The 44,435-nt window shown below is 48.3% G+C and carries 32 protein-coding genes, 2 tRNA genes and 1 pseudogene (1 of these 35 only partly in view); 21 read left to right on the top strand and 14 right to left on the bottom strand.

The annotated features are described in order from the left end of the window. The 3 genes and pseudogenes from A3GG_RS13680 to mnmA all read left to right on the top strand — a co-directional run. Positions 1-234: pseudogene (locus A3GG_RS13680) on the top strand (ISAs1 family transposase); the annotation flags it as partial. A gap of 313 nt (positions 235-547) precedes the next feature. Next, positions 548-2,602: a methionine--tRNA ligase gene (gene metG / locus A3GG_RS0100415; protein ID WP_018357370.1), complete on the top strand. Its 2,055-nt coding sequence runs from the start codon at positions 548-550 to the stop codon at positions 2,600-2,602. A gap of 5 nt (positions 2,603-2,607) precedes the next feature. Continuing rightward, on the top strand, positions 2,608-3,684 hold the full coding sequence (gene mnmA, locus A3GG_RS0100410; RefSeq protein ID WP_018357369.1) for a tRNA 2-thiouridine(34) synthase MnmA: 1,077 nt from the start codon (positions 2,608-2,610) through the stop codon (positions 3,682-3,684). Between the two features lie 48 nt (positions 3,685-3,732). On the opposite strand, the gene sov is transcribed toward mnmA, so the two are convergent. The 7 genes from sov to pyrH all read right to left on the bottom strand — a co-directional run bounded on the left by sov (position 3,733) and on the right by pyrH (position 13,918). After that, positions 3,733-9,687, bottom strand: coding sequence for a T9SS outer membrane translocon Sov/SprA (sov, locus tag A3GG_RS0100405; protein WP_018357368.1), 5,955 nt, complete (start codon positions 9,685-9,687; stop codon positions 3,733-3,735). Positions 9,688-9,698: 11 nt separating this feature from the next. Then, complete coding sequence (ruvA, locus tag A3GG_RS0100400; protein ID WP_018357367.1) at positions 9,699-10,304, bottom strand: Holliday junction branch migration protein RuvA; 606 nt, start codon at positions 10,302-10,304, stop codon at positions 9,699-9,701. A gap of 107 nt (positions 10,305-10,411) precedes the next feature. Next, a tRNA-Cys gene (locus A3GG_RS0100395) sits at positions 10,412-10,482 on the bottom strand. A 247-nt stretch (positions 10,483-10,729) separates the two neighbouring features. Beyond that, complete coding sequence (locus A3GG_RS0100390; RefSeq protein WP_018357366.1) at positions 10,730-11,839, bottom strand: hypothetical protein; 1,110 nt, start codon at positions 11,837-11,839, stop codon at positions 10,730-10,732. Then, complete coding sequence (locus A3GG_RS0100385; RefSeq protein ID WP_018357365.1) at positions 11,840-12,643, bottom strand: metal ABC transporter permease; 804 nt, start codon at positions 12,641-12,643, stop codon at positions 11,840-11,842. It abuts the gene before it with no gap. Positions 12,644-12,661: 18 nt separating this feature from the next. Further along, positions 12,662-13,069, bottom strand: coding sequence for a hypothetical protein (locus tag A3GG_RS0100380; protein ID WP_018357364.1), 408 nt, complete (start codon positions 13,067-13,069; stop codon positions 12,662-12,664). A 132-nt stretch (positions 13,070-13,201) separates the two neighbouring features. Further along, positions 13,202-13,918, bottom strand: coding sequence for a UMP kinase (gene pyrH, locus A3GG_RS0100375; RefSeq protein ID WP_018357363.1), 717 nt, complete (start codon positions 13,916-13,918; stop codon positions 13,202-13,204). A gap of 424 nt (positions 13,919-14,342) precedes the next feature. Between pyrH and A3GG_RS0100370 the strand changes: the two genes are divergently transcribed. From A3GG_RS0100370 to A3GG_RS0100325, 10 genes are read left to right on the top strand one after another with little or no spacing between them, the layout of a single operon-like run. After that, positions 14,343-16,199: an AMP-dependent synthetase/ligase gene (locus tag A3GG_RS0100370; RefSeq protein WP_018357362.1), complete on the top strand. Its 1,857-nt coding sequence runs from the start codon at positions 14,343-14,345 to the stop codon at positions 16,197-16,199. 5 nt (positions 16,200-16,204) lie between these two features. Continuing rightward, positions 16,205-16,747, top strand: a complete 543-nt coding sequence (locus A3GG_RS0100365) for an RNA methyltransferase (RefSeq protein ID WP_018357361.1) — start codon at positions 16,205-16,207, stop codon at positions 16,745-16,747. A gap of 9 nt (positions 16,748-16,756) precedes the next feature. Continuing rightward, positions 16,757-17,461 (top strand): 2-C-methyl-D-erythritol 4-phosphate cytidylyltransferase, encoded by a 705-nt coding sequence (gene ispD / locus A3GG_RS0100360; protein WP_018357360.1) that lies wholly within the window; start codon positions 16,757-16,759, stop codon positions 17,459-17,461. Then, a complete protein-coding gene (gene recG / locus A3GG_RS13560) occupies positions 17,454-19,559 on the top strand; it encodes an ATP-dependent DNA helicase RecG (RefSeq protein WP_018357359.1) in 2,106 nt (701 codons plus the stop codon). Before ispD ends, recG begins: the two co-directional genes overlap by 8 nt. Next, positions 19,560-21,443, top strand: a complete 1,884-nt coding sequence (gene mnmG, locus A3GG_RS13555; protein WP_018357358.1) for a tRNA uridine-5-carboxymethylaminomethyl(34) synthesis enzyme MnmG — start codon at positions 19,560-19,562, stop codon at positions 21,441-21,443. 24 nt (positions 21,444-21,467) lie between these two features. Beyond that, entirely contained in the window at positions 21,468-23,294 is a 1,827-nt protein-coding gene (gene uvrC, locus A3GG_RS0100345) for an excinuclease ABC subunit UvrC (protein ID WP_018357357.1), read from the top strand. After that, positions 23,291-23,740 carry a D-aminoacyl-tRNA deacylase gene (gene dtd, locus A3GG_RS0100340; protein WP_018357356.1) on the top strand — a complete coding sequence of 150 codons (450 nt, stop codon included), beginning with the start codon at positions 23,291-23,293 and terminating at the stop codon, positions 23,738-23,740. The genes uvrC and dtd overlap by 4 nt, the downstream gene beginning before the upstream one ends. Next, positions 23,737-24,081, top strand: a complete 345-nt coding sequence (locus A3GG_RS0100335) for a nucleotide pyrophosphohydrolase (protein WP_018357355.1) — start codon at positions 23,737-23,739, stop codon at positions 24,079-24,081. Before dtd ends, A3GG_RS0100335 begins: the two co-directional genes overlap by 4 nt. A gap of 9 nt (positions 24,082-24,090) precedes the next feature. After that, a complete protein-coding gene (deoC, locus tag A3GG_RS0100330; RefSeq protein ID WP_018357354.1) occupies positions 24,091-25,020 on the top strand; it encodes a deoxyribose-phosphate aldolase in 930 nt (309 codons plus the stop codon). 30 nt (positions 25,021-25,050) lie between these two features. After that, positions 25,051-26,238, top strand: coding sequence for a hypothetical protein (locus tag A3GG_RS0100325; RefSeq protein ID WP_018357353.1), 1,188 nt, complete (start codon positions 25,051-25,053; stop codon positions 26,236-26,238). Positions 26,239-26,244: 6 nt separating this feature from the next. Here A3GG_RS0100325 and A3GG_RS0100320 read toward each other — a convergent pair whose 3' ends face one another. After that, positions 26,245-26,934 carry a DUF134 domain-containing protein gene (locus A3GG_RS0100320; protein ID WP_018357352.1) on the bottom strand — a complete coding sequence of 230 codons (690 nt, stop codon included), beginning with the start codon at positions 26,932-26,934 and terminating at the stop codon, positions 26,245-26,247. A 185-nt stretch (positions 26,935-27,119) separates the two neighbouring features. Here A3GG_RS0100320 and A3GG_RS0100315 point away from each other — a divergent pair. From A3GG_RS0100315 to A3GG_RS0100305, 3 genes are all read left to right on the top strand, one after another. After that, positions 27,120-27,192 (top strand) — tRNA-His (locus A3GG_RS0100315). Between the two features lie 147 nt (positions 27,193-27,339). Beyond that, positions 27,340-29,442 (top strand): S46 family peptidase, encoded by a 2,103-nt coding sequence (locus tag A3GG_RS0100310; protein WP_018357351.1) that lies wholly within the window; start codon positions 27,340-27,342, stop codon positions 29,440-29,442. A gap of 71 nt (positions 29,443-29,513) precedes the next feature. Continuing rightward, entirely contained in the window at positions 29,514-30,035 is a 522-nt protein-coding gene (locus A3GG_RS0100305) for a shikimate kinase (RefSeq protein ID WP_018357350.1), read from the top strand. Between the two features lie 45 nt (positions 30,036-30,080). Here the strand turns inward: A3GG_RS0100305 and A3GG_RS12570 are convergent, their stop codons facing one another. The 6 genes from A3GG_RS12570 to A3GG_RS0100280 form a co-directional block, all read right to left on the bottom strand. Next, positions 30,081-30,578 (bottom strand): porin family protein, encoded by a 498-nt coding sequence (locus A3GG_RS12570; RefSeq protein ID WP_248637631.1) that lies wholly within the window; start codon positions 30,576-30,578, stop codon positions 30,081-30,083. Then, positions 30,560-30,796: a hypothetical protein gene (locus A3GG_RS13810; protein ID WP_248637628.1), complete on the bottom strand. Its 237-nt coding sequence runs from the start codon at positions 30,794-30,796 to the stop codon at positions 30,560-30,562. The genes A3GG_RS12570 and A3GG_RS13810 overlap by 19 nt, the downstream gene beginning before the upstream one ends. Beyond that, positions 30,777-31,022 (bottom strand): hypothetical protein, encoded by a 246-nt coding sequence (locus A3GG_RS0100295; protein ID WP_026215498.1) that lies wholly within the window; start codon positions 31,020-31,022, stop codon positions 30,777-30,779. Before A3GG_RS0100295 ends, A3GG_RS13810 begins: the two co-directional genes overlap by 20 nt. 556 nt (positions 31,023-31,578) lie before the next feature. Further along, positions 31,579-34,008 carry an aspartate kinase gene (locus A3GG_RS0100290; protein ID WP_018357348.1) on the bottom strand — a complete coding sequence of 810 codons (2,430 nt, stop codon included), beginning with the start codon at positions 34,006-34,008 and terminating at the stop codon, positions 31,579-31,581. Continuing rightward, on the bottom strand, positions 34,005-34,931 hold the full coding sequence (locus A3GG_RS0100285; RefSeq protein ID WP_018357347.1) for an alpha/beta fold hydrolase: 927 nt from the start codon (positions 34,929-34,931) through the stop codon (positions 34,005-34,007). The genes A3GG_RS0100290 and A3GG_RS0100285 overlap by 4 nt, the downstream gene beginning before the upstream one ends. Beyond that, positions 34,928-36,217 carry an O-acetylhomoserine aminocarboxypropyltransferase/cysteine synthase family protein gene (locus tag A3GG_RS0100280; protein ID WP_018357346.1) on the bottom strand — a complete coding sequence of 430 codons (1,290 nt, stop codon included), beginning with the start codon at positions 36,215-36,217 and terminating at the stop codon, positions 34,928-34,930. Before A3GG_RS0100280 ends, A3GG_RS0100285 begins: the two co-directional genes overlap by 4 nt. 511 nt (positions 36,218-36,728) lie before the next feature. Between A3GG_RS0100280 and frr the strand changes: the two genes are divergently transcribed. The 5 genes from frr to A3GG_RS0100250 all read left to right on the top strand — a co-directional run. Then, entirely contained in the window at positions 36,729-37,247 is a 519-nt protein-coding gene (frr, locus tag A3GG_RS0100270) for a ribosome recycling factor (RefSeq protein ID WP_394365976.1), read from the top strand. A gap of 5 nt (positions 37,248-37,252) precedes the next feature. Further along, positions 37,253-38,203, top strand: coding sequence for a ribosome small subunit-dependent GTPase A (gene rsgA, locus A3GG_RS0100265; RefSeq protein ID WP_018357343.1), 951 nt, complete (start codon positions 37,253-37,255; stop codon positions 38,201-38,203). A 21-nt stretch (positions 38,204-38,224) separates the two neighbouring features. Continuing rightward, positions 38,225-39,073 carry a tetratricopeptide repeat protein gene (locus tag A3GG_RS0100260; RefSeq protein ID WP_156808619.1) on the top strand — a complete coding sequence of 283 codons (849 nt, stop codon included), beginning with the start codon at positions 38,225-38,227 and terminating at the stop codon, positions 39,071-39,073. Continuing rightward, entirely contained in the window at positions 39,054-43,907 is a 4,854-nt protein-coding gene (locus tag A3GG_RS0100255) for an alpha-2-macroglobulin family protein (protein WP_026215496.1), read from the top strand. The genes A3GG_RS0100260 and A3GG_RS0100255 overlap by 20 nt, the downstream gene beginning before the upstream one ends. Positions 43,908-44,432: 525 nt before the next feature. Then, positions 44,433-44,435, top strand: the start of a protein-coding gene (locus A3GG_RS0100250; protein WP_018357340.1) for a UpxY family transcription antiterminator. Its footprint extends 525 nt past the window's final position; only the first 3 of its 528 coding nucleotides appear in the window; it begins with the start codon at positions 44,433-44,435; the stop codon falls past the right edge of the window.

Genomic DNA, 44,435 nt, shown 5'->3' with positions numbered 1-44,435 from the left:
AGAGATCATTGGGCGGTAGAGAATAACTTACACTATTGTCTTGATGTTATTCTCGGTGAAGACCAATCGTTAAAGAGAAAGGACAACGAAGCGAAGAACTGGAATATAATCAACAAGATAGCTCTCTTCTTCCTCGAAAAGCAAAAAGAGAAAACAAAAATTCCAATGAAAAACCTAAGAAAGAGGAACGCAACTATGAAACCTTCTCAGATACTCGAATACAACTATCTATGATAATTCAAATGCGATTGCCCTGAGTGCTCCCCTGAGCGGATTTTGGTGGTTGCTCTATCTCGTGTTGTGCAGTAAGGTTTCCTGCATGCCTATGAACCGCTTAGGATGTGGTTACGTGCTATTTGTGTTGCGAGTATGCTTGAAGGGAGAGCGTTCAGAATAGGCTCAGTTTTATGGTTTTTACCTAGTTCCCTTTCCTCCCCTATCCCTTTGCGGGATCCCACAACTGCCATGGTGGCATTGGCGTGTATAGCTGTACAATGTTTTTAGTAAATTTGCAGCTAGGAAATAATTTCAAGATGATATACTTATTATGAGTAAGGAAGGATTTAAGCGGACTTTGGTGACTACGGCATTGCCTTACGCCAATGGCCCTGTGCATATCGGTCACTTAGCGGGTGTATATGTACCTGCCGATATATACGTGCGCTACCTTAGGCAAAGGGGCGAGGAGGTATTTTTTGTGGGTGGCTCGGATGAGCATGGGGTGCCTATTACTATCAAGGCAATGAAAGAAGGGGTGACCCCTCAGGATATTGTGGATAGGTATCACACGCTAATCAAGGAGTCGTTCGAAGAGTTCGGTATTGCCTTTGATGTCTACTCTCGTACCTCTAGCAAGATGCACAGGGAGACTGCGAGCGACTTCTTCCGTAAGCTCAATGAGGAGGGTAAGTTTATAGAGCAAGAGACGGAGCAGTATTATGATGAAGAGGCAGGGCAATTCCTCGCTGACCGTTATATTACTGGTACTTGTCCTATCTGTGGTAATGAAAATGCCTACGGTGATCAGTGCGAGAAGTGTGGTTCGTCACTCAATGCTACCGATCTTATCAATCCTAAGTCTGCGATTAGTGGTTCCCCCCTTGTTATGAGGAAAACTAAGCACTGGTATCTCCCTCTTGGGACGTACGAAAGCTGGTTGAGGGAGTGGATCCTAGAGGGGCACAAGGAATGGCGCCCCAATGTATATGGTCAGTGCAAGAGCTGGCTCGATCTAGGCTTGCAACCTAGAGCAGTTACTCGTGACCTAGACTGGGGTATTCCTGTACCTGCTGAGGGTGCAGAGGGTAAGGTACTTTATGTATGGTTTGATGCGCCTATTGGCTATATCTCCAATACTCGTGAGGCTTTACCAGAGACATGGGAGGCTTGGTGGAAAGATAAGGAGACCCGCCTTATCCACTTTATCGGTAAGGATAATATTGTATTCCACTGCATCGTCTTCCCATCTATGCTACATGCTGAGGGTAGCTATATCCTTCCTGATAATGTGCCAAGTAATGAGTTCCTCAACCTCGAGGGCGATAAGATTTCTACCAGTCGCAACTGGGCGGTTTGGCTACATGAGTACCTCAAGGATTTCCCCGGGAAGCAGGATGTACTACGCTATGTGCTCACCGCAAATGCGCCAGAGACCAAGGATAATGACTTTACTTGGGGCGATTTCCAAGCCCGTAATAATAACGAGTTAGTAGCAGTACTGGGCAACTTTATCAATCGAGCTCTTGTACTCACTCATAAGTACTTCGAGGGCAAGGTGCCAGCGATAGCAGGGCTTGTGGGGGACGATCAGGCGACGCTCGATGAGATAGCTGTGATTCGTAACGATGTGCAGCGCCTTCTAGAGGAGTTCCATATCCGTGATGCTCAGCGTAGGGCAATGGACTTGGCTCGCTTGGGTAATAAGTATCTTGCCGATACTGAGCCTTGGAAGCTCGCCAAGACTGATCTAGAGCGTGTGGGTACTATCCTCAATATCGCACTACAGATAAGTGCCAATCTATCTCTCTTGATGGAGCCATTCTTGCCATTCTCTATGAGCAAGCTCCGTACTATGCTTCAGCTGGAGGGCGAGGTTACTTGGGAGCGTATTGGTAGAGCAGACCTCTTGGCTACAGGGCAACAACTAGAGCAGCCTGTATTGCTATTTGAGAAGATAGAGGATGAGGTCATCCAAGCTCAGCTGGATAGACTAGAAGCCATTAAGAAGTCCAATGCGGAGGCAGCACTCAAGGCAGCCAAGCCTATGCCTATTGCTCAGGAGATTCCTTTTGAGGACTTCGAGAAGATAGACCTCAGGGTGGCTACAGTTAAGGCGTGTACTAAGGTACCTAAGACAGATAAGCTACTCCAATTTACGCTGGATGATGGCTTTGGAGAGCGTACGATTATTTCAGGACTTGCCAAGCACTATGAGCCAGAAGCGCTTGTGGAGCGTCAGGTGATATTTGTGGCAAACCTCGCGCCTCGTAAGATGCGTGGTATCGTGAGCCAAGGGATGATTCTCTCTGTGATGGAGGGCGATGGTTCGCTCTCTGTGCTCACTACGAGCAAGGAGGTGAAGCCAGGCAGCAAGGTTTCGTAAGCGAGATGAAAAGAGCACTACTCCTCTCTGGCGGTGTCGATAGCTCCGTTGCGCTCCATCTGATGATGGAGCGGGGCGAGGAGCCCGACCTCTTCTACATTTACATAGGAGCGGACGAAGAGGGGTTTGAAGACTGTCCGAGCGAAGAGGATATGGAGATGGTGCGCTGGTTGGCTCGCCATTATGGACGTCCTCTGGAGGTAATCAACCTACACCGTGAGTACTGGGACTATGTGGTACAGTATATCATAGATACGGTAAGGGCAGGGTGTACGCCCCATCCCGATATGCTATGTAACCGCATCATCAAGTTTGGGTATTTCAATGAGTATGCTGGGCGTGACTACGACCAGATAGCCACTGGGCACTATGCCAGCAAGCGCATCGTAGGGGATAAGCACTACTTAGCTACCGCTGTAGATGCGCTGAAAGACCAGACCGACTTCCTTGCACAGATTACCTATCCTCAGCTGGTCAAGGCGCATTTTCCTCTTGGGGAACTCCCTAAGAGCGAGGTTCGGCGTATCGCCTCTATGGAGCATCTTGTGACCGCTAAGCGCAAGGATAGTCAAGGGATTTGTTTCCTAGGGAAGGTAGACTACAACCAGTTTATAGAAAAGTATCTTGGCACTCAGCCTGGCGCTATTGTAGAGCTAGAGACGGGTAGGGTAGTGGGTGAGCATAGGGGCTATTGGTTCCACACGATAGGTCAGCGCAAGGGACTGGGGCTATCGGGTGGCCCTTGGTTCGTGATTCGGAAGGATATAGAGAGCAATACCTTATTTGTGAGCCGCGGCTACGATGTGGAGACTCAGTATGGTAATGTGGTGGAGATGCCCGAGATGCACTTCATTACTGAGAACCCAATGGAGGGGAATGAGCAGGAGGTGACTTTTAAGGTGCGCCATACGCCCGATTTTACCCGTGGTGTACTGCGCCATGAAGGGGGTATATACACGCTCTTCTCAGAGGAACTCATACAGGGCATCGCTCCTGGTCAGTTCTGCACAATCTACGATGTGGAGCATAAGATATGCCACGGTTCGGGTGTGATTGCCCGAGGAATGAGATTGGCTAAGTAAAAAGGGTAATGCCCCTACTAAATGGGGCAATAACCATACAGCGTACTCCTAGGGCTGCAATTGTAGCCTTAGGAGTACGCCGTATGTGGTTCGGCGGTAAGGGAAGGTGTAATTGGAGACAAGGGGGGTGCGCTGTTGCCTTTCGAAAAAGGCTCTTACGCTGATAGCACTTGATAGCCCGTATTCGGCAGAGAACTGTAGGGTGTGCCCCTTGAGCCCCTGTAGGGCAGTATTGTTTTGGTGGAGTAGGGTGTGGGTATAGGTGTGGTGCAGCTGGAGCTGAAGGCTTTGCTCACTAGAGCGCAGGAGTGCTATCTTGCTTTGGAAGATAGGAGCGAAGGTAAGACGGTAGCTTAGCCGAGTAAAGAGTTCTTGATCGGTTTGGTAGAGCATCCTTTGCGCTGTTGTGAGGAGGGTAAGCATGCGACGGCGGTTGTACCGCTCCTCGAGCGTAATACCCTGTTTGGTGCGTAGCTCTAGCCCTATGAGCGGACTTAGATCTTCGTTGATCACGATGCTTTGTAGGTCTACATGGCTGGGTTCTATGTAGTAGGTGGGGACTTCTAGAGTAGAGCGATAGGCATGGCTCAGCCTTAGACTGGAGAGGTGTCTCTGGAGCCAGTCGCTGAGGTGCCCTAATTCATAGGTGATTTGCCAGTTGGGGAGTGTATTGAGGAGGTTAGGAACCTTCCCTTTGTCGATAGATGCTAGGGGGTCTTTCCTAAGGAAGGCTATAGTGCTGTAGCGAATAGAGCCCCGGAGTATGGGTGGAAGCTCTGGCTGGTAGGGGGTGAGGAAAGTATGGCGCTGGTGTTTGTTTTGGTAGGATAGGAGTAGCTCCATGCCCTTGACTGGGTGGAGGGTGAGGACAATATCTAGCTCGTTGCGCCAGAAGGTCGTGAGGGGTTGAGTACTGCCTGCCTCTTGGGTGAGCCAACCTCGCTCTTGCGCTTTTTGAAAGGTGCGGTTGGGGCTATCTATCGCCAGCATGAAGGGCAAGCCAGGCACTAAACGCTTCTCGAATAGAGCGAGACCGAAGGCTTTGCCAGCACCTGAGAGGAGCCCTGGTATACTGCTGCCAGCTGTACGCCGGAAGTGGATCGCTACGGGCTGATAGCGGAGGAGAAGGTCGAGATAGCTACTATTCTCTGCCCTATTACCGAGTTTTCGATCGGAGTAGGTGGCTCCAAGCTGCCACTGATAGTTACTGCGCCAAGTGGCAGTACCCTGTAGGGGCTTGAGCCACTCTCGCTCAAAGGCTGGCAGGCGGTAGCTGAGCTCTAACTGCCCGCGGTAGCTTTGGGTCTCGCCGAGGGCAAAGATGTCGCGAAGTATCTCGTGAGTCAGCCACTGGAATTGGGAGGCTTTGGTCTGGCGATGTTGCTCCTCGAAAGGCTCCCTTATGAGCGCTTGTGTAGTGCTTTGGAGGGAGAGGGTAAGCCCTTGGTAGCTTTGTCGTATCTGCAGTCCACGTACCCAGTCCCAACGGCTCTGCAATGTGCTGAGAGGTGTATCGTGTGATAGGTACTTTTGGTAGTGATAGATGCGGTGCCAAAGACTATTCAGACGGATGTAACTCTGAGGGGATGACTCATAGCTGTAGCTCAGTTCGCTCTCCGCTTCTCGCTTAACCAAGCTTTGGATATCTGGAGCATACCCTGTGTGGTGCTCCACTCTGTAGCGCAGTAGTAGATTGTCTAAGCTCCAAGCATTGTGCTTAGACTGAGTAGGCAGTACCCGAAGCTCCGACAGTTCTAATAACTGTCGTTGCTGGTAGGAGCCCCCTTGGCCGTTATTGAGGAGGTCATTTTGGAATGGGTCGTAGTATGGTGTGGTTCGGAGCGTATTATAGCTGTAAAGAAGGGGTGCCCGAAGGTGCCACTCCTTGGGGAAGAGTAGCCCTAACTGTAGTTGGGTCTGAAGAGCTAGGGAGCGGTGGTCTTCCAACTGCCCATGGCGGGCATCGCTGGTGATACTCCCGAAGCCAGCACTTCGGTATTGCCCATCTAGATAGAGGTTCGCTAGCTCTCCCACAGAGGCTCGTAGGCTCCCCTGAGCCGCTTTCCCACCCATGGCTCTGGCTCCACTTACAGAGAGTTCGTTGACCCATACCGTAGCCTCTACGGTGCGCTGACCTTTATTCCGAATACCTATGAGTACTGAGGAGATCTCTCCGAGGGTAGGGAACCCTTGGATAGCTAGTGTCGCATCGGGGCGTGCACTGTAGGGTAGGGTGAATGGTTGATTAGTATCGGCACCTGTTCTATCCCTTTCTTGCTTGAGTTGTGGCAATAGTTCGAGCTGTAGGTCTACCCTATTGGCATTGCGCCAGAGCTCTCCCCGCACCTGCTCTTCGTCCATACTGCCATAGTCGATAAGCGGAGAGGGCTCAAGTGGTAGCCGATATTCATAGAAGTTGTGTGTGAAGTCTTGCCCAAGCCTAACGAATAGTTCTAGTTCTCCTGGAGCGACCCCTTGCAAGGACTCTAGGTGGCTCCATAGCTCTAGCTGTCGGTAGTGGCGGAGGTCGAGCGCGAGCTCTTTGTAGAGCGCTATGGGTTGCCCCGGTTCTAGGTGGGTAACCTCCATGGAAAGCGCTTGCTCATCCTCCGCCTGCATAGCCCATTTCATGTCGAAGCGTTCGCGGATTACCTGCGGAGGAGAGAGGTAGGGCATGGGTTGTCGGTCTCCATCTTCCTCTAGTGATAGTTGCCCTACTGAAACAGTTGCAGTGCGATGATCACTGGGCTCGATGCTACTTTGGTACTCCGCCCAAGCGGTAGAGACAAGTCTGAACTGAGCGAGTCGGATCTGGGTTTCACGGCTGAAGCCTGTTAGCGATAGCCTCAGTGCCCTTATGTCTTGTAGCGATACCCCACTGCCGAATACCTCTGTAGGCTCGGCGAGAGGGATTCTCAGTTTTATCCACCTTTCCCTTTCGCTAAGTCGTTTCTCGCCTATAATCATTTTGGACTCTAGCCCAGAGCGGGTTAGAGGTAGTAGATAGCGGAGGTAGCCTTGCTCTTCTTCCTCTATTAGATCTCTATTCAGATCCTCTGTATCAGGGAGAAAGGTGCGTGCGCTTTGGGCACCTTGTACAACCCGGGGGAGCGAGTTGCCCTCTAGCCCATTGATGTACTTGTAGCGTCCGAGTATAGGTTCCTGCTGGATATCCCAATCCTCTCCGAGATAGAAATGGTAATCGTCGCGAGCTGGGTCAGGCTGATTGGCGAAAGCGGAGTAACGAGGGTGCTGTCGCTCCTCCACAGAGGAAAGACCATCTAGCCCTATATCTTGTCTTTCTATAGGTAATTTGCCAGTGCTATCGAAGCCGTACATCTGTGGCAGCGTAGCGGCTCGCCTTCCCCATTGGGTGTCTATCTTATCCTCTGCGCCCTCATAGTAAATCCCTTTATCAGGCAGAATGCGATCGGCAAATCTACCGAGGTCGAGGTACAGCATGCCTTCTGGGGCGTCAGGATCAAGGGTAAACGGATCTAGTAGCCATACTTCTATGTAGCTATACCTCTGGCTCTGCAGGTCGGTAGTAGGTAGAGGGAAGCTCATGCTGCCCCACATCTGCGACGGTAACTGTACGGCCTCAGGATTGTATGGTCCTCGCTCCTGAGGATAGAAAGAGAGGTTCAGCATCGGCACGCTTTGCATGATCATTGGCGATGCATCCCTTTTTGGGAAGAACTCCTCTTGCTTCACCTCTCTCACGAGAGGGTGTTTTCTCTGCGCTTCATCCTGTCTTAGGTGCTGAGGCTGGCGCTCAGCTCCGTCACGCACAAGGGTTGGCTCCACAGCGAACCACGCCATCTGTGCTCTCATCTCTGGCTTAGGAAGGTTGCCCAATTGCCAAGCTAGAGGGTAGGTAAGGTCTATAAACCTATTACCTTGCTCGAAATCCTCGACAACGATTTTATCACTCCCGCCTTTCGGGGTATTGTAATTGCTACTTAGCTCGGCATAAGATGCCTGAGCCGATAGCCGCATGGGTTCACGCAGCTCTAGCCCACTCCATTGATTGAGCCAAGCTGTTGCCCTTTTGCTCTCCCCTATGTAGCTTGCATGAATACCCCACATACGATTGCGTAGAGCCTCTTCCCCCCATCGGATTCTTTGCCTGCGGCTATCCTCCCTGTAGCTGAGGAGCGTGCCGCCTACGTTGAGTCCATTTATTGGCGACCAGTTGATCTCCGCCCCCACAAGCGACTTTTCCTTACTCCTAACCCGTTCGCGCTCTTGGATAGTAATCTCTATGCGTTCCGTGCTATTGGTGGTAAGGGAGAGTGTGCCGCCAGTATAATCTATTCGATAGTCTACGCCTTCAGTGAGCTGTCTCGTGCCAGCCTGCACCCGCACACTACCTGGTTCCACTCCATTATGCCCTAGTTGGATAATCTGAGTAGCGATACCACTGACCTCCGCTCTTATCCTGAAAAGGTCTTTGTCCCTCTCCTCTGCTGCTTCCCTCCGACTCTTGCGGTAAAGACTCTCGAAGATAGGATAGTCCCCCTTGGGGACCTCTACCATTGGCTCACGAAAGGGGAGAAATAGCGTACCGGTACTCCTTTGGTAGGTGACCCCATCTACCAAGTCAAAAAGTCCATCAGGGCTACCACTCCTCCCTGATGTATCGGTTTTATCCCAGCCAAATAGCTCTAACCAACTGCGCCCAGCATCGCTCCCTCTGTCTATGATTGGTCGTTCTATACCACTTCGTGGGTCTTTGTAGACTAGCTCTATCCTTAAATCCTCGGGCCTAACGTCTTGCCTTACACCCGATAGAGAGTAACCGTTCTTCATCATCAGGGGCCAAAGCTTAGACTGAGGAGAGCGGTCTTGTTCGGAGAGGAGCGCGACCTTTCTGTCTCCTTCAGCTGCCGTGATATCCCCCACCTGATACCTTGCACCCCTGTAGCGATAACTATAGGCTACTGCCAATACCTGCCCTTCTCCTAGAGGCGCATGGAGCGATATGAAACCTAGGGTTGGATGCAATGTATAGGCCGAAGCGGGCAATCTCTGTGCTGCAGATAGTGTTATCCCTTCCCCTACGAGCATATCGCTCTTTGGCGGATCGGTAGTCAATGATGCGCCCATAAAGGCCTTTACGGGCTCTACATTGGGCATTGCCTGAACTTGTCGGGGTGTTGTTATCCATACCTCTACGCGCTCTACAAATACGTCGCTAGAGACGAGGGGGATATCCTTTAGTGCCTCGCTATATCTATTGGCAAAAAACTCAGAAAGGAAGAAGTGCTGAGCTACATCGTATTCGCTTCCTCTTAGCTCTGTCTGTCGCAGCTGTCGCCCTCCTTGGACAACTATCTTTCGCTCTTCGGAGTGCTGACGACTAGCGACCACTTGCAGCGATACCGCTCCTAATAAGAAATCTCCCCTTAGTCCAAATAGCTCCTGCCCTGTATCAATCAAAGGATTACGGCTATCCATTCGGATATTTCCCGCTTCTAGCTTTTGGATAAAGTCGAACTGCTCGCCCTCATACCTTAGCCGCACCCTACTTCGTCTATTGGTTAGTGCTGTAGAGGTGTCGTAGCTCATATCGAGCTTCAGGCGATCTCCATAGCTGCCTTGGAGATGTATATTCATCTCCGGGCGTATTTCAATATGGCTCCTCCGCCGTAGCCCAAGGGACAGTAAGGGATTATCCTCTTCTATGGTTGTGTTATTGACGTTGAGGGTGAGGTAGCCGTTGGCTTTGAGTCCGAGTTGAGGTCTCGGCTTGAGGGGTACCACCTTAGTTGGCTTTCCTAGTTGGTAGAAGCGGTTGGCGGTCAGTTGCTCCGCTCGGAGTTGGTAGTATTCCGAAGGGCGCAGTAATTGTCTCAATTGCCAAGCCCCAACACTGTCCCTGCCATAGAGTAGGTAGTACCCTCCTTGCGCATTGTAGGCGACCGAATCGGGTTGCCATACTGCAGCGCTCCCCGATAGCGAGGAGAGCAAGAGCAATAGTACTACGTATCTCCAGCGCATCACATATCACGCTACAGTAGTTGGAGCCCCTTTCTAATCATATCATTGATACTCATGTCTGGGTCAGCCTTAGCTAGCTTTGCCACTACCTTCTTAGCTGCTGTGGCGGGATAACCTAGAGCAACAAAGGCTTTCTCCGCCTCTTCATAAGTAGACTTATGCTCAGGCGAAGTACTAGCTTCTACAGAAGAGCCACCTACGGCATATTCCCCCATTGCCTCTTCTATCTTATCCCTTAGCTCCACAATGATTCTCTGAGCCGTACGCGCACCTACGCCCTTGATACCTTTCAGTCCAGCTTCATTGCCTTCCCTTATCAGTCGGGTGAGCTCCGAGGGTGTAAAACTAGAGAGCGCTAGTCTCCCCATTGCGGGACCGATACCATTTACCGTGATGAGCAGTCGGAATAGTCGGCGCTCGGGCTCCTCAGCGAAGCCGAATAGATCGTGTGTATCCTCTCGAAGCACTTCGTGTACAAGTAGTTTCACTTCCTCATCCACCTTTATTTGGTTGTAGGTGTTAAGAGAGATAGCCAGTAGATAGCCAATGCCCCCCACCTCTAGTACTGCCGAAGTAGGAGTGCGCTCTACTACACGTCCACGGATATATTCTATCATAATATACTCTATCTAAGTCGTTACAATACCCAAAGGTACAAAAAATTACCCCAAGTCTCACGACTCGGGGTAACGACAATAAACCTTAAAATATTATGAAAAACTAGAGGTTCGTGGCGGAATCGAACCGCCGTACACGGTTTTGCAGACCGTTGCCTAACCACTCGGCCAACGAACCATGGCTATTGCTTACGTGTGCAAAGATACATATTTTTTATACTTCCTCCAAATATAGTTGTCAGAAATGCGCAGTATTCGCATTATCCCTATTGTATACAACAAGATAACCGCGTGCGAAGTCTGAAGTTTTGCGAGTAGTACATAGTAGGTAGGATTAAGATTTTGGGTAGTAAGGGAAGAAATAGTAATATATTCGTGAATATAATAGAATGTATGTAACCCCTTATTTGGGATTAGTGTGGGTGTTAGGGGGAAGGGGGGAAGGATTGGAGGGTACGGGAGATGAGTTGGTAGATGTGCCGATATTGCTCTGCTGTAGGACGTACTGTGAGGGTAGGGGTAGAGAGACGGTCGGAGCGCTCCATCACCCAATTGTCTACATTGGTGACATTGCCCCATACCGCACGGAAGCTCCCTTCTCTCGGTGCTATAGGCATTGTGTTTTGGGTTGGTGTCTCGGGTGCTTCGTAGCGCGCTAAGAGCTCAACCTCCTTTTCAAACTCTAAGACTTGGTAGTAGATAGGGTAGCTTTTCGCCATTTCCGGTAGCTCTTTTGCTACCCTATAGAGTTCTACCCACAGCTTCTCCGCTATAATATGAGGGATAAGCTGTAGTAGTGCATACTGTCGCCATGGGGCTGTGGGTTGAGCAAGGAGCAGCTGTGTAGCCTTTTTCGTTCGCAGACTATCTGGTTGCTCCATCGCTGAAACGTAGCTTACATAGGTGACTTCCCTAGGGGTACTAGCCGTGCGGTTGCCCAAACGTGTTGCTGCCATAAATCGTTCCCATTCCGAAGAGCTTTGCCTCATTAAGTAATCCCAGCCACCCTTGCCCAGTAAGCTCATGAGTCTTGCTGCTCGGAGCTGCACATCTGCATTGGCACTCTGCCTTATCAATTGCTCCAATAGAGCGATGCCCTCATCCATCCTTTCTTGTCGTATATGGATGATCGCCTCGGTGGCTAGATCTCTAGTCGCAGATAACCCCATAAGCCGATCCGCCTCCACTATATTTCCCATCAATAGATGAGCATTAGCAAGGAGTATGGTGTCAGATGTTCTATGCAATAATGCCTCCCCATCGCCCATAAGTAGCGCTATCTTGGCCCCCATTGGTTGCGAGGTAGTGGTGATGTTGAGTAGCTTCTCTAGCTCCTCAGTGTACTTGCCATAATCATCTGTAAGGTATAAAGTAGAGGGGACTTCGAAGCTCGGTTCCTGTGCCTGTAATTCTTGAGTGATTCGCTGCAGTTCCCCAGCGGCATAGTGTCGCTGATTAATGCCCTTAGCTTGTTGTAACAACTGACAACCTGGGAGCAGCAGGATAATAGCCAGGAACGGGAGCAGGCGGTACATTTATTTGCTTTTCAAAGCGATACCCCCTTTTGTCACGAGAAATACTACCGAGAGGAGCAGTACTGAGAGCACGCCAGTGGGGAGGTTGAAGTAATAGCTCCCGAAGAGGGCGGTTAGCACTGTGAATATACTGAGGAGCGAGCTCCCAATAATCAGATGCTTGAGACTGGAGGTAAATTGGCTCATCGTCATCTGCGGGAGCGTGAGCATACTCATGAGCATCATTACCCCCATTACTCTAATACTAAGCACAATACCGATACTTATCCAGATAATCATAGCATACTGGTATAGGCTTCGCCTGAGCCCTCTTACTTGCATAAACTCTGGGTCGAACGAGATATAGAGTAGGGGACGGTAGTACCGTGCTACTAGTAGGATCGTCAGCAATGAGTAACCGACAAGCCCCCAAAGCTCCATAGGCGTTACCAAAAGGATATTGCCAAAGAGGAATCCTGTAAGACTAGGGGTATAACCTGGGGTAAGGAATACGAAAAGAATGCCAAGCGCCATGCCTAGTGACCAAATGGCTGCGATAGCGGAGTCCTCTCGTACCTTCCCTTTTTGGCTTAACCACTCTACTCCTAATGCACTAAGGACAGCGGCACCAATGGCATAGAAAAGGGGATTGTGCCCCATAAAGAAGCCTAACCCTAGCCCTGCAAAGGAGCTGTGGGTAATGCCTCCTGATACAAATACCATTCGGCGAACTACAATGAAGCTACCTATAATCCCTGTGATGAGCCCTGTGAGTAGCACAGCTATTGCCGACTGGGTAAAGAAGTCGTAGCTAAAGAGTGACATATCCTATTGGGCTTATGCTTATGCTTGTGCAGCAAGCTGCTGCTCTAGTTCGTCTCTGATCTCCTTGGGCATTGGCAGTCGTCTTAGGGTGATGCTCTGCTTCCAAGGTGCTAGCTCATTGGGACTCAACGTATGCAGTACCTCGCTCCACTCTGCTAGTTCCGTCTCGGTATAGTCCTCTCCGCTTCTTCTGCGAAAACGGTCCAATTCCTGATCCTCAAAGTAGACCAATAGGGGGCGCTCCTTGTCCTTAGCATTGAAGCAACTGGTGCCACCACAACATCCGCTACAGCTGTGCCCTGGGGCGCACTCCTTTATCTCTGGTACCTCTCCGCCATTGTCTTCCCTTATCTTGCGCAGGCGTTTCGCCCCGTAGATCACTACCACAGCGAGCACTGCTATCACTAGAATACTTATCCAATCCATGTTATAAACTATCTATAGTCCAATTACAAAGATACAAATTTGAGGGCGTTGCACAAAGAGAGGAGCTGAAATGAATATAGGCTACTTAGGTTGCGCCCCCAAGTAGCCTATGCTTTATTATTGATGTATTGCTTATTCTAGCACTACTCTAGTTCCGATCTCTTTGCCTTCAATAAGGAGCTTGGTCAGATTGCCTGGGGTATCCATGTCGAAGACCACTATAGGCTGGTTATTTTCCATGCACATGGCGGTAGCCGTGATATCCATCACCTTGAGGTTGCGGCGGAGAATCTCCTGATAGGTGATTTCGTCGAACTTCGTGGCGGTTGGGTCTTTCTCTGGGTCGGCAGTGTAGATACCATCTACACGAGTCCCCTTGAGCATGGCATCGCACTCCAATTCTATCGCTCTGAGCGAAGACCCTGTATCAGTGGTGAAGTATGGATTGCCTGTACCTCCTGCGCAGATAGCCACTTTGCCCTCTTGGAGCGCCTCAAGTGCGTCCCACTTATTGTAGTGCTTACCAATCGGCATCATTGGCGTAGCGGTAAATACTTGGCTCTTCTGCCCCTTTGCTTCGAGTGCAGAACTGAGCGCTAGGCTATTGATGACTGTAGCCAGCATCCCCATTTGGTCGCCCTTGACCCTATCGAACCCCTTGGCAGCGCCGCTCAATCCGCGGAAGATATTGCCCCCACCGATTACGATAGCCACCTGCACGCCACTCTTCACAACCTCCATTATCTCTGTAGCGTAGTCATCTAGGCGTTTGGGATCTATGCCGTAGCCCTGACCACCTTGGAGCGATTCGCCACTCAGCTTGAGTAGCACACGATTATACTTCTTCATTTTTATGCTCGTTATCTGAAGTTATTACATCCAAATTCTATTCTACAAAGGTAACGAATAAATCCTTTGATACAGAGGAAGTAAAACGTCTCCCCTAGAGTGGTCAAATTTATTTCTAGGAATAAATTTATTTTTCTCTAGGAATAAAAATATTTATCTGTACAAATAAATTTATTTATTCCTAGGAATAAATTTCCTTACTTCCGCGAGCCGTAACAGACGCTCGCCTGAGAGTGTTTGGGGTATATAGAGTAAAAGAAGATTTAGTGCACTTTAGTCCTTTCCGTCACCATTCGTATACATTGCGAATATCTTCGGGGGAGAGTTGGGTGAGTCTGCATTGTATTTTTGAACTAGCACTGGCTATTTTTGTGTATCTTTGTTTGTGTTAGAATGATTTACTAAGCATAGAAAGGAGAGCGTTATGAGTAGACAAAGGGTGGTGATTCCAATCATTGATGTACCTCAGCGATATGCTGAGAATTACCCCAAAGAGTGTTGCCTGATGGTGCGCAATCAATTGTCGGGGGTATGGGATGAGATTAACTGGAGCACCTTCGGTGCTATGGCGCACGATCTAGCTAAAGCTTTGGTTGAGGCTGAAGTGCAGGAGGGAGATAGGATCGGAGTATTCTCTGAGAATAGCGATAAGTTCCTCGCTGCTGACCTAGGTATCTTTAGAGCGGGCGCTATTGCTATTCCTTTCTATGCGTCTAGTTCGCCATCCCAGGTGCAATACATGGTAGAGCACAGTGGTATGAAGCTTCTCTTTGTAGGGGAGCAAGCTCAGTATGTCGTTGCTCGTGCCGCTATGAAAGAGATGGTAAGACCGCTTAAGTTGGTGCTATTTGACCGTACGATTGACCGTGATGGTGAAGATATTGATTCTATCTATCTGGAGGACTTTTTGAGACTCGGTAGCGAGGGCGAACATGATGTGGAGCTTTCTCTGAGGAGGAGTAGGTGGAGCTTAGACAAAACAGCACTCATTCTCTACACGAGTGGGACGAGTGGGACACCAAAGGGAGTGGAATTGACCTTTAGGAGCGTGCAGGCGGCTATTGAGCGACATGCAGAGGAGCTTCGACTACTGAAGCCTGGCAAGGTGAGTATGAACTTCCTGCCGCTGACGCATATCTTTGAGAAGATGTGGTGCTATGTTTGTCTCACCATGGGCGTGCGTATTGCGGTAAACCGTAACCCTAAGGAAATCCTCAAGGCACTTACGGAGGTACACCCGCACTATATGTGTAATGTCCCTCGTTTTTGGGAGAAGGTGTACGTGGGTGTGTATGAAAAGATACAGAGTTTTCCCCTTGTGCTGAGAAAGATGACCGATGAGTGTATCAGAGTGAGTAGGAAATACCACTTTGAGTATAGAGCAAAGGGGAAGAAGCCGCCAACGGCACTCAAGATGCAATATAACTTCTACTCGCGAACGTTCCTTAACCTCCTAAGGAAGAAGGTAGGTATAGAGAGAGGTCTGATTTATCCTGTGGCCGGAGCAGCGCTAGCGGATAAGGTGCAAGCCTTCTTGCTCAGTATTGGAGTGCCGATTGTTTATGGGTATGGTCTTACAGAGACTACGGCTACGGTTTGCTACTGTCGTCAGGATGGATTTGAGTTCGGGTCTATTGGTCGCGCTCTTGGAGGGGTCTCCATACGTATAGATGAAGCTGCAGGAGGAGAGATCCTTGTGAAGGGGGATACGGTGATGAAGGGGTACTACCTCAATCCGGAGGCGAATGCTGCTGCCTTTACTGAGGACGGTTGGTTCCGCACAGGAGACCTTGGCTCTATGGATGCTGAGGGGAATGTGTTCTTTAAGGAGCGTGCCAAGGATCTCTTTAAGACTGCCAACGGCAAGTATATTGTGCCTAATCAGATTGAAAATATGCTCACTTCCGATGGTATGATTGAGCAGGCTGTGGTGATTGCCGATGGGCGTAGCTTTGTGAGTGCTCTGATATTGCCTAATTGGGAGAAGCTGATTAGTAGGCTTACTGAGTTGGGCATAGCTAATCTGCCAGAAGATAAGTCAGCTTTAGCAAAACACCCTGAGGTCAATAAAGTACTACAGCAAAGGATTGATGAACAATTGGAGTCGTTGGCTTCGTATGAGAAGGTGAAGAAGTTCTATGTCCTTACAGAGCCACTCTCTATCGATAACGGCATGCTTACCAATAGTTTGAAGACCAAGCGGCTAGTGGTAGAGAAGTACTACGAGGATGCCATCCGTGACCTCTACTCTTACCATAAACTCCCTGACCTCACAGAGTAAGCTTGATGGCAAGAAAGCTTAGGATAGAGGAGATGGGGCGTATGAGTCCCAAAGAGTATGCCCTCGCACGAAAGAGAAGGATTGTGGTGGTGCTGGATAATATCCGTAGCATGCACAATGTGGGTTCGGTCTTCAGAACAGCAGATGCCCTACGATTAGAGAGACTTTATCTCTGCGGTATTTCTGGGGTGCCTCCGCATGCGGAGATACACAAGAGTGCGCTTGGTGCTGAGGAGGTAGTGGAGTGGCACTATTTCAAGGAGACCAAGGATGCGGTTCTCCAGCTCAAGGAAGAGGGCTATATGGTATGGTCTTTAGAGCAAGCAGAGCACTCGGTGCTTCTACCCAATGTGCAGGAGCATATTGGCGACAGCCAGCCCATAGCGATTGTATTAGGGAATGAAGTGGAGGGTGTACAACAGGAGGTAATAGACCTCTCGGATGGGGTGATTGAGATAGAACAATACGGGACTAAGCACTCGATGAATGTAAGTGTGGCTGCTGGTATTGTGATGTGGTATCTGAGTCAATACAGAGAGATACAATAGGTGTATAGTATGAAGGAACTTTCTATAATCATTGTAGCAGGAGGTAAGGGACTGAGGATGGAGAGTAATCTACCCAAGCAATACCTAATGCTCCACGTGAAACCTATTTTGGTTTGGACAATTGAGCATCTATTTGAGGCCGTAGATAAGTCTATTGATACAGAGTTTATATTAGTTCGTCCGAAGTCTGATGATGATTATGTCCAAGATATGATGTCTCGTTTCCTGAAGAAAGGGATAGAGCTGAAGTATGCAGACGGAGGGCGTGAGCGTGCAGAGAGTGTACGAAATGGTCTTGATGTGGCTTCGGGGTCTTTTGTGATGGTGCATGATGGTGTGCGACCATTTGTAACGAATGCTTTGCTCAATCGTATTTGGGATGCTAAGATGAGTGGGGCAGTGGTGCCGGCATTGCCTCCTACTGACTCCACAAGGATTCTTACTGAAGAGGGGTTGTATAGGAGCATTCCAAGGAATAGTGTTCGTTTGATACAGACACCGCAGCTTTTCGAACGAGAGTTATTGAGAGATAGTTATAAGGCGTATTTCTCAAAGCCTGATAGTTCTTGTACTGATGATGCGAGTATAGTAGAACTTTATGGGGGATTGGCACCTTCTATCGTAGAAGGAGAGGAGCAAAATTTCAAGATTACGACACCTAAAGATTTGGCTTTGGCTACTTGGTGCTTGTCTAAAAGGGAGCTAAATGAATGATATCCTAAAGCGTGATATTACTTTCCTAAAAGGAGTAGGGGAGCGTAAGGCTGCCGTGCTTGCCAAAGAGCTGGAGGTAAAAACATGGGGCGATCTACTCTATAGGTTCCCCTATCGTCACGTGGATCGTACTCGTATATATACGATTAGTGAACTGCTAGAGGATATGCCTTATGTGCAGTTGCAGGGGGAAATAGTTGGTTTTGTAGAGGAGGGAAGTGGTTCGAAGAAGCGACTAAAGGCGTACTTCAAGGATGCAACAGGAGTGATGGAGTTAGTTTGGTTTAATAGTACCACCTATATGCTCCGTACTCTAAAGCTGCACACACCGTATGTGGTCTTTGGAAAGCCTACACGCTATGGTAGTACGTTTTCTATTGCTCATCCTGAGGTGGAGCTAGCGGGTAGCCCTATGAGTTCAGTAGGGCGTCTATATCCTATGTACTTTACTTCTGATCGAATGAAGAAAGCGGGGCTTTCGTCCAAGGCAATCAGTGAACTTATGAAAGTTATTCTGGCGGAAGTGAGGGGAAAGATAGAGGATACACTCCCTGAGTATATAGTCTATAACTATCAGATGCTGCCACTTGGGGAAGCCTTAGAGATGATTCACTTCCCAATGGATGCTAGGATGCTACAAAGGGCTCAAGCGAGGCTTAAGATGGAGGAGTTGTTTTTCCTTTCTTTACGCCAGCATTATATCCATAAGTCTAGGAAGGAGGAGAGCACTGGCTTTGTCTTCAAACCAACTGGAGCGCAATTTGAAGCGTTTAGAACCGAAGGGTTGAAGTTTCAGCTTACTGGTGCGCAAGAGCGCGTAGTAAACGAGATACGCGCAGATATGGGGAGCGGGCACCAGATGAACCGCCTTGTGCAGGGGGATGTAGGTAGCGGCAAGACGGTAGTGGCTCTTTTGGCTATGCTGGTGGCTATTGATAATGGCTTTCAGGTAACGATGATGGCACCGACTGAGATATTAGCTGCCCAGCACTACCAATCGTTATCTAAGATGCTTGCTGGACAGAAGGGGATAAGGGTAGTGCTACTTACGGGTTCGATGAAAGCGAAGGAGCGCAAGCCGGTACTTGATGCCCTAAAGAAGGGTGAGATAGATATCCTTGTGGGGACACATATCTTGATTCAAGACTATGTGAAATTCCATAACCTAGGACTTGCTGTAATAGATGAGCAACATAGATTCGGGGTATATCAGAGGAGTGTGCTTTGGGAAAAGAGTAGGGGGCAGATTAACCCCCATGTGCTTATCATGAGTGCAACACCTATTCCTCGTACGCTGGCCATGACTTTATACGGCGACTTGGATATCTCGATCATCGACGAATTGCCGCCTGGACGTTCGCCTATTGTTACAAGCCACGCCTATGACTCGCAGCTTACAGATGTACTTCAGTTTATCCATAGTCAACTTTTGGAGGGTCGTCAGTGTTATGTCGTTTATCCTTTGATTGAGGAGAGTGAGAAGAGCGATATGGTGAGTTTGGAGCAAGGGTTTGAGGAGTTTCGTCTCGCCTTTCCTGTGCATAATGTGGGTATGGTTCACGGGAAACTTAAGCCCGATGTAAAAGAGGCAGAGATGCAGAAGTTTGCTGCTGGAGAGACTCATATTCTAGTCGCGACAACGGTGATAGAAGTGGGTGTTGATGTCCCTAATGCAACGGTTATGGTGATTACTAGTGCCGATAGGTTCGGTTTGTCGCAGCTCCACCAATTACGGGGTAGGGTAGGGCGAGGAGCCCATCAGAGCTATTGTGTGCTGATGAGTGACCACTCAATTAGCGAGACTTCCTTGAGACGTATCAATATTATGTGCCAAAGCACTGATGGCTTCTATCTTGCAGAAGAAGACCTCAAGATGAGAGGTGCTGGTGATTTGGAGGGGACACAACAGAGCGGGGAGGGTATTTCTCTCAAGATTGCGAACCTCTCCGAGGATGGTAGGTATGTGCAGTTTTGTAGTAATCTTGTGGAGTTTATACTGGGCGAGGACCCAGTACTTAAGGATCCTAAGAATAGGTTGCTTAATGAGCGCTTACAGAGGATGTTGGTTAATGATAAAGATTGGGGCTTGATAAGCTAGATGAAGAAAGAATACGATATAATAGTTGTAGGCGCAGGACATGCGGGCTGTGAAGCTGCGCGTGCTGCGGCGTTGCTGGGTTCGCAAGTGTTGCTGATCACAATGGATATGGAGCGTATAGCTCAGATGAGTTGTAATCCAGCTATAGGCGGTATTGCGAAGGGGCAAATTGTGCGCGAAATAGACGCTCTAGGAGGTTTTATGGGTATTGCTACGGATGAGAGTACAATACAGTTTAGAATGCTCAATATGAGCAAGGGAGCGGCTATGTGGAGCCCGAGAGCTCAGACGGATCGTAAACTCTTTTCCCGCCTTTGGCGTAATGAACTAGAGCAGACGCCCAATCTATTGATCTGGCAAGACAGCGTTGTGCAGCTTATTCTTGATGAGGATGGAAAGTCGGTGAGAGGTGTATATACTCACTTAGGTGTGGAGTTTATCGCTCCTAAGGTGGTTCTCGCTAATGGGACTTTTCTGAATGGCTTGATGCACTTTGGAAAGGTGCAAATAGAAGGCGGTAGAATAGCCGAACCAGCGGCACATGGGCTTACTGAACAATTGCGTGAGCTGGGCTTTCATACTGACCGTATGAAGACGGGTACGCCCATGCGTCTGGATGCGTCTACTATCGACTATTCTCTTTGTCAGGAGCAAGCGGGAGACGATACATGGTATCACTTCAGTTATCTTCCACGTGTAACGAATAAAGCGCTACCGCAACGATCTTGCTACATAACGTATACTAATGCGGAGGTGCATAAGGTGCTTAATGATCATCTAGACGAAGCACCACTCTATAATGGTCAGATTGTCTCTATTGGTCCTAGGTATTGCCCGAGTATTGAGACGAAGATAAAGACTTTTGCTGAGCGTAATCAACATCAGTTGTTTATTGAACCCGAAGGTGTAGAGACAACTGAGGTGTACCTTAATGGCTTTAGTAGCTCTATGCCCTATGAGGTTCAGCTTGAAGCTATAAAACACGTCCCTGCGCTCGCCAATGCTCATGTACTGCGTCCCGGTTATGCTATAGAGTATGATTTCTTTGATCCTACTCAGCTTTACCATACTATGGAGACGAAACTAATATCCGGCCTATACTTCGCTGGTCAGATTAATGGGACTACTGGGTATGAAGAGGCAGGGGGACAAGGATTAGTCGCTGGTATTAATGCTCACCTGTCGCTCCACGTGAAACAGCCTTTCGTGCTTAGTAGAGACGAGGCTTACATTGGAGTGATGATTGATGATCTTGTGACGAAGGGTGTAGACGAGCCTTATCGAATGTTTACCTCACGAGCTGAGTATCGCATCCTCTTGAGACAGGATAATGCGGACGAGCGTCTCACGGAAAGGGGATATGATTTGGGTTTAGTCGATCAGGGGCGAATGGAAGTTTTACGAAACAAACTTGTACTTAAGAAAGAGTTGTTGGAACTGACCGCAACAACCTCTATCGCTCCTAGTGAAGAGCTCAATGCCTTTTTGGTGGCATGTAATAGTAATCCACTCTCTGGCTCTGTAAAATTGCGTGATCTTATCCTTCGTCCAGGGGTCTCTTATAATTCGCTTAAATCGTTCAGTGAAAAACTTTCGCAATTCTATACGAAATATGGAGCGGTACAAGAGGTGGTAGAATCAGCAGAGATTACGATTAAATATGCAGGGTATATTGAGCGTGAACGTCAGTTAGCGGAGAAGGCGAAGCGACTTGAGGATATTGAGATTGGTGGTCGCTTTAAGTATGAAGACCTCCATAGCCTTTCTATTGAGGCGAGACAGAAGTTGGAGAAGATAAATCCGCAGACTATTGGTCAGGCATCTCGTATCCCTGGAATATCTCCTGCCGATATTAATATATTATTGGTACTATTAGGTAGATAGGGTGTTTCACGTGAAACCTAGTGTATGATCATACGCAAAGAGGAAATACAAGAGAGCTTAAGCGTGATTCCAGAAAAGCCTGGTTGCTACACCTACCGTGACTCGGGGGGTGTGGTTATCTATGTGGGTAAGGCTAAGAATTTACGAAAGCGTGTCTCCTCTTACTTTCAAAAGAATCATAGTGATCGGAAAGTACGTGCGCTTATTCGAGCTTTTGCCACTATTGAGTATATGGTGGTGGAAACGGAACTAGATGCTTTGCTTCTCGAGAATAACCTTATCAAGCAACACCAACCGCACTATAATATTCTACTTAAGGAGGGCGACTTGTACCCGCATATCTGTGTTAAGAAGGAGCCATTCCCTCGAGTCTTTGTTACCTTTAAAGTGATCCGAGATGGTAGCCTGTACTTCGGTCCTTATCCGAATAAGGGTATGGCTTGGACACTGATTAATCTCTTCAATAGGATATTCAAGTTCCGAACTTGTAGCCTGAAGCTCAATGAACAGCAGATAGAGGAGGGAAAATTCCGAGCCTGTCTTAAGTATCATATCAATAGATGTCAGGCACCCTGCGAAGGGCTTCAGAGTAAGGAGTCTTACGACGAAAGTATTCGACAGGCGATAGAGATTCTTCGCGGTAATATCTGTTATGTACGAGGAATCTTAGAGGAGAGTATGGCTCAGGCAAGTAAGGATTTGGATTTCGAACGAGCTATGGAACTTCAGCATACGCTCCAAGAAATATCTTCCTATCAAGCCAAGAGTACTATCATTAGTAATGTTATAGGGAATGCGCTAGTGGTAAGTGCCGCAAGTGATCTAGATGCCTACTATGTTAATTACCTAGAGGTACACAATGGAAATATTATTGCTGGTCGCACTCTAGAGTTTAAGCGACAGTTGATGGACGATGACGACCCTGAGAGTGACTTCCTCTCTACCGCAATAGTACAGTTGCTCAATGAGACGAACTTCAAGGTGCGAGAGCTGATTCTCGAAGAGGCGCCCTCTTTTGGCGACTTCTCGCACCTAACCATAACCATTCCGCAAAGGGGAGAGAAGCGCAAAGTCCTTGAGCTGAGCCAGCAGAATGTTCAACAGTATATGAAGGATAAGCATAGGCAGTCCGAAAAGATGAATCCTGAGCAGCGTAATACGCAGATTCTGCGAGAGCTGATGTCGGCAGTAGGATTGCCCAAGCTTCCGTACCATGTGGAGAGCTTCGATAACTCGAATATTCAAGGAAGCGATCCCGTTGCTAGCTGTATTGTATTCAAAGGGGCTAAGCCGAGCAAGAAAGACTACCGCCTCTATAAGATAAGGGGAGTCTCAGGTCCCGATGACTATGCCTCTATGCACGAGGTAGTCACCCGACGATACCGACGGATGATTGAAGAGGAGCAGCCCTTACCTGATCTTATCGTTACCGATGGCGGTAAAGGACAGATGGGGGTCGTTAAGGCAGCCCTTAGGGAGGTGGGTGCCGATATCCCTGTGATGGGACTAGCTAAGGATGATAGGCACAATACCAATCAGGTACTCTATGGAGACCCTCCACAGGTAGTCGGTATCATGCAGCGCAGTCAAGTCTTTTATCTCCTAGAGCGAATACAGAATGAAGTACACCGCTTCGCTATCACCTATCACCGTAAGCTAAGGAGCAAGCGACAAACCCAGTCAGCACTAGATGAGATACCCGGTATAGGACCTGCGTACAAACAGAGACTTTTGAAGTCGTTCAAGAGCGTTAAGAATATCCGATCGGCTTCCCTAGAACAGCTCCAAGAATCTATCGGAGTAGCGAAAGGGCAGACGGTCTATAACTATTTTAGAGAGCAGCAAGAATGAAAGTAGTCATACAGCGTGTACAGCACGCTTCTGTAGTCGTCGATGGTCAGTTGGTCAGTGAGATTGGCAACGGAATGATGGTTCTCCATGGGGTAGAGGTCGGAGATACAGAGAAGGACTTGCAGTACCTTCTCAAGAAGACCATCAATCTCCGTATCTTCGATGATGCCCAAGGAGTGATGAATGAAAGCATCCTCCAGCATGGCGGAGAGATACTCTGCGTATCTCAGTTTACCCTCCTTGCCGATACGCACAAAGGCAACCGCCCAAGTTATATCAAGGCTGAACGCCCCGAAATCTCTCAGCCTATGTATGATAGATTTTGTCAGCTCTTGGGGGAGAATTTGGGTAAACCAGTACAAAAAGGTATCTTTGGTGCTGATATGAAGGTAACCCTTCTCAATGATGGTCCCGTTACCATTATTATGGATAGTAAGAATAGATGAATAGTCCTACGATAGCTGAAGTGCAATCCATTGTAGACCAGTGGATAAAGACGTATGGCGTCCGCTACTTTGATCCCCTAACTAATATGGCAATCCTTACCGAGGAAGTGGGTGAAGTGGCGCGTGTCATGGCTCGTTTGTATGGTGAGCAGAGCGCTAAGCTTGGAGAGGAGATGAGCCAGGAGCGTCTGTCAGACGAGCTAGCGGATGTCCTTTGGGTCGTTGCTTGTATCGCCAATCAGACCGGCTGCAACCTTACCGAAGCTCTTCAGAAGAATATCCAGAAGAAGACATCGCGGGACAAGGATAGACATATAAACAACCATAAATTGGATAAGTAAGATAGTTTTATGAGCAAAGAGCACATTCACGAACACAATCACAACCATGATCACGACCACAGTCATGACCATGTAGGGCAGAGCAAGTTTCAGGCCGCTTTCGATTCCTTTACCCCTTCGTTATCATCGGAGCAAATTCAGGTAGAGATCAAGAAACTGATCGATCACCACTACGATAGTCTCAATAATAAGCAGACCATCAAGTTTCTGCATAGCACTGTAGACCTTACCTCTCTTGGGGCTGAGGATAATGCGGATCAGATATACAATTTCGTGAAGGGCGTCAATGAGTTGGACGATACCAATCCCGAGATACCACCAGTAGCAAGTATCTGTGTGTACCCTAACTTTGCCAAGACTGTGCGCGAAGCACTCGTGGTTGAGGGCGTCAACGTATGTTGCGTCTCTGGTGCTTTCCCTTCCTCACAGACTTTTCCCGAGATTAAAGTGGCTGAGACCTCTCTCGCTCTCGCTGATGGTGCTGATGAGATTGACATCGTTATGCACCTAGGCAACTTCTTTAGCGGTGACTACAAGGCTGTGACTGAGGAGATTCAGGAACTGCGCGATGTTACTAAAGGGCATACCCTTAAGGTTATCCTTGAGACGGGAGCGCTCAAGACACCTGAAAATATCCAGCGTGCAAGTATCCTAGCACTGTATAGCGATGCCGACTTCATCAAGACCTCTACAGGTAAGGGTTATCCAGGCGCTTCTATGGAGGCTGCCTACGTTATGTGTAGTGTGTTGAAGCAATACAACGATCTCTTCGGTATCAAGCGAGGCTTCAAGGTATCTGGTGGTGTACGCACTACCGAAGAAGCTATTCAGTACCTTTGTATCGTTAAGGGCATCCTTGGCGAGGAGTGGATGACCAACAAACTCTTCCGTATCGGTGCTAGTTCTCTCGAGGGAGACCTACTCAAGCACCTCGGATAATCCTCTTTAGTCACCCGCTCTCTACCCGAGATGAAGCAGTTAGCTCTTACCTATCGCTCCTTTCTTGGGCGTCAGCGTATAGAGCTCCCCTATAGTAAGAGCATAGTAGCCCGCCAGCTACTACTCACTTACATGCAAAATAAGCCTCTTCCCTCTCTGCCTGAGAAGGAGGAGGCTTATGCACTTTGTAATGAAGATATCTTGGTGATCTGGCGCGCTGTTCACCTGCTTAGGCAGCGTCCCAATGGTGAGACCATACAGCTCGATTGTGGTTCCAGTGGTACCGCTATGCGCTTCCTAATGATTGCTGCCATCTATGAGCGATGCGAGACCTTCCTTGTCGGCTCTCCTCAACTCATGGAGCGCATCAAGCAAGACGATCTCTCCTTCTTCCCTAGTATGGGTGCCAAGTGTACACTACACGACTGTGGTGTAGCCATAACTCCGCTTATCCCCGTAAAGCAGGTGCACCTCCATACCGAGTGGAAAAGCAGTCAGTATTGTAGCGCTATCCTTATCTGTAATAGGGCGTTAGGCAATATGGTCACCTTCGATTTTTCCGAGCAGACGCCCTCCTATACTTATCTGCAGTTAACAAAAGGCGTTCTGCAGCAAGAGCAGAACGCCTTAGAGAGGGATTGGAGCGCAGCTACCTTCTGGTACCAGCTCGCTATGAGTCATCCAGAACAGCTAAGTATACAGTTGCCAGGGCTCCATAGAGAAAGCCTACAGCCCGATGCCCTAATACAGCGAAGCGTTGTGCCGTTAGGCATCACCACTTCCTCTATGGGCAATATCCTAGAGGTCAGCGGTGCAAAAACCGACCAGTGTACAGAGGAAGTGGTACTTCATATTGACCAACACCTCGATAGCTTTCTCCCGCTTGCCCTTGCCTTCATCCGCAATCGTAGACCATTTACTTTTAACGGTACCCGCAACCTTAGGTACAAGGAGAGCAATCGTATAGCCTCTTTCCTTGAGGCTGTGGAGTGGTACAACGTCGGGGGCTTCTCCATTACCGACAATGCCATCAGCTGGGATGGCACATGGGGCAAGCTCCCCGAAATGGTGATGATTAACCCGCATGGTGATCACCGTGTGGCTATGGCCTTTGCCGTCTTTGCTGTCACCTTGCCAGAAGTCACCACAGTCCTTCTCAATCCCGATTGTATCGCCAAGAGCTATCCTCGGTTCCTCGAGCAGCTCCTCGGCAAATAGCTCCTCTTAGTGACCGTGTCCGTGGTGCGAACAGGTGCAGGAGCAGCCGCTTTCACCGTAGGTGATAGAGCTATTTAGATACTGTTCTATTATCTCCTCGATTGGCAAAGCTGGTGCACCGCTATGTACCTGTATGCCCAACTCATTGAGCATTTCCTTGGCGTGCATTCCTAGTCCACCACAGATAACATCGGTACATCCGTGTCCAGCGATAAACTTCGGCATAGAGCCATGTTCATGTTCTGGAGCTACAACTACCTCTGTCTTTGTTGCTTGACCATCTTCTACAGTTACAATAGTCACTTGTGGCGCCTTGCCAAAGTGCCCAAAGAGTTTTCCCTCATTGGTTGGAATCGCAATCTTCTGATTCATAATCCTGATGTTTATTTTCTGTTCTTTGAATTGGTCAAAACCGAGATTATCGCCCTGTATCGTGATGGCTCTTCCCTCTACCAAGGCTTTTGCCACGTTCTTCCGTGCATTATCGTAGATTCGGGTAAGGGTAGGGCGCGACACCCCCATGGCTTCAGCCGCATCGGACTGCTGCATCCCCTCATAATCTACAAGACGGATACTTTCGTATTCATCCAGCTTCAGTTGGATGGGTCGATCGTCTCCGCAGACTTTCCCGCACGGCTTGAAGCCGGTATGAGATGGCGCCTTCATTACTAGGCGATTGGATTTTGGTCTTGCCATAATACTTCTATCTATTCACCGCAAAGATAACGATTATTCTGAACATTGGTTCATAATCATAGACTCTTTCGTTAAAATCGTGTGCTAGTTTACCTGTCACCCTGTTTTTGTGTGGCTTATAGATTTGGTGATTACAAAATATTGTGTATCTTTGCAGTCGCAATTGAGTAATCTCGATTGAAATGGTGGACGTAGCTCAGTTGGCAGAGCACTGGATTGTGGTTCCAGTTGTCGCGGGTTCGACCCCCGTCGTTCACCCTCTGTGTTTAGGTGTTATACATTTTGTACTGTTTAAGAGGAATCAAGGTCATATTTACCTTGGTTCCTTTTTCGTTTGCCCCTGTAGTTCATCGGAAATAGTTAACTTTGTAGCACATGATTTTAATTACTTACAATAAATTACGTATGAAGCATCTTAGATTTTCTCTGATTGTACTTGCGCTTATGCTTATAGCTCCTATGGCGAAAGCAGATAAGGGTATGTATCTCATCAGCATGATCAAGCAGGAGAATATGGATCGTATGCGCGAGCTAGGTCTTAAGCTCAATGCCAATGATCTTTACAGTCAGGATGGCACTAGCCTGTCCAGTGCAGTGGCAGCCTTTGATAATGGCTGTACCTCTATCACAGTATCGGACCAAGGTTTACTTTTCACGAATCACCACTGTGGTTACCGCTCTATCCAGAGCCAGAGCTCAGTTGAGCATGATTACCTCAAAAATGGTTTCGTTGCGGGCAATAAGAGCGAAGAGCTCCCTATCCCCAACCTCACCGTTATGTATCTCCGCGAGTTCGTAGATGTTACCGACCAAGTGCTAGCCTCTGTCGCTGGTATTGACGACGAGATGAAGCGTATGCAGGCGATTCAGATGGCTGCGAGTATGATAGAAGCCAAGTATGAGGGCGATCCACATACAGCAGTAGCTGTTTATCCATTCTACGAGCACAATGCTTATTACCTCGTGATATACGATGTATTTACCGACGTTCGTTTGGTATTTGCACCACCAGTATCCATGGGTAAGTTTGGTGGCGACACAGACAACTGGATGTGGCCTCGCCATACCAACGACTTCTCTGTCTTCCGTGTATATGCAGGAAAAGACAATAAGCCTGCCGATTACTCAGCCGATAATAAGCCATACAAGCCACGCCACTATGCTAAGGTATCCACTATTGGTGTTAAGGAGGGCGATTATGCCATGACCATTGGTTTCCCTGGTAGCACCGATCGTTACCTCAGCTCTTGGGGTGTTGTTAATAGGATGGAAAATGAGAATGCACCACGTATCCTCGTTCGCGGACTTAAGCAAGGGGTTTGGACTAAGTACATGGAGAGCGACCCAGCCATCCGTATCCAGTATGCCAATAAATATGCGAGCAGCTCTAACTATTGGAAAAACTCCATAGGTATGAATAAGGGTCTACGTGCGCTTAATGTAGTCAAGAATAAGCAGGAGATCGAGCGCAAGTTCTCAGAGTGGGTTGCTGCCGATAAGGCGCGCACTGCGAAGTATGGCTTTGTCCTCGATAGCCTAAGGATTCCTCTAGAGGCTCGTGGCAAGATTATGAAGAACTTCACCATCCTCTCAGAGGCACTTAGTGGTACAGAGTTCCGTGCTTTCTCTGCTATGCCATCAGAAGATCTCAAGGCTTTCGATGCCGATGCCCTTTATAAGGACTTTAATCCAATCGTTGGTAAAGCGGTACTCCCAGTGATGCTCAAGGTGACTAAGGAGCAGGTCGATCCAGCCTATTTGCCATCTATCTTCGCTACTATCGATAAGGACTTCGGTGGCGACTACGAAAAGTTTGCCGAGTATGTGTACGATAATTCTGTAGTTCTTCATAAGGATCGTATGGTCCAGGCACTCAAGAATTACGAGATGCTCAAGGCAGCACACGAAACCGACCCAGCTGTACAGGTAATGAAGAGCTATTCAGAGCAGATCAATAACCTCAGAGGCGAGCTGATGAAGACTGGCGCTATGTATCAGAAGGGACGCCGCCTCTTTATGGCTGGACTACAGGAGATGAGCGACGAGTATCTACCTAGTGACGCCAACTTCACTATGCGACTCAGCTATGGCAATGTAGGCGGTTACAAACCATACGATGGTGCTTGGTACGATTACTACACTACTCAGCAAGGTATCTTCGAGAAGGAAAACCCACAGAGTAGTGAATTCGCAGTACAACCTGAGCTGCTCAAGAAGTTCAAGAATAAGGAGTTTGGCGAGTTCGCCGATAAGGATGGCAACCTACACCTCTGCTTTATCTCTAATAACGACATCACCGGTGGTAACTCAGGTAGCCCTGTTTTCAATGGCGATGGTAATCTGATCGGTCTTGCTTTCGATGGCAACTGGGAGGCAATGAGTGGCGACATAGAGTTTGAGCCCAACCTCCAGCGCACCATTAGCGTAGATATCCGCTATGTCCTCTGGGCTATTAAGTACTGGGGCAAGGCTGATTACCTTGTTGATGAGCTGACACTAGTAAAGTAATATAGGTCCAAACGAGAGCCAAGGAGGAGCTATGTGGTAGCGCCCCTTTGGCTCTCGTTTTCTTTTATCCTATGAAACCCATATTTCTTATCGGATTTACCGCAGTGGGCAAGTCCACTGTCGGTCGTAAGCTAGCTGCCAAGCTCGGTCTTCCTTTTGTCGATACGGACGTCTACATTGCTCGGAAGTACCACTCTTCTATCAGTGATATGATGGCGTGTTGTGGCGTAGATAAGTTTCGTAAGCGCGAAAAGGTCATCCTACTAGAGCTAGCGCAGTATCAAGATGTCGTCATTGCTACTGGAGGAGGAATGGCAGCCAATGATGATAATATCCAGACCATGAAACTTCGTGGTACGGTCATATACCTACAGGCTTCGACCGAAGCTCTCTCCAGCCGTCTTTTCTCCGTGAAGGAGAGTCGCCCATTGGTGGCTGATCTCGACGAAGAGGGCGTAAAGGGGTATGTGGCTGCTACACTCCCTATGCGTTCGCCTTACTATGAGCAAGCGCATCATACCATACAAGTTGAGCACCTCGACACACCAGAGGATGAGGATAGAGTAGTAGAAGAGATTCTCAAGTTACTATAAAATAATAGCCCCCAAACTCTTAGGAGCTTGGGGGCTTGCTTTGCTTTAGAACTGGTAGCCGAAACCAGCTTGTAGATAAATAGGATACATATTGAAGCTAATGGCTTTGAAGTCCTTCTTGAAGATATTGGTAAATCCCCAGTTTAGGTCGGCATTGACGTGGAAGTGCTTGTAAGCCCTCCAAGAGAAGCCTACTTCCAGTCCGCTTTGCCACCTCTGCATGTGTTCGGTAAAGTCGTAGAGCGCCTGCTGATCGCCCTCAATAGGCATCTTAATACACGTAGGTGCACCATTACGGAGGTAGCCGTCATAGACAGCTCCACCAAATTTCCCATCCAATTGGTAGCCCACGTATAGACCTGCTCTTACCTTCCAATCCCTATTAAAACGGTAGTTTGCCAATACTGGTATACTGAGCAGGGTGGAAGCGTAATCCATGTCTACTTTACCTGTCCAGTAGCCCGATACGTCTGTATTATTCACAGGGACACTTGTAAAGAAACTCTTGACCGTTGCCTTGGTGCTCATCCCGCGGTTTTCGATACGGAGACCAGCGGAGATACCCCACTCAGCATCGCCATGTCGCTCCCCAAACCATCGGGTGGCAACCCCTCAAAAGAGCCGCCAAACTTAGGCTTATACCCATCGATAGAGCGAATCTCCACCGGCAGTCCCATGGGTGCCGTTCCTCCTAAGAAGTTAAGACCAGCCTTGAGCTCAAATTCGTAGTTGTTCTTGGTTCTAACGATATCTTGTGCCACTACCGATACACTTGTAATAGGTCACATCAGTCCACGCATTCACCATAATCTCTACCTTGTCATTAGAGACAGAGGGGCTCCTAAAGAGCAATTCCTTTGCGACTTCGCAAATGATGATGTCTGCTTCTGCATTAGGCGCCTCAGGCTTAATGCATCCGCTAATCCCTAGGGCAAGCACAAGCATTGCTGACAGGGCTGTGCTTGCTGTGCTAAATCTCTTCATCATGATTATGTGTATTTGTTGCTTGAAAATTTGAGCGCAAGGATACTACTTCCTTACCAAATTGGCGCTCTATGACCTTCTCTGGAAGGTCAACCAACTAGAGCGCTTAGTCAAGCAAAGCAGAATGCCGTAGTCAATAGCCCAGTACTAGTTCGTGCACATAAGGTCAAGTAAGATAGTAGATACACCCTGAAAAAATCCAACGATGTTCAAGCCGTAAACCTCTATAGTAGAGGTAAAAAGACGTTTTTCCATAGGCATTGAGCGGCATTGGTATATCCCATGACCATTTAATATATACTAAATGGCGTATTTAGTATATATTAAATTGGGTAATTAGTATATATTAATTGCAGCAATTAGTATATATTAAATGGTCATGGGGTATATATAGAGCGGTCAACGGGTAGGGGTGAACGATTTTTCGCCCCTGCGGTACTGGCTCGCCCTAGTTTAGTTGACCATTTTCGGAGACTATTTAACTAGATAGTTGACCTTATGTGTCTGAGGTTTTTCTGGTCTATTGACTACGGCACTCTGATTTACTTGACTCTGCACACTAAGTGATGTGGGCTTCAGCAGTACGCAGGATATCACTAAAGACCCCTTGGGCAGTCACAGCAGCGCCTGCACCAGCTCCTCTAATGACGATGGGGAGAGAGCCGTAGTTCTCTGTGTAGATTTCAAAACAACCGTCTGCCCCTCGGACTTGACCAAAAGTACTATTGTTAGGCAGTCGCTCCAAACCACAGAAAAGGTGTGCTGGCTCATTTCCATTAGGCATCATCAGGGTACCTACATACCGGACTACCTCCCCCTCCGCAACCTTTGAGATTTCTGCTATATGCGACTCGAAAACCGTGATTTGCGACCACATCTCGTCAGTTGTTTTGCTTTGTAGTACTGGAGGCACGAGGTTTTGTATCTCTACTTCATCAAGTTCGGCAGAGAGGTCTAGTTCTCTTGCAAGGATCAGTACCTTCCGTGCTACATCGATACCGCTAAGATCAATACGTGGGTCAGGTTCGGTATACCCTTTGTTTACAGCTTCTTTTAGTACTTCGCTAAAAGCACGTCCCTCGCTGAGCGCATTGAATATGTACCCAAGAGACCCACTAAATAAACCACGTATTGAGGTAATCCGATCTCCCGAGAGGTGCAGTAGTTTGAGGTAGTCGATAAGAGGCAAACCTGCCCCCACATTAGTTTCGTATCGGTAGCTTTTTCTATGCTGGCTAAGCACCCTTCTCAATGCCAAGTAGCCCTCGTAGGACTGCACATTGCTCACTTTATTAGAGCTTACTAGGTCAAACCCTGCCTGCACTAGTTCGGTATACCGTTCTGAGATAGGAGTGGAGGAAGTGTTATCGACAAAGATGAGATTTTCGAGGTGTTCTTTTTTCGCATATCTAATGATGGCGCTTACTGCATCCTCCATAGGCTCCGCTTGTGCTATCTGTTCACGCCAGGTCGCATCTATATCGCCTTTGGTAAACCATAGTCTACGGGAATTGCCTATAGCGAATACCGTAATATCTAACCCCTTTCTACGCTTCAACTCCTCACGTTGGGATACGATCTGATCGAGAAGAGCACCTCCTACAGTACCGTGCCCTACAACTGCAAGGTGTATTTTTCGTTCTTTATCAAAAAGCACACCGTGCATTACGTTGAGGGCAAGGGGCACCTCCTTCTCATCTATTAGCAGACATAGGGTGTTGCTAGGAATGGCGATATTGATGAGTTTTGGTACAATGCCGTGTCGCACAAGGGCGCTATAGGGTTTGTCAAATTGTGAGAGTGGTACGCCTATCAGTGCCACCACAGCTTGATCTCTTGTCGCTTTCACAGGGTAGGTAATCCCCGCTGTTATCTCTTGTGCAAACGCATCATTGAGCGCCGCTATGGCTCTCTCAGTCTCAGCGATATCCAATACTATCCCAATTCCTCGCTCCGAGCTACCCTGAGATACGAGACTAACACTCACCCCGGCTTTGCTCAATGCCCCGAAGATACGAGCATCTATTCCAGAGCGCCCCATCATCTCATGTCCTTCAAAGCGAATTAGACTCTTGCCTTTCTGAGTAGCCAGTGCCCTCACGCTGCCATTGCCCTGTACATCTTCTGTCGAGGTGATGAGCGTACCCCTCTGATGAATACCTAGTGGGCTATAACTATTGCGAATCTCCAAAGGAATCTTTTTGTTGATTAGAGGATCAATCGTCTGGTGGTGGAGAATCTCAGCACCATACTGCGCTAGTTCTGTCGCCTCAGAATAAGACAGATGACTAATCTTTTGTGCTTCTAGTACAAGGTTGGGATTGGCGGTATAGATACCATCTAGAGGAGTATAAATCTCTATTCGCTTTGCCCCTAGTGCGCTTCCCAACCAAGTTGCAGTATAATTGCTCCCATTACGCCCAACAGTGGTTCGTTTGCCCTGTCTGGTTCGACCTATAAAGCCAGTTACTACGGGTAAGACAGCAACGCCTAAACGGCTAAAGTACTGCTGAGCTAGTCGCTCAGACTCTGAAAGGATAGTAGCATCTCCATGTTGATCAGTAGTAATGATGAAGTCTCCGGAGTCAATTGGAAGTGCCTCTATCCCCTGTTGTCTTAATTCGTGTGCTACGAGCTTAACCGTCAGAAGTTCCCCATAGGAGAGTACTCTATCTTGCACCACTGGAGTACACTCCCTGAGACACGAGATGCTTTCAAAGAGCTTCAGAAGGTCTGCTAAATCGTTGTCAAAACGGAAGCTACTTCCATTAAGTATCTCCTCCACGAGAGTTTCCCATTCAGACTCAAAAGGCTTACTACTCAGTGCTAACTGGATGATATCTAGTAGTAAGTCAGTGGTATTGCCCCTAGCCGAAAGGACTACGACCGGCTGCTCTCCTTGATGGAGGCTGTCGCTGATTAATTCTATAGTGCGATCTAGTCCTGCTCTATCTGCGAGCAATTGCCCGCCAAACTTCATTACTATCATGCAAATATCTCTTTAATAATCTTGGAGAGCTGGTCATAATCCATCAAAAAGGCATCGTGCCCATGCTCTGAGTGAATTGTATGGAGCGTCGCTCCTATAGCTTCAGCAGTCTCCTTACCTAAGTAATGAGGAAACAAAAGGTCGCTATCTATGCTCACAATGTGTACCTTTTCTCGAAGGGGCTTCAGTGCTTCCGCATTGTCTGCTACCCCTATCGTACTTGTGAGGTACGTCATTACTCGATAGGCATGCAGCTGAAAACGCTCTGCGAGTACCCGTCCATGATAGTGCAACCAATCTATTACTTTGGGCGTGCCATCCTCTAGCTTTGATCCGCCAAATCGATGATCCAACGACCAAGGGGTACGATAGCAAAGCATAGCATGTATGCGGGCATGCTCCAAAGGGTGAGAACCTTCTAGAAGGAGGTGTTGGACTTCTGTCTGTGCAAGCAACCAGTCATTGGTTCTGTAGTGGGAGGCAATTGGGATTAAGTAACGACACTGGTCGGAGATAAGAGCTCCGATTTGCCATGCTAGACCTCCTCCTAAGCTTGCACCAATCACCAACTCTAGCTCTGTGATGCCTAGATGCTTCGTTCCGAGGATAAACAGCCGAGCCACATCTTTTACATCAAATGTGTCGAAGTCGTACAGCACACGCCCATCGTAGCAATTCCCCGGGATATTGAAACTAAGGATGGTGTACACTGTGGTATCTATAGCTTTGCCCTCCCCAATCAAACTCGCCCACCAACCTCTTGGTCCAGCCACAGAAGAATTACCTGTGAGGGCGTGGCATACCAAGACTACAGGAGCTTCACCCAGAGGTTGACCAGCTAACTCATAGCTTAGCTCCACCTCTGGTAGCTCTACGCCCTTGTGGGTAATGAAGAGAGGGATGTATAAGTAGGAGAGACTCATATATTCTGAGCTATTTTAAGTGCTGCGTTTAGATCCGCTTTAAGATCCTCAACCTCCTCTAGTCCGATAGAGAGACGTATTAGGTCATCACTCACGCCTATGCTGTTACGCTCCTTCTTAGTAAGCTGGGCGTGTGTGGTGCTGGCTGGATGAATTAAAATAGATTTGGAGTCTCCAATATTCGCCACTAGCTTAAATAGATCGGTTCGCTCTGCCAATCGTTTAGCAACTTCATAACCTCCCTTTGGCGCAAAAGTAAGTAATACGCCACCACCCTTTTTCAATTGCTTATTTGCCAAGTCATAGTGTTCATGGCTCCCTAGCTTAGGGTATCTAACCCACGCCACTAATGGATGAGTCTCCAGCCACTTAGCAAGATTCAATGCGTTCTCAGAGGCACGCGCCACACGGAGGGAAAGAGTTTCCAAACCTTTAATGATCTGTGCAGAATTATAAGGGCTAATACATGTGCCAATATCCCTCAGCCCTACAGCTCGAAGCCATACGATGAGTGCGTGATTGCCAAAAGCGTCGCTAAACGTAAGTCCATGGTACGATGCACTTGGCTCAGAAAGATCAGGGAACCGACCATTGCCCCAATCATATCTACCCGCATCGATAATAGCTCCACCTAAGGTTGTGCCATTGCCTGAAACAAGCTTAGTAAGAGACAAGAATTCCACATCAGCACCTTCGAGGAGTGGACGATAAAGCCCTACAGTACAGGTGTTATCCACAAAAAGGGGTAGACCATGCTCGTGTGCGACAGCACTCAGGGCAGAAATATCGACCAAGTCGAGCTTAGGATTGCCTAATACCTCCGCTAGTATCAGCTTTGTCTCAGGTGTAATGGCCTTGCGTACCTGGTCTAAGTCGTGCACATTAGTGAAAGTCGTATGGATACCAAAGCGAGGGAGGGTACTATTTAGGAGGTTAAATGTGCCACCGTAGAGGCTTTCGCTAGCTACAATATGATCGCCACTTTTAAGAAGGGAAAGGAGGGTAGTGGAGATAGAAGCTTGTCCGCATGATGTAGCAAGAGATGCTACGCCCCCCTCTACTGCGGCAAGTCTCCTCTCCAATATATCTGTAGTAGGATTATTGAGCCGTGTGTATATGAGCCCTCCCTCTTTGAGAGCGTAGACATCCGCGGCATATTGGCTATCTCTATAGACATATGCAGTATTGTCGTAAAGCGGCACTGCAACAGATCCAAATTGGTCATCACTCGGATTGTAGCCTGCATGCAGAGCTAGGGTTTCGAAAGAATTACTTTGTTTACTCATGGTTGATAATTATTAAGTCGTTAATACATGATTCCAGATAAAAAGAAAGACTGCTGGCACGTCTGTCGTCGTACCAGCAGTCTTTATGATAAATAAATATTATACTACACTATCAGAATGGACTCTTTGGGGTACAACGTATCGGCGAACATTATCATAGACATTCGCATCATCATACCCATCATCTGTACACTCTGGTGTATCATATTATACTGAATCTAACTCATTATATTCCGGCAGTAACACTGCCAAGTCTGCGCCAAAGGTACAAAATATTTCTAATAAACAAAAAATATAAACAGCCTCGCCAGTATATGTAGGTTGGTGTTATCCTGAAGAGACTTCTTTGTAATGCCTTATTATTAGTTGACGTGTGTTGCAAAGGCATAAAGAGTGCGCTAAATTTTGCTTAGTGCCTTCTTTTTCTCTATCTTTGTGATAAAGTTATAACTATAGAGACATTTTAGACATGAAAGATTTAGCAACGATACTGAAGGAGACGAAGAGTGCGATGAATGAAACCATCGTCTTTCTCGAGGAGAAACTGGCGAAGATCCGTGCAGGTAAAGCCAACCCTAAACTTCTAGATGATATCCGCGTGATGTATTATGGCAATCCTACACCACTGAGCAATGTTGCCAATGTGTCAGTGCCTGATGCCAAGACTATTATTGTGACGCCTTGGGAGAAGAACCTGATTCGTGATGTGGAGAAGGCGATTATTGATTCTGACCTAGGTATTATGCCTGAGAATAATGGGGAGTTGATTCGCATTAGCATGCCACCACTTACCGAGGATCGACGTCGTGACCTCGCTAAGCAGGTGAAGGCTGAGGTTGAGCAGGCAAAGGTGAGTATCCGCAATGGTCGCCGTGATGCTATCGACACGCTTAAAAAACAAATTAAGGAGGGTATGCCTGAGGATGTATCTAAGGGTGGTGAAGCTGATGTTCAGAAGCTCCACGACACCTATATAAAGAAAGTAGAAGAGCTCTTCGCCGCAAAGGAGAAGGAGATCATGACGGTATAAGACCTATGGCAAATACGGGATTGGTGGTGCAGAATACCGGGAGTTTCTACCTCGTAAAGGTGGAGACGGGAGAATCGTACAACTGCAAGTTGAAGGGAAGTTTCAAACTTAACGGTATCCGTACCACCAACCCTGTAGCTGTAGGTGATGTTGTTGACTTTGAGCTGCCCGCTACGGACGAGGGCGAGCAGATGTCGTGGATAACCAACATACACCCACGACGCAATTATATTATCCGTCGTTCGTCCAATCTTTCCAAGCAGTCCCATATCATAGGGGCTAATCTTGATAGGTCATTGCTCTTGGTGACCATCAATTATCCCGTTACATCTACTACATTTATCGACCGCTATCTCGCTACTGCCGAGGCGTATAGGGTGGAGACCGCTTTGGTCTTCAATAAAGTAGATCGGTATACCGACCGTGAGCGACAAAAGCTCAATGAGTTGCTGCATACCTATGAACATTTGGGCTACCGCTGTTTTGTGATATCGGCAAAGGAGGGAATTGGGTTAGAGGAGCTCAGAACCTACATCTCCGAGGGGGTTACCCTTATTAGTGGGCACTCCGGGGTGGGCAAGTCGACTTTTATCAATGCATTAGTCCCTGAGGCACATCTTCGGACACAGGCTATTTCGGAGCAAAATAATACTGGGGTACATACCACCACCTTCTCTGAGATGATACCTTTTGGGTCACAAAAGGGCACTTATCTGATTGATACCCCAGGTATTAAGGGGTTTGGTACCATTGAGTTCGAACGAGAGGAGGTCGGTCACTACTTCCGAGAGATATTCGAGGTGGGGAAGGCTTGTTATTATGGCGATTGTACGCACACTCACGAGCCAGATTGTGCAGTGCGTAGGGCTATAGCCGAGGGTAAGATACCTGCCTCTCGGTACAAGAGCTACCTGAGCATCCTCAATGAGGAGGAGGAGAGTAAGTACAGGCTCTAGGAGCCGTTGAGAGCAAAGATTATGAGGAACTTCGTATGGGGCACATTAATCATAATGTGCTCAGCATTGGGGCTACAAGCACAGGACTCTATCCCCAAGGAATATCAAACATTGGTGCAGCGCTATTATGAGTATTATGAGGCGGCGAAGCCTGATAGCGCAGAGTTAACGTTGCGGCAGGCGTTGGCGCAATTCCCTGAGGAACCGACCAACTTCATACTGAGGGGCAATCTTGCGGAGCTTCTATTGGCACGCCAAGATACTACTTCGGCACTCGCAGAGCTGTCCGAGGCGATTCGGCAACAGCCTCAGGTCACACAGCTGAGGTCGAGGCGCGCAGCGGTGTATGAGGAACTAGGGAAGTACAATGAGGCTCTTCTTGATTTAGACGAACTGATTCGCCAGCAACCGACTTGGGAGATCCCATTATTTAATAGAGCTAGGGTGAGGTCTACACTTGGGCTCTATGAGGGGGCGATTGTGGATCTGGAGAAGATTATGAGTATCAATCCCGATGCGTATCTGCCTCGAATTGCACTGGCAGAGGCGTACCAAAAGGCTGAACGAGCACTGGAGGCGGAGAAGCTCTTGAGTCAGTTGATAGAGCGTTATCCCAAGATTCCCAATGCTTATAGAGCGATGGGGTGGTTGCTGCTCAGGCAAAACCGTAAGTCGGAAGCGCTCGATAAGGTGCGTTATGTGATGAACGAACTGAAGGACGTCGATAAGGATAATTATTTACTTCGTGGTACTATATGGAGGAGCTATGGAGAACCTAAGGAGTCGGAAAAGGACTACGCTGAGGCGCTTCGCTTAGGTGCTACCGAGGTGGAGATAGAGCACGCAAAACATGAGGGCAAGAGTAGGTAAATGGGTCGTTGCGATCCTATTGTTGGGGTTGGTATTATTGCCTCTTTTGGGAAGGGAACAGAAGATGAAGCAACAGCAGATTACGGTGACGGAGGAGATGAGGGCGTTGGGACGCCTGTATAATAATTACTGGCGCCATCTGGAGGAGTACGATGCCTCCAATGATGAGCGACAAGACACCCTCTTGTGGAGTAGGGAGAAGACCGACAAAGAGGCAGAAGCGCTCCTCGGGCGCCTTTTCTTACAGCGAACAGTACTACGCATGGCTCAGAGCGGTGACCTCGCCCGCCAAGGGAGAGTGGAGCGTTGGGGCTTCGTCCTACTAGAGGGCGAGACTATTTATGGTAACCTGCTGCGTGTCGCCAGTGCTTTTGCACGCGAATCGGAGACTATCAAGAAGCTCTTTAGGGCGGAGATAGAGGCAGCACTGCAGGAGGGCTACTACCCCGAGGCACTCTTTATCTTGCGTGAGGGCTATTCGGTGGAGGAATATGGCACGTACCGTTCTCATTTTGGTGCGCAGGCTGAGGGCACGCTGATCGACTTACTGCTGCTTCAGGAAGAGTATACCACAACCCTTGAACCTATTGAGGAAAAACTATCGGCGGAGAAAGTGACCGATGCCGACCAAGAGTGGCTTCGCCTAATGCCCCCACTAAAACAAAGAGCTGAGGGGATTTTGGCTGGTCTTATGACCACGCCCTATGCTTCTGAGGGGCAAAGTATTTTTGATGATTGCTTCGGGGCTAAGAAGGTAATCATAGAGGCAAAGGATCTGAATACTGCCACGGGAGTGCTCAAGGTTAAAGTCTTTGGTATTTTTCCTTCGGGTTGGGAATTGGCCCGACAGGAAACGAAGATAGCTCTTATTCCAGAAGGAATAGTACGATTAGAGGTGCAGGATCAGCTCCCTAAACCAGGGCCCTACTACTATAACGTCCATGCTCTAGGGGCATCTAACGGAGGGTATGGAGCTTATATGAGGTATGATAAGCTCTATATCTATGCTTATGAATCGCAGGATAATAAGGTGCAACTGCATGTGCTAGACCGTGCCACTGGAGCTCCCGTGGAAGGGGTCGTCGCGAAGGGGGGTGAGCAGACCAAACGAAGTGATCAGCTAGGACGAATTACTTTCGAAAAGAAGCAGCAGGGCTATATGGTGACCGTGGAGGATAATCGCCTTGCTGAATCGTTCTCGACGTATGTTCCACAGCTCCCTGAGACAAAATCGGTGGAAGCTGGGCGCACTACGCAAGCCAACTTTTACCTAGACCGCCCCCTCTATCGTAGAGGTCAGACGGTTAAGGTGGGCGTTGTGGTCTCTGAATCGGCGCAGGATAGGGAGCACACGTTGCCTGATTATCCATTACAGCTTACTCTCGAAGCCTCCAGAGGTGCCGAAAAAGTAACAGTGCACCAAGTGACGGTGACCACGAATGCCCAAGGGGTGGCAGAGACGACTTTCCAATTGCCTGAGGATGCCAACCTAACGGACTATCGCATTAGTAGTAAGATGGGGACCGAGTTTATTGAGGTGCAGGATTACAAATTGAGTTACCTCTCGGTGCAGATAGATAGTATTCCCAAGGGTTATGTAAAGGGACACCCCCTTGTGGTCATGGGTAAGACCACCGACCTTAATGGCTACCCTACCTCTGCTCAGGTGCTCCTCGAATATGGAGACCGCAAACGTGTGGAGGTGCAGTCGGGCGATGATGGCTTATTCACCATCACAACCCCTAAGATTGCTGAATATGGCTACAATATCCGTCTTTCTGCCTCCGATGCGCTTGGTAATACGGCTGAAATACTAAGGTATATCTCTACAATGGATACCGATATGCCGCTCGATCCCCACATGTTATTGAAGGGAGATAAGCAGAATAAGGAGCGTTTCACTCTCTCTACTAAGCAGCAGCCCTACACCAAAAGGCTACTGGGGCAGCTCAATAATCGTCATATCTATGCGCAGCTGGTCAATGAACGAGACACGATTGACCTCGGAGCGCTTCCAATAGAGGGTGAGCAGGAGTTCTCTCTCCCTCAGTTGGCTAGTGGAAACTATAGGGTGCGGCTATCTACCACCGATGGTTATGGCGTGAAGCAAGTAGCGGAAACGGGGCCAATATATTTCTATAGTCCTAAGGATAAGCAATTGGTGGGCGAACACCTTCTATGGGTCACTCGAATAGCGTCGGGCGACATCCTTTATGGTAGTAGTTACGACCATCCCATCTATTACTATCTGGAGCAAGAGGGGCGAGTAGTAGAGCAGCGGGTGCTACAGACAAAGGCTGGTCAATTACAACGCCTATCACTGCCTAAGGGAGCTTCAGGAAAGGTTGAGTTGGTGACTGTCCGTCACATGAAACAGGAGACTCAGACCATAGAACTAGATGAACCGGATTCAGAAAAGGGGAAGGCGCACTTTGAGGGATTGAAGTTCGAGGAAAAGTATCTGCCAGGAGCAGACTTCAAGAAGAGCATTAGGGTATTAGATAAAGTGGAGAAACCCCTTGTGAAGGCGCCTGTTATCGTTACGGTATTCGATAAGGCAGTGGCAGATGCCGCAGGAGGAAGCGCGTTTTGGGAGTTGATCTCTGCACCACAATGGATCGTGGCAGAGCCTAGAGCGATGATGTACACCAAGGCTTTCGATAATATGGCTTTGGAGGAGAGTGCTGTCCTTAACGAGGTTGTCACGGTTGGCTCTGCTGGTGCAGCTGCATCGGAGACCCCCTTACGTACCAACTTCGTGGAGACTGCCTATTTTTCTGCGCTACTTGTCACTGATGAGGAGGGCAAGATAGATCTCTCTTTCACCATTCCAGATACCCAAACCAAGTACATCGCGAAGCTATTTGCTTTTACAACCAATTTGGAGGAACAAGTGATGGGTGAGGCAACCTTCGAGGTGTCTACCCCGCTTAGTATAGAGCTGTCTACCCCTCGCTTCCTTACTTGGGGCGATGTGCTCAATGGTGAAGCTGTGCTGAGGAATACCGGTGACCAACCGCTTACGGCACGATATAGCATTGCCAATGACTCTGTACAGCTTACAGAGGGTGTTGTAGAGGTGCCAGCGAATGGTACGGTAGCGGTTCCATTTGCCATTCAAGCGACAGAGGGCGAAGTACTGAGGCTGCAGGGTAGGGCACAGGCAGGCGATGTGGCGGATGGCGTGAAGCGAGTGATTCCTCTGAGGAGTAACCTCTCGACCTATACAGTGGCGCAGCCGATCTCCGCATATAAGCAGGATGAGGTGCGCCTCTCTCTGCCCAAGATGGAGTTGTCGAGCACACCGCTCACGTTGCAGCTCTATCTAGATCCTATACAGTTGCTTCTGAGCAAACTGGCGCTCGCCCATCGTCTTACGGACGTCAAGGAGCTAGGACTATTTGGTGCGGTACATTACTATGCAGTCTACAGCCGTCTCCAGAGGTATTTGGCACAACATCCTGAGTTCGCAGATGAACTTAGGGACGCTGCGGGTGAGCTCGAACAGGTGGCACAAAAGCCAAGTACGGCTATTGACCGTATGGCAGACCCCAAGACGCTTGCAGACTTCTATCGGTTCATAACCGATACGGCAAAGCTCCAGGAGCGATTGTCGGTATTGGAGCAGACCATTCTATCCCATAGCATCGAGTCTGGTGGCTTCTTCTATAGCCCTTTCTACCGAGAAGCATCACCTTGGCTCACCCATTATGTTCTTTCATCGCTGGGTGGGTTGACTATAAAAGATGCCCAATTAGTAGCGCAACTAGAGCGCTCAATGGGCTTCCTAGAGCGAGAACTAAGTAAGGAGCGAAGTTACTATCATGACTTTGTAGGTTATGCACTGATAGCCCATGAGTATGGGCGCCCACTGCCCGACTTCGGTAAGCCTATGCAGCAGCAGGTGGAGTGGTTGCAAAAAAACTATCAGAGCACCGATAATAGCACCATGATTAGGTATGCAGAATATAGTCGTATCTACGAAGGGAAGACTCGTTATCCCGAGGTGCGTCGTTTTGTTAAAGATCGTAGTGGCTTTACTTTTAATGACGATGAGCAACTCTCCCTAATGCTTTTCCTACAGAAGGATGAGGCTGAGGTGCAAGAAGGGATAGTGTCATTTGCCCTTAAGGTCAAACAAAACACCCTTTGGTACGATCGTGGCATCCTTGATGTCGCTGAGGTATTTCTGGACAAGGTGAAACCGACTAGGATTTTCGCTAATGCAGCACTTCAGATAAATGGACAAAACTACCACCTCACGCCTCAGGAACGACTCACAGGTGCCGTGACAATGGCTTATCCTGCCAAGTCGGATCAATTGTCGGTTACATGGAGCGGTATTGAGAGCGACTATGTCTTTGGTGGACTGAGTTACCTGGTAACTGAACCAAGTGCCAAGGCAACACCTACGGGCGATAAACTAAAGGTAGAGAAGCAGATATTTGTACGCCAGGTGGATAGTGAGGGGAACCAGACTTTCGCGCTCGCCGAGCATGTGGAGAAAGGGGATAAACTGATTGTCCGTTACCTTATTGAGGCAGAGCAAGACCTGAGTCTCATGATGCTTGTTGATCCTAGACCTGCCACCTCGGAGTTCGGTTATCAGTTTGAGGGTTACGGGCGTGGGGGTCGCTTCTGGTGGCACTACAGCCGCAGAGATGCTGAGGATCGGCTTTATATCGATTGGCTCCCAAGAGGTCGCCACCAAATAGAGCTGGAGGCTGTAGCGAGCCAGGGTGGTCGCTTTACCTATGGTCCTGCCCAAATTCAGAGCTATTACGCCCCTGAGTACGCAGGTAACTCCTCGGGTGGCACCCTAGATATCCACTAAGCCGCCAAGTAAGCCCCCAAACCCCCTAAAGGGGGCTGTGTTGGGAGGGACATAGATTTTGGCGATAATGTTTGGAGAATATAGAAAATTGGAGAATGTTGCACGGTGGTGAAATACAAGGCGCTGAGACTGAGGCTGACGGGAGGGTACTCACGTACGTGACCGAAGCTGAATGTCGAAAGTAACGCAGTAGTTCGCCACCGTGCAACAGTCTCAATTGAGTAAATACTCATTGGCTTTGGCGTATAGGTCAATAGTTACTAACACTTTTGACCTGTACGCCACGGGTTAATAGTCTTATCTTTTGTTATTTTTATTTTCTTTATCTTCAAATTGAGGTAATTTGAAGATAATCTCCTCAAAGCAACGTTCCCTGTAGCTTATTTCTGGGGAAAGATGGTTGCAAATCCCGATAAATAGTGTACCTTTGTGCATATTGTATGGAGTATTATGGCTCGTTCTATCGGAGTACTTTTGTAAGAGTACTTGTGACAGACGACCGCGAAGCGTACCCAGAAGTGTCGTATG

It is taken from the genome of Porphyromonas levii DSM 23370 (genome assembly GCF_000379925.1).
GTDB lineage: Bacteria > Bacteroidota > Bacteroidia > Bacteroidales > Porphyromonadaceae > Porphyromonas_A > Porphyromonas_A levii.
This window is presented reverse-complemented; position numbering and strand designations above follow the sequence as displayed.

Coding starts and splice junctions, on each gene's coding strand:
- A3GG_RS0100320 (WP_018357352.1), bottom strand. CDS start 26,934: ATGGCAAGACCAAAATCCAATCGCCTAGTAATGAAGGCGCCATCTCAT.
- pyrH (WP_018357363.1), bottom strand. CDS start 13,918: ATGAAGAAGTATAATCGTGTGCTACTCAAGCTGAGTGGCGAATCGCTC.
- recG (WP_018357359.1), top strand. CDS start 17,454: ATGAATGATATCCTAAAGCGTGATATTACTTTCCTAAAAGGAGTAGGG.
- A3GG_RS0100295 (WP_026215498.1), bottom strand. CDS start 31,022: ATGATGAAGAGATTTAGCACAGCAAGCACAGCCCTGTCAGCAATGCTT.
- ispD (WP_018357360.1), top strand. CDS start 16,757: ATGAAGGAACTTTCTATAATCATTGTAGCAGGAGGTAAGGGACTGAGG.
- A3GG_RS0100380 (WP_018357364.1), bottom strand. CDS start 13,069: ATGGATTGGATAAGTATTCTAGTGATAGCAGTGCTCGCTGTGGTAGTG.
- A3GG_RS0100255 (WP_026215496.1), top strand. CDS start 39,054: ATGAGGGCAAGAGTAGGTAAATGGGTCGTTGCGATCCTATTGTTGGGG.
- A3GG_RS0100370 (WP_018357362.1), top strand. CDS start 14,343: ATGAGTAGACAAAGGGTGGTGATTCCAATCATTGATGTACCTCAGCGA.
- dtd (WP_018357356.1), top strand. CDS start 23,291: ATGAAAGTAGTCATACAGCGTGTACAGCACGCTTCTGTAGTCGTCGAT.
- A3GG_RS0100310 (WP_018357351.1), top strand. CDS start 27,340: ATGAAGCATCTTAGATTTTCTCTGATTGTACTTGCGCTTATGCTTATA.
- A3GG_RS0100335 (WP_018357355.1), top strand. CDS start 23,737: ATGAATAGTCCTACGATAGCTGAAGTGCAATCCATTGTAGACCAGTGG.
- sov (WP_018357368.1), bottom strand. CDS start 9,687: ATGCGCTGGAGATACGTAGTACTATTGCTCTTGCTCTCCTCGCTATCG.
- A3GG_RS0100385 (WP_018357365.1), bottom strand. CDS start 12,643: ATGTCACTCTTTAGCTACGACTTCTTTACCCAGTCGGCAATAGCTGTG.
- mnmA (WP_018357369.1), top strand. CDS start 2,608: ATGAAAAGAGCACTACTCCTCTCTGGCGGTGTCGATAGCTCCGTTGCG.
- A3GG_RS0100285 (WP_018357347.1), bottom strand. CDS start 34,931: ATGAGTCTCTCCTACTTATACATCCCTCTCTTCATTACCCACAAGGGC.
- uvrC (WP_018357357.1), top strand. CDS start 21,468: ATGATCATACGCAAAGAGGAAATACAAGAGAGCTTAAGCGTGATTCCA.
- frr (WP_394365976.1), top strand. CDS start 36,729: ATGAATGAAACCATCGTCTTTCTCGAGGAGAAACTGGCGAAGATCCGT.
- A3GG_RS0100390 (WP_018357366.1), bottom strand. CDS start 11,839: ATGTACCGCCTGCTCCCGTTCCTGGCTATTATCCTGCTGCTCCCAGGT.
- metG (WP_018357370.1), top strand. CDS start 548: ATGAGTAAGGAAGGATTTAAGCGGACTTTGGTGACTACGGCATTGCCT.
- A3GG_RS0100325 (WP_018357353.1), top strand. CDS start 25,051: ATGAAGCAGTTAGCTCTTACCTATCGCTCCTTTCTTGGGCGTCAGCGT.
- A3GG_RS0100365 (WP_018357361.1), top strand. CDS start 16,205: ATGGCAAGAAAGCTTAGGATAGAGGAGATGGGGCGTATGAGTCCCAAA.
- A3GG_RS0100260 (WP_156808619.1), top strand. CDS start 38,225: ATGAGGAACTTCGTATGGGGCACATTAATCATAATGTGCTCAGCATTG.
- A3GG_RS0100280 (WP_018357346.1), bottom strand. CDS start 36,217: ATGAGTAAACAAAGTAATTCTTTCGAAACCCTAGCTCTGCATGCAGGC.
- ruvA (WP_018357367.1), bottom strand. CDS start 10,304: ATGATAGAATATATCCGTGGACGTGTAGTAGAGCGCACTCCTACTTCG.
- deoC (WP_018357354.1), top strand. CDS start 24,091: ATGAGCAAAGAGCACATTCACGAACACAATCACAACCATGATCACGAC.
- A3GG_RS0100305 (WP_018357350.1), top strand. CDS start 29,514: ATGAAACCCATATTTCTTATCGGATTTACCGCAGTGGGCAAGTCCACT.
- A3GG_RS0100290 (WP_018357348.1), bottom strand. CDS start 34,008: ATGATAGTAATGAAGTTTGGCGGGCAATTGCTCGCAGATAGAGCAGGA.
- mnmG (WP_018357358.1), top strand. CDS start 19,560: ATGAAGAAAGAATACGATATAATAGTTGTAGGCGCAGGACATGCGGGC.
- rsgA (WP_018357343.1), top strand. CDS start 37,253: ATGGCAAATACGGGATTGGTGGTGCAGAATACCGGGAGTTTCTACCTC.